Source organism: Lentibacillus kimchii (assembly GCF_042666895.1).
Classification (GTDB): domain Bacteria; phylum Bacillota; class Bacilli; order Bacillales; family Amphibacillaceae; genus Lentibacillus; species Lentibacillus kimchii.
The window spans coordinates 230503-279463 of the sequence record NZ_JBHTGR010000005.1 but is presented as its reverse complement, the minus strand read 5'-3'; the positions used below and the strand labels follow the sequence as shown (position 1 = coordinate 279463).

At 45.2% G+C, this 48961-nt stretch carries 47 protein-coding genes (1 of these 47 cut by a window edge); 22 read left to right on the top strand and 25 right to left on the bottom strand.

What is annotated here, in order from left to right; all coding sequences use genetic code 11:
- Positions 1-201 precede the first annotated feature (201 nt).
- Positions 202-594 (top strand): (deoxy)nucleoside triphosphate pyrophosphohydrolase, encoded by a 393-nt coding sequence (locus ACFQU8_RS04170; protein WP_382357916.1) that lies wholly within the window; start codon positions 202-204, stop codon positions 592-594.
- Between the two features lie 41 nt (positions 595-635).
- Complete coding sequence (locus tag ACFQU8_RS04165; protein ID WP_382357915.1) at positions 636-3530, top strand: DUF3427 domain-containing protein; 2895 nt, start codon at positions 636-638, stop codon at positions 3528-3530.
- A gap of 103 nt (positions 3531-3633) precedes the next feature.
- Here ACFQU8_RS04165 and ACFQU8_RS04160 read toward each other — a convergent pair whose 3' ends face one another.
- Positions 3634-4554 carry an NADP-dependent oxidoreductase gene (locus ACFQU8_RS04160; RefSeq protein ID WP_382357914.1) on the bottom strand — a complete coding sequence of 307 codons (921 nt, stop codon included), beginning with the start codon at positions 4552-4554 and terminating at the stop codon, positions 3634-3636.
- 316 nt (positions 4555-4870) lie between these two features.
- Here ACFQU8_RS04160 and ACFQU8_RS04155 point away from each other — a divergent pair, with 316 nt between their 5' ends.
- From ACFQU8_RS04155 to betB, 3 genes are all read left to right on the top strand, one after another.
- Complete coding sequence (locus ACFQU8_RS04155; protein WP_382357913.1) at positions 4871-5410, top strand: TetR/AcrR family transcriptional regulator; 540 nt, start codon at positions 4871-4873, stop codon at positions 5408-5410.
- 4 nt (positions 5411-5414) lie between these two features.
- Entirely contained in the window at positions 5415-5744 is a 330-nt protein-coding gene (locus ACFQU8_RS04150; RefSeq protein WP_382357912.1) for a DMT family transporter, read from the top strand.
- Between the two features lie 119 nt (positions 5745-5863).
- Entirely contained in the window at positions 5864-7333 is a 1470-nt protein-coding gene (betB, locus tag ACFQU8_RS04145) for a betaine-aldehyde dehydrogenase (protein ID WP_382357911.1), read from the top strand.
- Between the two features lie 173 nt (positions 7334-7506).
- Here betB and opp4A read toward each other — a convergent pair whose 3' ends face one another.
- The 10 genes from opp4A to ACFQU8_RS04095 all read right to left on the bottom strand — a co-directional run bounded on the left by opp4A (position 7507) and on the right by ACFQU8_RS04095 (position 18094).
- Complete coding sequence (gene opp4A / locus ACFQU8_RS04140; RefSeq protein WP_382357910.1) at positions 7507-9384, bottom strand: oligopeptide ABC transporter substrate-binding protein; 1878 nt, start codon at positions 9382-9384, stop codon at positions 7507-7509.
- 95 nt (positions 9385-9479) lie between these two features.
- Positions 9480-10397 carry an ABC transporter permease gene (locus tag ACFQU8_RS04135; RefSeq protein WP_382357909.1) on the bottom strand — a complete coding sequence of 306 codons (918 nt, stop codon included), beginning with the start codon at positions 10395-10397 and terminating at the stop codon, positions 9480-9482.
- 28 nt (positions 10398-10425) lie between these two features.
- The gene (gene opp4B, locus ACFQU8_RS04130) at positions 10426-11388 is read right to left on the bottom strand and encodes an oligopeptide ABC transporter permease (protein ID WP_382357908.1); all 963 of its coding nucleotides are present in this window, start codon (positions 11386-11388) and stop codon (positions 10426-10428) included.
- Positions 11389-11394: 6 nt separating this feature from the next.
- Positions 11395-12327 (bottom strand): ABC transporter ATP-binding protein, encoded by a 933-nt coding sequence (locus tag ACFQU8_RS04125; protein WP_382357907.1) that lies wholly within the window; start codon positions 12325-12327, stop codon positions 11395-11397.
- Entirely contained in the window at positions 12314-13330 is a 1017-nt protein-coding gene (locus ACFQU8_RS04120; RefSeq protein ID WP_382357906.1) for an ABC transporter ATP-binding protein, read from the bottom strand. The genes ACFQU8_RS04125 and ACFQU8_RS04120 overlap by 14 nt, the downstream gene beginning before the upstream one ends.
- A 408-nt stretch (positions 13331-13738) precedes the next feature.
- Entirely contained in the window at positions 13739-14161 is a 423-nt protein-coding gene (locus ACFQU8_RS04115; RefSeq protein ID WP_382357905.1) for a MarR family winged helix-turn-helix transcriptional regulator, read from the bottom strand.
- Positions 14162-14171: 10 nt separating this feature from the next.
- Positions 14172-14924 carry an SDR family NAD(P)-dependent oxidoreductase gene (locus ACFQU8_RS04110; protein WP_382357904.1) on the bottom strand — a complete coding sequence of 251 codons (753 nt, stop codon included), beginning with the start codon at positions 14922-14924 and terminating at the stop codon, positions 14172-14174.
- A gap of 209 nt (positions 14925-15133) precedes the next feature.
- Positions 15134-16018 (bottom strand): zinc metalloprotease HtpX, encoded by an 885-nt coding sequence (gene htpX, locus ACFQU8_RS04105; RefSeq protein ID WP_382357903.1) that lies wholly within the window; start codon positions 16016-16018, stop codon positions 15134-15136.
- A 12-nt stretch (positions 16019-16030) separates the two neighbouring features.
- Positions 16031-16579, bottom strand: a complete 549-nt coding sequence (locus ACFQU8_RS04100; RefSeq protein WP_382357902.1) for a LemA family protein — start codon at positions 16577-16579, stop codon at positions 16031-16033.
- Between the two features lie 54 nt (positions 16580-16633).
- Positions 16634-18094 carry an aryl-sulfate sulfotransferase gene (locus tag ACFQU8_RS04095; protein WP_382357901.1) on the bottom strand — a complete coding sequence of 487 codons (1461 nt, stop codon included), beginning with the start codon at positions 18092-18094 and terminating at the stop codon, positions 16634-16636.
- Positions 18095-18357: 263 nt separating this feature from the next.
- On the opposite strand from ACFQU8_RS04095, the gene ACFQU8_RS04090 reads away from it, so the two are divergent.
- Entirely contained in the window at positions 18358-19581 is a 1224-nt protein-coding gene (locus ACFQU8_RS04090; protein ID WP_382357900.1) for a dicarboxylate/amino acid:cation symporter, read from the top strand.
- A gap of 159 nt (positions 19582-19740) precedes the next feature.
- Here the strand turns inward: ACFQU8_RS04090 and ACFQU8_RS04085 are convergent, their stop codons facing one another.
- From ACFQU8_RS04085 to ACFQU8_RS04065, 5 genes are all read right to left on the bottom strand, one after another.
- A complete protein-coding gene (locus ACFQU8_RS04085; protein ID WP_382357899.1) occupies positions 19741-20751 on the bottom strand; it encodes a FecCD family ABC transporter permease in 1011 nt (336 codons plus the stop codon).
- Positions 20748-21755: a FecCD family ABC transporter permease gene (locus tag ACFQU8_RS04080; RefSeq protein WP_382357898.1), complete on the bottom strand. Its 1008-nt coding sequence runs from the start codon at positions 21753-21755 to the stop codon at positions 20748-20750. The genes ACFQU8_RS04085 and ACFQU8_RS04080 overlap by 4 nt, the downstream gene beginning before the upstream one ends.
- 191 nt (positions 21756-21946) lie before the next feature.
- Entirely contained in the window at positions 21947-22885 is a 939-nt protein-coding gene (locus ACFQU8_RS04075; protein ID WP_382357897.1) for an iron-hydroxamate ABC transporter substrate-binding protein, read from the bottom strand.
- Positions 22836-23681 (bottom strand): ABC transporter ATP-binding protein, encoded by an 846-nt coding sequence (locus ACFQU8_RS04070; RefSeq protein ID WP_382357896.1) that lies wholly within the window; start codon positions 23679-23681, stop codon positions 22836-22838. Before ACFQU8_RS04070 ends, ACFQU8_RS04075 begins: the two co-directional genes overlap by 50 nt.
- A gap of 139 nt (positions 23682-23820) precedes the next feature.
- Positions 23821-24477 carry an NAD(P)/FAD-dependent oxidoreductase gene (locus ACFQU8_RS04065; RefSeq protein WP_382357895.1) on the bottom strand — a complete coding sequence of 219 codons (657 nt, stop codon included), beginning with the start codon at positions 24475-24477 and terminating at the stop codon, positions 23821-23823.
- Between the two features lie 213 nt (positions 24478-24690).
- Between ACFQU8_RS04065 and pepV the strand changes: the two genes are divergently transcribed.
- Genes pepV through panD form a run of 3 tightly spaced genes read left to right on the top strand, consistent with a single transcriptional unit; the run spans position 24691 to position 28371 of the window.
- The gene (pepV, locus tag ACFQU8_RS04060) at positions 24691-26106 is read left to right on the top strand and encodes a dipeptidase PepV (protein ID WP_382357894.1); all 1416 of its coding nucleotides are present in this window, start codon (positions 24691-24693) and stop codon (positions 26104-26106) included.
- Positions 26107-26133: 27 nt separating this feature from the next.
- Positions 26134-27930 carry a M3 family oligoendopeptidase gene (locus tag ACFQU8_RS04055; protein WP_382357893.1) on the top strand — a complete coding sequence of 599 codons (1797 nt, stop codon included), beginning with the start codon at positions 26134-26136 and terminating at the stop codon, positions 27928-27930.
- A 51-nt stretch (positions 27931-27981) separates the two neighbouring features.
- Positions 27982-28371, top strand: coding sequence for an aspartate 1-decarboxylase (panD, locus tag ACFQU8_RS04050; protein WP_382357892.1), 390 nt, complete (start codon positions 27982-27984; stop codon positions 28369-28371).
- A gap of 52 nt (positions 28372-28423) precedes the next feature.
- Here the strand turns inward: panD and ACFQU8_RS04045 are convergent, their stop codons facing one another.
- Positions 28424-28777, bottom strand: a complete 354-nt coding sequence (locus tag ACFQU8_RS04045; RefSeq protein WP_382357891.1) for a SpoIIAA family protein — start codon at positions 28775-28777, stop codon at positions 28424-28426.
- 136 nt (positions 28778-28913) lie between these two features.
- On the opposite strand from ACFQU8_RS04045, the gene ACFQU8_RS04040 reads away from it, so the two are divergent.
- The 3 genes from ACFQU8_RS04040 (at position 28914) to ACFQU8_RS04030 (ending at position 32367) form a co-directional block, all read left to right on the top strand.
- Positions 28914-29846, top strand: coding sequence for an aldo/keto reductase (locus ACFQU8_RS04040; protein ID WP_382357890.1), 933 nt, complete (start codon positions 28914-28916; stop codon positions 29844-29846).
- 384 nt (positions 29847-30230) lie between these two features.
- The gene (putP, locus tag ACFQU8_RS04035) at positions 30231-31751 is read left to right on the top strand and encodes a sodium/proline symporter PutP (protein ID WP_382357889.1); all 1521 of its coding nucleotides are present in this window, start codon (positions 30231-30233) and stop codon (positions 31749-31751) included.
- 157 nt (positions 31752-31908) lie between these two features.
- Positions 31909-32367, top strand: coding sequence for a small multi-drug export protein (locus ACFQU8_RS04030; protein ID WP_382357888.1), 459 nt, complete (start codon positions 31909-31911; stop codon positions 32365-32367).
- Between the two features lie 129 nt (positions 32368-32496).
- Here ACFQU8_RS04030 and ACFQU8_RS04025 read toward each other — a convergent pair whose 3' ends face one another.
- The 4 genes from ACFQU8_RS04025 to ACFQU8_RS04010 form a co-directional block, all read right to left on the bottom strand.
- A complete protein-coding gene (locus ACFQU8_RS04025; protein ID WP_382357887.1) occupies positions 32497-34254 on the bottom strand; it encodes a GMC family oxidoreductase in 1758 nt (585 codons plus the stop codon).
- Between the two features lie 20 nt (positions 34255-34274).
- A complete protein-coding gene (locus ACFQU8_RS04020; RefSeq protein ID WP_382357886.1) occupies positions 34275-35039 on the bottom strand; it encodes a gluconate 2-dehydrogenase subunit 3 family protein in 765 nt (254 codons plus the stop codon).
- Positions 35040-35116: 77 nt separating this feature from the next.
- Entirely contained in the window at positions 35117-36874 is a 1758-nt protein-coding gene (locus ACFQU8_RS04015) for a GMC family oxidoreductase (protein ID WP_382357885.1), read from the bottom strand.
- A gap of 21 nt (positions 36875-36895) precedes the next feature.
- The gene (locus ACFQU8_RS04010; protein ID WP_382357884.1) at positions 36896-37729 is read right to left on the bottom strand and encodes a gluconate 2-dehydrogenase subunit 3 family protein; all 834 of its coding nucleotides are present in this window, start codon (positions 37727-37729) and stop codon (positions 36896-36898) included.
- A 161-nt stretch (positions 37730-37890) separates the two neighbouring features.
- Here ACFQU8_RS04010 and ACFQU8_RS04005 point away from each other — a divergent pair, with 161 nt between their 5' ends.
- From ACFQU8_RS04005 to ACFQU8_RS03990, 4 genes are all read left to right on the top strand, one after another.
- Positions 37891-38112 carry a DUF2829 domain-containing protein gene (locus ACFQU8_RS04005; RefSeq protein WP_382357883.1) on the top strand — a complete coding sequence of 74 codons (222 nt, stop codon included), beginning with the start codon at positions 37891-37893 and terminating at the stop codon, positions 38110-38112.
- Between the two features lie 99 nt (positions 38113-38211).
- Positions 38212-38961: a 3-oxoacyl-ACP reductase gene (locus tag ACFQU8_RS04000; protein ID WP_382357882.1), complete on the top strand. Its 750-nt coding sequence runs from the start codon at positions 38212-38214 to the stop codon at positions 38959-38961.
- A gap of 145 nt (positions 38962-39106) precedes the next feature.
- Positions 39107-39622 (top strand): QueT transporter family protein, encoded by a 516-nt coding sequence (locus ACFQU8_RS03995; RefSeq protein ID WP_382357881.1) that lies wholly within the window; start codon positions 39107-39109, stop codon positions 39620-39622.
- Between the two features lie 39 nt (positions 39623-39661).
- Positions 39662-40312, top strand: a complete 651-nt coding sequence (locus ACFQU8_RS03990; protein WP_382357880.1) for a YcxB family protein — start codon at positions 39662-39664, stop codon at positions 40310-40312.
- Positions 40313-40373: 61 nt separating this feature from the next.
- Here ACFQU8_RS03990 and ACFQU8_RS03985 read toward each other — a convergent pair whose 3' ends face one another.
- On the bottom strand, positions 40374-41387 hold the full coding sequence (locus tag ACFQU8_RS03985) for an NADP-dependent oxidoreductase (protein WP_382357879.1): 1014 nt from the start codon (positions 41385-41387) through the stop codon (positions 40374-40376).
- Between the two features lie 69 nt (positions 41388-41456).
- Entirely contained in the window at positions 41457-42107 is a 651-nt protein-coding gene (locus tag ACFQU8_RS03980; RefSeq protein ID WP_382357878.1) for an SDR family oxidoreductase, read from the bottom strand.
- A 367-nt stretch (positions 42108-42474) separates the two neighbouring features.
- On the opposite strand from ACFQU8_RS03980, the gene ACFQU8_RS03975 reads away from it, so the two are divergent.
- From ACFQU8_RS03975 to ACFQU8_RS03960, 4 genes are all read left to right on the top strand, one after another.
- On the top strand, positions 42475-43092 hold the full coding sequence (locus tag ACFQU8_RS03975; protein WP_382357922.1) for a DUF47 domain-containing protein: 618 nt from the start codon (positions 42475-42477) through the stop codon (positions 43090-43092).
- A 19-nt stretch (positions 43093-43111) separates the two neighbouring features.
- On the top strand, positions 43112-44116 hold the full coding sequence (locus tag ACFQU8_RS03970; RefSeq protein ID WP_382357877.1) for an inorganic phosphate transporter: 1005 nt from the start codon (positions 43112-43114) through the stop codon (positions 44114-44116).
- 3 nt (positions 44117-44119) lie between these two features.
- On the top strand, positions 44120-44755 hold the full coding sequence (locus ACFQU8_RS03965; protein WP_382357876.1) for a superoxide dismutase family protein: 636 nt from the start codon (positions 44120-44122) through the stop codon (positions 44753-44755).
- Between the two features lie 144 nt (positions 44756-44899).
- On the top strand, positions 44900-46642 hold the full coding sequence (locus ACFQU8_RS03960) for a phospho-sugar mutase (protein ID WP_382357875.1): 1743 nt from the start codon (positions 44900-44902) through the stop codon (positions 46640-46642).
- A gap of 99 nt (positions 46643-46741) precedes the next feature.
- Here the strand turns inward: ACFQU8_RS03960 and ACFQU8_RS03955 are convergent, their stop codons facing one another.
- Both ACFQU8_RS03955 and ACFQU8_RS03950 read right to left on the bottom strand, forming a co-directional pair.
- Entirely contained in the window at positions 46742-47155 is a 414-nt protein-coding gene (locus tag ACFQU8_RS03955) for a YugN family protein (protein WP_382357874.1), read from the bottom strand.
- A gap of 76 nt (positions 47156-47231) precedes the next feature.
- Positions 47232-47654: a pyridoxamine 5'-phosphate oxidase family protein gene (locus ACFQU8_RS03950; protein WP_382357873.1), complete on the bottom strand. Its 423-nt coding sequence runs from the start codon at positions 47652-47654 to the stop codon at positions 47232-47234.
- 161 nt (positions 47655-47815) lie between these two features.
- On the opposite strand from ACFQU8_RS03950, the gene ACFQU8_RS03945 reads away from it, so the two are divergent.
- Both ACFQU8_RS03945 and ACFQU8_RS03940 read left to right on the top strand, forming a co-directional pair.
- On the top strand, positions 47816-48100 hold the full coding sequence (locus ACFQU8_RS03945) for a transposase (RefSeq protein WP_382357872.1): 285 nt from the start codon (positions 47816-47818) through the stop codon (positions 48098-48100).
- A 73-nt stretch (positions 48101-48173) separates the two neighbouring features.
- Positions 48174-48961, top strand: partial view of an AEC family transporter gene (locus ACFQU8_RS03940; RefSeq protein ID WP_382357871.1) — the 5' portion only. 151 nt of this gene lie beyond the right edge of the window; only the first 788 of its 939 coding nucleotides appear in the window; it begins with the start codon at positions 48174-48176; its stop codon lies off the right edge, out of view.

Sequence of the window (48961 nt, the reverse complement as noted above, 5' to 3'; positions counted from 1 at the left end):
CTGTGGGTGTGTTTTGGCTAACTCTATTCTACAGGAAAGGGTCTTCCTTTTTCTATGACCATTATTGAGTCATTGCGATTTACACAAACTATTTTACGCTCTCGATCCAGTGCGGTGAAGGAACGTTTTATTCTCTTTAAATAGCCCTCATTATTCCAGTATAATGATTTACAAAGACAATCAACAATAGGAGAGGTCTTAATGAGCAAAAAAAACATCCATGTGGTTGGTGCTGTTATTGTCAATCTGGAGCAAATTCTTTGTGCTCAGAGAGGTGAGACAAAAACATTACCCTATAAATGGGAATTTCCTGGTGGGAAAATAGAAGAAGGGGAAAGCGCTAAACAAGCTCTTCAGCGGGAGATACAAGAAGAAATGCGTTGTGATATTCAAGTTGGTGAACAAGTCGATCATACCGTCTATGAATACGACTTTGGGATTGTTCATTTAACAACGTTTTATTGTGAACTGCTGAAAGGTGAGCCAGTCTTGACCGAACATGCAACATTCACGTGGTTGCCAAAAGAAGAATTACTAACACTCGATTGGGCTGCGGCTGATATTCCAGCAGTCGATAAGTTAGCTAGAGATTAATTGACAACTAAAATGAATTACACTTGTATTGCGGTGATTATGTGGAAGATTTTTTAAGTAACTTAGAGAATTCTTTATATAAAGGGTTTATTGATCAGAATATTGGTACAGCAGGCAGATATAAACCTGAGTTATTAGTGAACGATACGCGAGCGAATGAACATGTATTAACATCTCTGGTTGACGAGCTTGATACTTGTCAGTCATTCATTTTTTCGGTGGCATTTATTACAGAAAGTGGTCTTGCTACTTTAAAATCCCAATTGTTGGATCTCAAAAGAAGAGGTGTGCGTGGACGCATTTTAACGTCTACGTTTTTACATTTTAATCAGCCCAAAGTATTCAAAGAGCTCATGAAGATTACGAATGTAGAAGTTCGACTAACCAGTTTAGAAGGATTTCATTCAAAAGGTTACATATTCGACCATGATCAACATGTTTCGTTGATCGTTGGTAGTTCAAATCTTACGGCCCAAGCCTTAAAAGTAAACTATGAATGGAATATAAAAGTCACATCCCATCAGAATGGTGAGGTTATTGCACACTTTAAAGATCAATTTGAAAGGGCATGGGAGCAAGCCAGTCTATTAACCGACGATTGGATTGCGAGCTATGAAGCCATGTATGAGCCTGAAACTTACGAGACAGCAAACAAAGTGATGGAATTACCTAAAACGTACGGTGCCAATCCAGTAAGAGAAGCCGTAACGATTCAGCCAAATAAGATGCAGGAAGAAGCCTTGAAACATATACAAGCTGTTAGAGATGAAGGGCAGGATAGAGGACTTGTTATTTCTGCAACCGGAACGGGCAAAACGTACTTAGCAGCGTTTGATGTCCGTCGTGTGGCCCCAATACGTATGTTATTTATTGTTCATCGTGCGCAAATTTTAGAACAAGCCATGGCCGATTTCCAACGCGTTATGGGAGGAATGGACAAAGATTTTGGCATTCTATCAGGTTCGAGCAAGCAAACAAATGTGACGTACTTATTTGCAACGATACAAACGATCTCCAAACAAGATGTGTTAAATCAGTTTAGCACTCAGGAATTTGATTATATTTTAGTTGATGAGGTTCATAAAGCAGGAGCTTCTTCCTATTTAAAAGTCCTTGATTATTTCAATCCCGACTTCTTGTTAGGTATGACTGCCACGCCAGAGCGCACGGACGATTTTAATATATTTGAGCTATTTAATTACAATATTGCGTATGAAATCCGGCTGCAAGAGGCCCTTGAAGAGGATATGCTCTCCCCGTTTCACTATTTTGGTGTGACTGATTTTGAATATAACGGGCAACTCATTGATGATACGACGATGTTATCCAATCTTGTAACAGATGAGCGCGTTGAACATATTATGGACAAGGTTCATTATTATGGTCACTCAGGTGACAGGGTTAAAGGGATCATGTTTTGCAGCCGCCAACAAGAAGCTATTGAACTATCACAAGCTTTGAATGAAAGAGGTTACCGGACAGCTGCGCTAACAGGAAAGAGTTCACAAGAGGAAAGATTGCATCAGGTCGACCGTCTCGAAAATGGTGCGCTCGACTATATTTTGACTGTCGATATTTTTAATGAAGGTATTGATATTCCTAGCATTAATCAGATCGTCATGTTAAGGCAGACCGCATCCAGTATCGTTTTCATTCAGCAATTAGGCCGTGGACTACGCAAACATGGGTCCAAAGACTTTGCCACAATCATCGACTTCATTGGTAACTATAAAAACAATTATTTAATACCGATTGCTCTATCAGGAGATGGATCGCAAAACAAAGATAATATCCGCAGACGTACGACAGAAAGCAGCTATATTAAAGGTGTTTCTACTGTCAACTTTGAAGAGATTGCAAAGAAACAGATATTTGACTCGATCAATGCGAGTAAGTTGACGTCGATGAGGACAATTCAAGATGCTTTTGCAGCATTGAAAAATCGCATAGGTAGAACGCCTTATCTGTATGATTTTATCATAAATCATTCAATTGATCCTGTTGTTATTGCGAACAAATTTAAAAATTATTATACCTTCTTAATCAAAATGAGGGAGGATGTTCAAGGATTTTCTTCTTATGAAACTAGTATTCTAACGATGTTCACCTTAGAATTTTTAAATGGGAAACGTCAGCATGAACTGATTCTACTTGATCAGTTATTAAGAAAACAGACAATAACCTATAACACTTACCTGGACGCTTTACGAGATTCTGGTTGTTTGGTTGATCAGGATACTCTGAAGTCGGTGCATCGCATATTTAATTTATCTTTCTTCACACAAAAGGATAAGGATAAGTATGGTACGATGCCAATTGTTCAATGGGACGCAGATAACAACTACTCTTTTAATCATAAAATACAAAAGAGTTTAGAGGTTAATACCCAGTTCAAGCATTTAGTCGAGGATGTTATTCAAACCGGTTTGAAACGAAGCGAGAGGTATGGAACAGGAAACGGACTCACCCGTTATGAAAAATACACGAGAAAAGATGTATGCAGACTATTAAATTGGGACAAAGATGAGAAAGGTACGATGTTTGGTTATAAAGTCAAACATCAGACATGTCCGATATTTGTGACGTACCACAAAGACTCTCAAGTTGATGATAGTGTAGCTTACGGCGATGAGTTGATAAGTCCAGAAATAATGAAGTGGGAATCGCGAAACAATGTCAATATCTCATCTAGTGAAGTACAAAAAATTATCTATGCGAAAGAACAGGGGATAGATATTCATTTGTTTGTCAAAAAAAGCGATGATGAAGATGGGGGCGACTTTTATTATCTAGGGAGACCATTGCCAGATAAAAGGTCGGTCGAGCAAACAACCATGCCGAATACAAAAGGACAAATGGTCCCAGTCGTTCATATGAATATGGTTTTAGATCAACCGATTGAGCAACGAATGTATCATTATATCGTTGATGCGTAAGTTAGTGGTTGATCATTTGAATTGGTAAAAGCGAACAGTTTTTGGACTGTTCGCTTTTGTTGTCATATGAATCGCCATTTTTTAGAAACCTAACTTCTTACGATTACTCACTCGGACGTGTGACCACCAATTTGCCCCGGGCATGTCTGGTTTCTGTTTTTTGAAGAGCATCTAAGCCTTGTTCAAATGGATAAGCGTTTTCGATAACCAGCTTAATTTTGTCGTCAGCAATGTTTTGAACAAGCTGAATAACCTCTTTTTGACTATCATCATGATGGCCGATTTGCTCAACGGTTATATCACGTTCAGCTTCAAACTGGCCGCCTGATACGGTGATGACTCTTCCACTGTCCTTAACAATGTCCATGCTGTCTTTTCCAGTTTCCGGCTGTATAGCCAAAGCAGCTGTCACACCGCCATTGGACCACTCGTTAATGTGCGTTTGCCAGTCAGGGTCATGATAATCGACCGTTTTTTCTGCACCAAGGGATTCCATATAGTCATGATTTTGAGCTGAGGCTGAGCCGGCTACGTGGATGCCTTTAGCTGCTGCCAGCTGAATGACAAAGGTGCCGATCGCTCCGGATGCGCCAGCGATGAAAAGCGAATCGCCTTCATTAAGGCTAAGGGAACGCATACTTTCCAGTGCAGTGTTACCTGCAACGGGAATGGCTGCGCCCTGCTGAAAGCTAAGAGCATCAGGCATAGGGATAAGTGCTGTCTGATCAGTTACAGCATATGCTGCCCACGCACCGCCTTTTGGCTGCAGAGTGGTCATAAATATCACGCGATCGCCAACTGCAAAATCGGTCACTTGCTTGCCGGTCTGCACAATTTTGCCTGCTCCTTCAGTGCCAATTGGATAGGGAAAATCAGTATTCTTTGGAATAAAAAATCGATCGTGAATACCAACGCCAAACGCCTCCACCTGCACGAGAACTTCATTATTACTAATCTCAGGAACTGCGACGTCCGCGATTTCGACATGGTTACTGCTCGAATCTGTTCGTACAAATGCTTGCATGGTGCATACCTCCTCAGATCAAGATGTTTATTGGAAATTGCTAAGAGTTTATTCCGTGTCAGCAAGCAGGAGTAAGTCCGCCGTTTTTGTAGCTTGCTGAATACAATGTCAATTAAAGGTGAATGAGTCAGAAAAGTCAAAGGAACTGTTTATAATGACTGATAATGCAGCCTGAGCTGCCAGTCTGTTAGTCATTCCTTAAAATATTTCCTGGGTAATAAAATGTGAAATAGTGTCGAAGGATATTTGATTTTTTGACATTATACCGTCCGGACGGTATAATATAACTATAAACCAAATTGAAAGGAATTATGCTGTGTCTAAACAAGAAACGCAAGATAAAATTCTCGAAGCTGCTGCAGGTATTGTGCAATCAGATGGAATACTGGATTTAACATTGGAAGGGACGGCGAAACGCGCTGGAATTAGTAAAGGCGGTCTGCTTTATCATTTTCCATCTAAAGATGCGCTGATCGGAGGAATGATTCAACACCTGATGCAGCGCTACAAAGATTTCATTAATCAAGAGGCCAGTGATGATCCCTCACAGCAGGGGAAATGGACACGGTCATTTATCAAAGGAACGTTCCAGCAAAGTTCGGCAGATGAAAGTATGGATGCAGGCCTGATGGCTGCTGCTGGCATTAATCCTGATTTATTAAAACCAGTGCAGGAAGCTTATCAGGGATGGCAAAGCAATATTGAGCATGATGGACTTGAGCCTGTTAATGCCACGATTTTGCGTTTAGCAGTCGACGGGCTCTGGTTTTCAGAAATATTCGGTTTGGCGCCATTAAATGAAACGCGGCGTCAACGTGTTTTAGAAAGGCTTATTCAGCTGACAAGGGAGGAATGAACTGATGCGGGGAATGGTTTATCTTCTGATTGCAACAATTGGGGAGGTGGTTGGGACAACGGCCTTAAAAGCAAGTAATGGATTTAGTAATCTGTTTCCGTCTATTATTGTGATAATCAGTTATAGTTTTTCTTTTTATCTTTTGGCCCAGTCATTAAAAACGATCCCTTTAGGTATTGGTTATGCTGTGTGGTCGGGAATTGGTACGGCGATGACAATTTTGATTGGTGTATTGGTGTGGAAAGAGTCGTTGTCATTGGCAGGCGTTCTGGGTGTTCTCCTGATTTTCTCAGGCGTTCTCATCCTGAATTTGAAAGGAACTGTGGCCGGCTAGCTTTGCTGTAGTATTTATTTGCTTTTGATAAATGTAAAATGCTACGATAGTTTTAAAGTGTTTAAACTATTAAATTGTAACTTAATATAGTTTGATTTTAATAATGGGAGGAATAGCGTGTGAGCACTAAGCAACAATATATTGATGGACTATGGGTAGACGCCATCTCAGCTAAAACGCGGGAGATTATTAACCCATTTAACCAGGAAGTTATTGCTGAGGCAGCTGAAGGTGATGCATCGGATGCCCAAAAGGCTATAATGGCTGCACGAAACGCATTTGATCAGGGTTCCTGGCCTCAGACACCTGCGACCGAACGCGGAAGAATTGTTGGTAAAATCGCTGACTTGATTGAGCGGGACAGCGAAGAACTGGCAGAACTTGAATCACATGATACGGGCAAAACAGTCGAAGAGAGCCGCGGTGATATGGAAGATATTGCTGGCGTGTTTCGCTATTATGCGGAAATCGCTGATAAAGATGGCGGGGAAGTCATCGACTCACCCGTTTCAGATTCTGTCAGTCGGGTTGTCAAAGAACCTGTGGGCGTCTGCGGTCAGATTACACCATGGAATTATCCGCTGCTTCAGGCTTCCTGGAAGCTTGCACCAGCGCTTGTCGCCGGTAATACGCTGGTGATCAAGCCGAGTGAAATCACACCGCTGACCCATGTCAAAGTGTTTGAATTGATAGAGGAGGCAGGTGTACCTGCAGGTGTGGCCAATTTAGTCCTTGGTGCAGGTGATACGGCAGGCGCTGAGCTCTCCCGAAATACGGATGTTGATCTGATTTCATTTACCGGAGGCATTAAAACCGGCAAAAAGATCATGCAGGCAGCCAGTGTTAATGTTAAAAAACTGGCACTCGAACTGGGCGGTAAAAACCCAAATGTGATATTTGCTGATGCAGCGTTTGATACCGCTGTTGACCAGGCTCTCAATGCTGTCTATTTCCACGCCGGGCAAATTTGCTCAGCCGGTACGAGACTAATTGTCGAAGAAAGCATCCATGATGACTTTGTCCAGGCTTTAGTCGACCGCGTTAAAAATATTAAACTTGGAAACGGTTTTGATGACACAACACAGATGGGGCCTTTAATTTCACAGGAGCATTTAGATAAAGTAACGAATTATGTCGAAACGGGCGTTCAGGAAGGTGCAACGGTGGCAGTCGGCGGACAAAAACCTGATGATCCGGCTTTGCAAGATGGTTTCTTCTATTTGCCGACTGTATTGACCAATTGTACAACCGATATGGATGTGGTCCAGCAGGAAGGATTCGGGCCAGTCATCACGGTTGAGACATTTAAGACAGAAGATGAAGCTATTAAGCTGGCAAATGACTCAATTTATGGACTTGCCGGAGGTGTCTGGACCAGCGATATCGCTAAGGCCGAGCGCTGTGTCGCCAGAATGCGTATGGGCACTGTCTGGATTAATGAAGTTAACTTCTATTTTCCACACGCGCCATGGGGCGGTTTCAAACAATCCGGTATTGGCCGTGAACTCGGAAAAGCAGGTTTGGATGAATATCAGGAAACCAAACATATTTACCATAATCTAAACCCGGAACCGGATCACTGGTTCTAACATAATACTTGTAACAGCATAAGCAAGCAAAATAGGGATTCTTACAAAAGTGCGAACCACTAGAATGACACTTGTGTGACTAAACCCGCTCCGGTTGCTTATCGATACTATTAGATTAATAGGTTTCACTTAAAAGAGGATGCCGTTATTCAGGCATCCTCTTTCATAGTTGGTTAATCGGCTGTATACGGCTCTTCCTGCGTTACGCCAATTTCATTTAGTGGTATTGTCGTCGTTCCAATGGTAATATCATAGTTAACAACCCGGTTATTGACCGGAACAATGGCAGATCTGTATAGTGTTGGGAATACTGGTACTTCCTCAACCATCAGCTCTTGCCAGTCATTATAGACGTCTTGTCGATAGTCCTGATCGAATGCTTTTTCGGAGATGCCTTTCTCGAGAAGTTCATCATTTTCCTCACTGGCATAACGTGAGAAGTTAAACAGAGCGTCACGTCCGTATAAGCCTTGAGGGTTGACGTCAAAAGCGACGGACCAGGCACCTTGATAGATATCAACCTCAGGGTCATCCTCGCCTGTTTGACCGATCTTTTCATAAAACGTGTTAAACTCCAGCAGACGGCCATTTAAGAGCTCTACGTTCAGACCGACCTTTTCCCAAGCCTGAATATAATACTTGGCTAATGGTTCTGCTGTGTCACCGCCGGACATTGATGCGAAATTGATAACCAGCTCCTCACCATCCGGGTCTTCGCGGAAGCCGTCATCGTTTGTATCTTTATATCCGGCTTCATCAAGCAGTTTTTTTGCTTTTTCCGGATCAAATTTCCGTCCCATGTTGTCGTCATCATGATACGTTGGATGAGACGGTGGAATCAGCGTTGTTGCATTCCAGCGCAGGCCGTGGTAAAACTTCTCGCCGACGGTATCATTGTCGACAGCGTGCCACATGGCCTGCCGTAGCTTTTTGTTGGCCATTTTAGCATCTGGGTCAGGAGCAACTGTGTCATTTTCATTGTCCCAAGTCCCCAGTTTGAAGCCGATATACGTGTACGACCGGTCGATGGTGCCCAAGTATTCGACATTACTCATGTCAGCATTTTCCGGATATTGATCGGCCGGGAAGCTATCGACAATGTCGACCTTACCGCTTTCATATGCTTGCACGACAGTATTCGGGTTAACTGTTTTAATGATAACTTTGTCAAGGTTCGGTTCACCGCGCCAATAATCCTCATAGGCCGATAGTGTTACAGATTCGCCTGGCACGATTTCCTCAACTTTATACGGCCCAAATCCGATTGGGTTTTCCCGTACTTCTGGTGATTCGGGTATGTCTCCAACGGGCATATCTCCGAAAATATGCTTAGCCATCGGGTAAGACCAGATAGCCCCAGTTTTCAGGGAAGGTGTTGCTTCCTTAAAGGTAACTTTCATTGTTTTGTCATCAACGACTTCAATGCCGGATATGGAATCAGCTTCTCCATTATGATAGGCGTCCATGCCTTCAATATTACGAAAATCTGCTGTGTAGCGTGGTCCGTCGTAATCCGGATGGCCGATGACTTCATGGGCGAATTCCCAGTCCTCAGCCGTAACCGGTTCACCATCATGCCAGTTGACATCATCGCGTATGGTGAAGGTAAAGGTACGGTCATCATCAGACACTTCATAGGTTGCGGCCCCATCTTTTGTAATGGTATACTCTTCAAAATCTAAAAGTGTTCCGCCAAACCAATCGAGAATTTCACCATCATAGGTGCCATCGTAGTATTGCCAATTCAAAGATCCCTCAAAAGCTGTATCTGTTACGAGACCATAATTCAGTGTACCGCCATCCATGGGCTCGCCTTCATTTGTTTTAGCAGGATCGAAGTCGTCTATCGAATACAGTTTATCATCGGACGCTTCGGCCTTGTCTCCGTTTCCGTCTTTGTCTTCGTCAGAGTCGCCCTCTTGCTCCTCGCTGTCTTTACCATCATCTGTATTGTCTTCCGCCTCATCAGACTCTCCGCTGCAGGCTGAAAGTGTCAATAGGAGCACTAACATCAGTGCGAACCATGTCTTAAATAAGTAAGATTTCGCCATTCAACAGACCTCCCTTGTTATTTAATCTTAAATACTGGTATAACCACACCTGAATACTATCTGCATGGCTAACCATGACCTCTTCTTCAAATTAATCACCCCCTTCGCTGTCTGGCATCAGCTGCACGCTTGAGTGCCTGCCCGACATTGTTAACACTCAGCATTAAGACAAAAACCATAAGCGATGCCGGCAGCCAAATCCACCACCTTTGTTCAAGGGTTGTCGGGTTTTTGGCATAACTGATCAGCGTCCCCAGACTTGGTGTATCTTCCGGCAAGCCGAATCCCAGAAAGGACAACCCGGACTCCAGGCCGATATTATTGGCTAAGTTCAATGTCATCGTTACAATAATCAAAGAGCTTATATTCGGTAAAACCTGACTAAACATTGTTTTCAGATTTGATGAACCGAGTGTTTTGGAGGCCTGTGCATAATCCAGTTCTCTTTCCTGCAGGGCCTTTGACCTAATCAATCTGGCAATTCCCATCCACAAAAATAGTGTCATGATAAGTGAAAAGGATACCACGCCGTATTTCGGAACCAGTGCTACAAATACAATCACGATCATTAAGAAAGGAAGTATAAGGAAAAAGTCCAGAATACGCATCATAATATTGTCAATGTGTCCGCCGAAATAACCGGATATCAAGCCGTAGACAACGCCAATGATACCTGTCAACAGTGTGACAAGAACGCCAATTGAGATAGAATTCCTCGTACCGACAATTAATTGACCAAAAATACCTCGGCCGCCATAATCCGTCCCCAGTAGAAATTCGTCCGAAGGCGGCTCATGGATTGCAAATAAATCAACTTTAACAATGTCCTCATGATTTAGAATAAGCGACGTTCCATAGACAAACAGCATCACAGCAACTAAGAAAATTAAAGATAGCAGTGCTACTTTGTCACGGACGATTTCCCGCCAGAAAATGCGCAAGCCGGATGGACTTTCATTTTCAGCGGACTGATTTAATGTTTCGTTTGCCGGCTGCTCATATTTATTCTCCATTTCAGTCACCTCAGAGTCATTGGATTTCTTATTTAATACGGATGCGAGGGTCTACAATACTTAATATAATGTCCGAAATCAGCGCTCCGAGAACAGAAGCTGTTCCGAGCAGCAAAACAACGGATGTTACCACGGTATAGTCGCGTTGTGTTATCGAGTTTAAAAACAGCTGTCCCATTCCGGGGTAACCAAAAATTTGTTCGACAAATACCGTTCCGCCTATTAAACCGGTCAGTTCGAAGCCGAAAAAAGCAGCAATGGGCAAAAGCGAATTGCGTAAAATATGGCGGTTGTAGACTCTGGATTCAGATGCCCCTTTTGCACGTGCTGTAATAATAAAATCTTTCTGTTTCGTATCAATGATTTCACTGCGCAAATACTGCACCGTATTGACGGTTGTAATCAAACCAAGTGATAGGGCTGGCAATAATAAATGATTGAGCCGGCTCAGAAAGTACTCCCATGTGCCTGACTCGGTTCCTGGGGTAACACTCCCGCTTGTCGGGAACAGACCCAATTTAAAGCCAAAAATCCATAACATAATGAGTGCGAAAATAAAAATAGGTGTGGCGAACCCAATATAGGTGTAGCCGGTTATCGAGCTGTCCAGTAATGAGTCATTAAATCGGCCGCTTGTCAGTCCTAATGGAACAGCAATGGCATAGGTGATAACCAGCGTAAATACCCCGAGCCAGAAGGAATTGACGGCCCGCTGCCAAACCAGTTCCGAAACATCCATTTTATGGACCATCGACTGACCGAAATCTCCATGAAATATACCAGTGATCCAGTCGGTATATTTAACATACCACGGGTCATTCAATCCTAGTTGCTCCCGTTGCTCAGCAATCGCCTCCGGGTCAATACTTGGATCAATCTGGCCCGTTAACGCGTCACCTGGCATGGCTTGTGACATTAAAAACACGATAACGCTCAACAAAAATAATTGCGGTATCATAATGAAAATGCGCCGTAAAGTAAATTTCCACATATTTGGTCAACCTTTCTCTGGCAAGGCTACTAGATGCGTATCTGATATTTGTTTGAGATCATATGCACGTCCGTTATCACCGAAGTAATCGTTATAAGATGCTTCATACGTTTTCTCCACCTTCTGACGGTGACTGATCATTTCCTGACGGTTTTGGGGGTTGATGTCCGGTATAGCCGCAACAAGCCGTTTTGTATAGATATGCTGCGGGTGATTGAAAATGTCCTCAACTGTTCCTTCTTCAACATAGCGTCCGTTATACATAATGCCGATATCGTCGCACATATGCCTGATAACGCCTAAATCGTGGCCGATAAAAATATAGGTGAGTCCTAATTCCTCCTGGATATCTTCCATGAAATTGAGAACCTGAGCCTGCACTGATACGTCAAGCGCCGATACGGGTTCATCTGCAATAATCAGCTTCGGTTTCAGGGCGATAGCTCTGGCAACACCGATACGCTGCCGCTGACCACCGGAAAACTGAAAAGGATATTTCATAATATCGTCAGGACTTAGACCAACCAGTTCCAGCAAATTCTGGATACGTTTTTTTTCTTCCTTATTGGATAATTTCTCATAGTTGCGCAATGGCTCAGCAATAATATCCAGGACACGTTTCCGTGGGTTAAGTGATGAATAAGGATCCTGAAAAATCATTTGAACTTCCTGGGGGATATCGATTGCCGCTTTTTTCGGGTTTGTAATATCATAGCCATTATAAAGAATCCGTCCTGATGTCGGTTGATTTAAGCCAATAATGGCACGGCCTGTTGTTGTTTTGCCTGAACCTGATTCGCCAACGAGTCCATAAGTTTTTCCTTCCTCGACTGAAAATGAAACACCGTCCACAGCCCTGATATGATCAACCGTTCGCCCAAATATACCGCCTTTAACCGGGAAGTGTACCTTTAAATTGTCGACTTCAAGAAACCCCATGGTGCTGATCCTCCTTTCCTTCATCCGGGAAGTAAAATGACTGATAACACGTGCAGCGGACAAAGTGACCGGGACTTATTTCTCGCAGCTGGGGATGGTCTTCATGTGCTGATTGGTCGATCCAGGGGATTCTGGAACGGAAACGACAGCCCTCACGCGGCATTTTTTTAAGTGAGGGAACGATACCCTGAATGACATGAAGTTTCGAGTCAACAGCCTCCAAACTTGGCACTGAACTTAAAAGCGATCGGGTATAGGGATGCTGCGGATTGTTAAACAGTGTGTAAACATCCGTGATTTCGACCATTTGTCCCGCATACATCACAGCTACACGATCGGCCATTTCTGCGACTACGCCTAAATCGTGTGTGATTAAAATAATGCCGGCATGCATACTTTCTTTCAGATCATTAAGCAAATCGAGAATTTGCGATTGAATGGTGGCGTCCAGTGATGTGGTCGGTTCATCTGCAATTAATACTTCCGGGTCATTGGCGATCGCAATCGCAACCACTGCACGCTGGCGCATACCGCCTGACAGTTCGTGCGGAAATTGATTGTACACGTGGGCAGGAAATGTGATGCCTACCTTGTCAAGTAAAGATATGGCCGTCTTTTTGCGCTTGTCTTTGGACAGCTTTTTATTGTGCAGCAGAAGAATTTCCGTGATCTGGTCACCAATCGATTTCAATGGATTTAATGCCGTCAGCGGGTCCTGAAAGATCATGCCCATCTGATCACCGCGCAATTTATTAATCTGCTTTCGTGCATAAGTTGTGATATCATCACCTTTGAATAAAATATCACCTTCAATTCTGGCCCGATTATGCAGCTGCATAATCGAGAAGGCTAGGGCACTTTTTCCACAGCCCGATTCCCCAACGACCGCGAGTACTTCATTTTCATTGAGTGTCAGCGATACATCATCCACCGCTGCATAATAGGCGTCTTCAATCTGAAATGATGTCGTCAGATTATTAATGTTCAGTAACGTTTTTGTCAATGTCATCACCCTAATGCCTAAATTTAGCTTCCGGATGTTTCCCATTCATAAGCGTTTGCGGCTGAATTCAGAGCCTTTTGCCAACTGTCCGGGTGTAAATTTCAAACTTAACTGAAAATTACTACATTGAATTATAAGTTAAAACTATGCATTTGACAAGTAATTTTCTTAATTTTTAACTAATTTTTTGTTTTCATGAACATGGTAAAGCAACCGGGAAGCTAAAGATCGTTTTATCTAATGTGAAATGGCAGGAGGGAGGGTGACAGAAACGGCTCATGCCAGGGGTGGTGTTGAAACAGAAGTATCAGGATGGCCCAAGCTTACATTAAAAGACCCAAGCTGACGATGTGACGAAAACCTGGGTCTCATTAAACCATGTCTTAGAAGCGTATGGGTCGAGCTTGTCTATTTTTCGAGCTGCTGCAGTAATTTTTCATAAATACTTAAGAATTGCTCGACTTCCTTGTCAGTCAACGTTTCAAATAATGCCTGTCGCAACGTATGTCCTGTTTGTTGGGCGTCCGTGAGAGCCTGTTCTCCTTGTTCTGTGATAGCCAGCAATACTTTACGACGGTCCTGCTCATCATATTGGCGAACGGCGTAGTCCTGATTAATAAGCTTATTGGCCACATTCGTTATCGAGCCGGGTGTGTAGCCGAGTTCCTTGGCTACAGCAGTTGGCTTGCTAGGTCCTTGCAAGTGCAGCTGATGTAACGCGAGAATAGAAGAAATACCAATCGGATGCGAATAATTCTCATAGAAACGAATCAGCAATGCATCGTTAAAACGCTCCGCTAAACGAATGAGATGAAAGATGGAATCGTTCATTCTTTGGCTCTCAAAACTTCACAGAGCCGCCATCAACGTTGATTGTCTGGCCTGTAATGTAAGAGGAATCCTCACTTGCCAGGAATACGGCCGCATGCCCGATATCTTCTTCGAGTTCACCAAAACGCCGCATCGGAATGTTTTCCAGGACTTGCTGATAATATTCCGGTTCTTCTTTTGCCCACTGCTGAACGCCGGGAGAGTTGGCAATCGGAGCAATCAGATTCACATTAATGCTGTCTTTGCCAAATTCATTTGCTGTCACTCGTGTCAGGGCACGGATTCCTTCTTTTGCTGCAGCATAAGCACCTTGAGTAGCATGGCCTTCAATTCCGGCACCTGAGGCAAAGTTAATGATATTCCCTTCTGTTTTCTGCAAATGCGGAATAGCTGCTTGCATCAAGTAAAATGTTGGATAGAAGCCAGTGTTAAATGACAAATCCAGATCCTGCTGGGTTATCTCCAGGAAAGGTTTAGCTTTTGAAGCATGTGCATTGTTAACCAGAATATCCAACTTGCCGAACTTGTCTACAACCTGGTCGACAATGTCTTTTAACTTATCATGATTGGCCAGGTCAGCCTGAATGAACATTGATTCCGGCTGATGTTTCTGCAGTCGCTCGACAACTTTTTGGCCGGACTGCTCATCGAGGTCTAAAATCGCAACTTTTGCTCCTTCTTTAACAAAAGCTGTGGCGATTCCCTGGCCAATACCGCCGGCACCGCCAGTAATAATGGCTACTTTATCTTGCAGTTTACCCATCGTTATCACTCCTTCGTTAGGTTACCTAATTATTTTAACACTAAAATAGGCGAATTTAAAATAAGAAGGTAGTTTGCCGGGCAAGTGTAACCATTTACAGCTTTGATGGATTGCTGGATTTTCCTGACTGGCTCAGGCTCAGCCATGTGTCTGTCTTTCACTATATACCGACGCTTCCGTCCGATGATTTCAAGATCATTCCTGTTACGCTACATTTCCTGCAATTTTTCAATACGGCTCTCAATAGTAGGGTGGGTTGCCCAGAGGCTGCCGCGTTTTTTTCGGTTCTTTTTACGGGGAACGTCGATATACATTGCAGCTGTTGCATCATCAGCCCGCTCCACATCATTTGAGTCACCACTGATTTTCTTTAAAGCGCTGATCATGCCAGCCGGATTTCGTGTCAATTCTACTGATGTTGCATCGGCTAAATATTCCCGGTTTCGTGAGACTGCAAGCCGGACAAACTGAGCGGCAAGCGGTGCCAGAATGACCAGGACGAGAGCGACGATCATTAAAAGCGGATTGCGTTTTTGATTGTCACCCCGGCCGCCGCTGAATAACAGCATGTGTGATCCGAATTGTGCGATGACGACAATCACACCGACAAGCGCGATGCAAATGGTCATTAACCGAATATCATAGTTGCGGATATGACCCAGCTCGTGCGCGATTACGCCGGAGAGTTCCTCACGGTTCAGCTTATCGAGCAAGCCCGTGGTTACGGCGACAGACCCTTTTTCCGGCTTAATACCAGTCGCAAATGCATTAGGTGATGCTTCCTCGATTACATGGATCTTAGGCTTGGGGATGCGGGCAGCAATTGACAACTCTTCCACAATATTTACCAGTTCAGGATAATCATCACTTGTTACTTCCTTTGCCCCAGACATGCTGAGGACCTGAGAATTCGCTGACATAAAGGTGATAGGAACGTAAATGGCCAGAATGATCAGCGTGACGACCAGGCTTGTCCAGGGACTATGACCGAATAAATACCCGATTGCCCACCCAATTGCCAAAACGAGGATTGTGAATAGAGTCACCAGCAGCATTGTTTTGCGTTTGTTTTGGGCGATTTGTTCATACAGCATAGGCTTCCTCCATTAGAAATTCACGTCAGGTGCTTCGCGCTCTTCTTCCGGTATTGTCAGTTGATCTTCGTGCTGGAAATTGAACATATTGGCCATAAGATTCGCTGGAAATGATTCGCATTTAATGTTGTAGTCGGCGACGGTTTTATTGTACAGCTGACGCGAGTAGGCGACTTTATTCTCCGTTGTGGTCAGTTCTTCCTGCAGTTCCCGGAAGTTCTCATTCGCTTTGAGATCCGGATAGGATTCCGATAGGGCGAAAATTGATTTCAAACTCCCCTCGATTTCGTTATCAGCATCAATCCGTTCCTGAGGTGTACCGCTCACAAGCTGGTTGCGCGCCTGAATGACATTTTCCAGTGTCTCCTGTTCATGGGATGCGTAGCCTTTCACCGTATTAACCAGATTAGGGATCAAATCATGACGGCGTTTCAGCTGGACGTCAATCTGACTCCATGCTTCCTGCACCCAATTTTGATACTTAACCAGTTTGTTGTAAGTCGTAATCAGCAATATCGCAATGATCACGACAACCGCAATAATGATAATTGTTGTCCACATTACTATCTACCTCACTTTTAATAGGTGCCAGGTACATAAACAATTCAGAATTGTTTATGTACCTGGTACCTTAAATCTTGCAGCCCGGTATACGTGCTGTTTGCTTTCGGGTGCGAAGCCATAAATCGTTGCTTCGAACACGTCTTCGCTGCTGTCAGTTACTTCGACAATTTTGGAGGAACGGCCGGTTCCTGTTTGAATATAACCAGATGTAATAAGACGGTTGCCTGTTTCCGGCAGCCAATCGGCGTCGCCCACAATTGGTGAAAAGAAGGCTTTTCCGCGTTCTTCGCCGTAGGACCATACCTCTTCAACTGTCTGGTTTGTTTCATGGACCCGGTATTGTACAGCCCGGCTGAACGTTTGACTAAGCTGCTGGTCTCCACGTGTGAGAACGTTATTATTGTCAAACAGCAGAATATCCAGTGTTTCTGGGTTACCATCCTGATCGGGCAGTGTCATAACGGCATGCGGTCCGCCCGGGTATTTGAAATGATCGCCTATGGGTGTCAATAATGTGTTTTCCCATGACGCTGGCCAGTTTTCAGGTGAGGCAAGAATCCAATCTACCTCACCTTCAGGGAAACTGTGTTTCATGACTAAATCCTGGTGTCTTGCTGTCATAATCACTTTTCCATCGTCTTCTCTGTCCGCCCATATGGCGTTGTTATGCAGCCAGTCACCGCCATCCTCTGAAAAGCTGTCTGGAAAGATTGACCGGTAGTTAAGGCTGTTTATGGGCTTGCCTGTATGCCGGTTGAATTCGGTGAGTTTGTCTTTTACACTCAAGGATGTTTCCTGATGGGTTGTGACAAGCAGATTATGATTGGCGCGTTTGATCGCATCCGTATTAACTGCAGTCTTGGGAATGTCCTCTTTTGGATAGATGGTCCATGCATTATAAATCTGACCAAGCAAGTCTGTTTCTATGATGCGGTTATGTTTTGTTTCTTTATTCGGCTTAGTATAGATTAAAAAGTTCCCGTCTTCAGTCGGTTTGAACAGTTGTCGGATATTAATTTTGCTGTACCAGCGCACCTCGCCTTTATGGTCGATAGCAAAAGCGTAGTGGGCGCTTGGCACGATAAATGTCAGCCCATTTTCCATTTTTTCTTTATCTGCGTTAGTCACGCTCACCCGTAAAAAATCCTTCGGTAATGCTTGTGTTTTTATCTGAATGGTATTGGTTGTCGTTTGCCCGGAGTGTGTAGTTGCGGTAATGGTAACCCGGTTTCGTTTGTTAGCATATAAGCCAATAATCGGGATCTGGTGAATAGTATGATAGCCTGGAACTGTTTTTTCAATTGGCGTGTCACCATGAATCATTAAAGTGATCGATGCCGGTTTTTTTGTTGTAAATTGAACAAGCGCCGACAAAGGTGCAACCCGATAAGGATTCAATTGAACAAAAGGATTGTTCAATGAGTGCACGCGATAATTAAATGCCCGTCTCAGCCGCTTTCTTATTTGCTGCTGTTTATGCATGCGGGGCATGTTGCGCTGCGAGATAGCCACTTGTCTTCCCTCCTTAAATACAAATGTAACCACTCCTAAGTATACAATAAATTGAATTCGTGTTCCAGTTCATGGGTATCGCTGCGTTTTAAATTCCAGACATAAATTGTTGCACGCATGTAATATAATACGGTAGAATATGAGATATTCTGCATTTGGCAGTGCTGGTCAAATAGAATTGTATTAATTTTTGCATATATCCAAATTGCATGACGTAATAGATTGATAGAAACATCCAAAGACAGACTAGGGGGGGACTACAAATGAAAAAGAGTCTTATATGGCAGTTAATTGCTGCGTTTGTATTAGCTATTGTAACCGGTATCATTTTCGGCGATAAGATGGAGGTTGTTCAGCCGCTTGGGGATCTATTTCTCCGCCTGATCAAATTTATTATTACGCCTTTAGTGCTCGCCACATTAGTTGTTGGGGTCGCCAGCACGAGTGATGTGAAAAAGCTTGGGCGACTTGGCGGTAAAACGGTTATCTTCTATCTGGTAACCAGTATGCTGGCTATTACATTAGGGATTGTTGCCGGGAAACTGTTTTCGCCAGGCAGCGGTATAGATATATCCTTAGAAGGAAAAGAGGCGCCTGAACCGACTGAAACGGATGGTGTCATTCAGACGATCTTAAATATTGTGCCAACGAATCCGTTTGAAGCACTGGCATCAGGCAATATTTTGCAAATTATCTTTTTTGCGTTACTGATTGGTATTGCTATTACACTTGTTGGTGAAAAGGCACAGCCGGTCCAGCGGTTCTTTGACGGACTGGCAGAGGTTATGTATAAGATCACCGGAATGGTTATGGCAATTGTACCGATTGGTGTTTTCGGACTTTTAGCGCCTGTCGTCGGCGAGTATGGCGCCGATGTATTGCTGCCGTTAATTAAACTTGTTCTGGCAATGCTTGCAGCTTGTGTTATTCAGCTGGCCATTGTGTATGCTTTAATCGTCAAGCAATTTGGCAAAATGAGTCCTATCCGTTTCTTTAAAGGGATCTTTCCGGCAACGGCCGTGTCTTTCAGCACCAGCAGCAGTTCAGGAACACTGCCGGTAACGATAAAAAGTGCTCAGGAGAACCTTGGTGTTTCCAAAGAGGTCAGCACTTTTGTGCTGCCGCTGGGTGCGACAATCAATATGGATGGAACCGCCCTGTATGTTGGTCTGTGTTCCATGTTTGTTGCCCAGTATTTTGGTATCGACTTGTCGATTTCACAAATGGCTACAGTCGTGCTGGTCGGGACACTTGCCTCGATCGGAACAGCTGGTGTGCCAGGTGCAGGCCTGATTATGCTGACAATGGCGTTAAGTGCTGTTAATCTGCCGTTGCAGGGTATCGCGCTGGTTGGCGGCATTGACCGGATCCTGGATATGATGCGCACATCGGTGAATGTGACAGGGGATGCTGCTGCGAGTGTGGTTGTTGATGCGACTGAAAAGCGGAAACTGGAGAAACAGAAGAAGCAGAAGCAGTCTGCTTAGCGTTAAGGCAATAAGGCTGCTCCGGAAATAGACGCCGCTTTCCGCGGGCGCTGGTGAGCTTCCTCGTTCTCGCCACGTCCGCGGGCATTTTGGCGCAGTCTCTGCTTCCGCAGGATTCCCCATATTTTCTTCGCTAAATCCAGCTTCTTTTGAGTCTGCTTAAATTTTTCGTATTAATAAATATAAGAAGTAAGGTGCGCCAATTAAAGCGGTGACGATACCGGCAGGCATGCCATTAGGTTCAATCAAATGAAGACCAATTGTATCTGCAAGCATAAGAAGCCAGCCCCCGACAAGCGTCGCGACCGGGATTAAGAGTCCGTGACGCGGACCAACCAGGGCACGTGCAATGTGCGGTGCCATTAAGCCAATAAAGGCAATGCCTCCCGTCACAGATACCGCAGCAGCCGCCAAGGCAACGGCTGCCAGAAGCAGGGTTAACCGTTCCCGTCCCAAGGCAACACCGAGTCCAATGGTTGTCGATTCATCCAGGCTGAGTATATCGAGACGGCGGGCTTTCCATAGGGCATATGGAATCAGGATAATAAGCCAGGGGAGCATGGCACCAGCAAAGACCCAGTCGGTTCCCCAAACACTTCCCGCCAGCCAATTGGAAATAAAGTCAACCTTTTCACGGCTTGCTGTCGAGATCAGTACAATCATCACCCCTGATAGCGCCATCGAAAAGCCCACACCCACCAGAACCAAACGAACCGGCTGAAAACCGGTGAAGCGGCTGTAGGAAAAGACATAAATCAATCCAGCTGTTAAGAAAGCTCCAATGAAAGCAACGACAGGCAATACATATACAAATGAATCTGCTTCAATTGGGAAGAAGAGGAAGAATACAGCGATGGCGACACCTGCTCCATTGTTAATCCCAATGATGCCAGGATCGGCCAGATCATTGCGTGTCATGCCCTGCAGAATAGCACCAGAGACACCCAGTGCCATACCGGCAAGAAGTGTGACGGTTAACCGGGGCAAGCGTATAGAAAACAGGATGAAATTTTCTTTTAAATCACCGTTGCCCAGGAGAACGGCAGGCAATCGGCTGTACGGGAGAGACGCATCCCCGAGACCCATTCCGATAAAAGCGGTCGCGATGATTAATAAACTAAAGCCTAATAAAATCAGGCGTTGTTTGTGATGCAATGATGTACGGATCATGAGAAAGTGCGGCCTCCCTTATGGATAACAATCAGGAAAAATGGAAGCCCGAATATAGCGATAATCGCAGCAACCGGCGTTTCATAGGGGGCGTTCATCGTGCGGCTCAGTGTATCCGCCCATAACATGAACGCTGCGCCAGCAATTGCCGACATAGGTACGATGAATCGATAATCCGGTCCAACGACTGCCCTCACAATATGCGGAATCATCAAACCAAGGAAGGCGAGGTTGCCCGCAAGAGCTACGGAAGCACCGGCAAGCAAAATGATGGCCAGAAACAGGAACGTTTTTATAAAGGTGGTTTTTTGGCCCAAGCCAACCGCAACATCCTGGTTCAGACTCAGAACGGTGAGATGACGTGAAAAGAGCAGTGCTATGATGATACCTGCCAGAATAAATGGTACGACAACCTCAAGCTGCTGCCAGACGGTGCTGGTCAGACCGCCTGCCGTCCACATTTTCACATCTTTTGAGAGTTTAAAGTAGAGACCTGTTCCATCTGCAATGGCTTCTAGAAAGGCTGAGACAGCAGCTCCTGCAAGCACAATCCGAAAAGGCGACAAACCGCCTTTTTTCATACCGCCAATGCCAACAACAAGGAGCATCCCAACTGCAGCGCCGATGAAGCAGGCAATCATAATCACAAATGTTGATGGTCCAGACCAAAAAGCGAGTGTGAGAGCGAGAGCGGCATTTGCTCCTGCTGTGAGTCCGAGCAGGCCCGGGTCTGCCAGCGGATTCCGGGTTACACCCTGCATCAATGCGCCTGATACGGCTAAGGCTGCACCCACAAAAACAGCTGCCGTCTCTCTCGGCAGGCGTATTTCGCGGATAAGAACGGCGGCGTCAGTTTTTGCGTGGAAGCCAAATGCTGCCAGGACATCATGCATCGTGGTATCGGCCGCCCCGAAGAATGCAGTCACCCCAAACGAGGCGAGCAAAAGGACAAGTGCTATGATAAATTTATAAAACATGGGAATGGTCTTTATGAATTTTGCCATGGCTCTCATCTTTCTGAATGCAGACTGGAAATACAAAAATTCTTTTTGTATGCTGGTTTTCGCTATACAAGCAACGGCAGGTTAAGATCGGTGTTTGCTATGATGGCCGAACAGATCGGGCATCATTGAATGATAGGACATTGCAAACGAAAAAGGCGGAATGTCTAGCCCGCCCATTCCGCCTTGATAAATTAGGATTCACCCAAAAAAGCCTCTTTGAATACATTCAATTCATAATCCAGGCTGATCGCATCATTAAAATGAAATGCGTTGGCATTCACGTGGATGACGTGATCGTTTTTGACAGCCGGAATATTTTTGTATGTCTCAGTATCCTGAAACGCATTGTCGGCACCCGGGTCTTCAGCGATAACCATATAGTCGCCAGCGTAGTCTGGAATCGCTTCTGGTGAAATAGAAAGATAACCTTGCTCTTCCGCTGATTCTTTCACGTTTTCCGGCATTTTCAGATCCATAGCCTGATAGAGGATTTCCGTTCCACGGGCCCAGTTATCACCATAAACGTAAAACTGTTTATCAAATTTCTCGGTAACTGAGATCGTTGTATCTGCGCCAATGTTGTTTTTGACTTTTTCTCCGAGATCCTCTGCCCGCTTTTTAAAGTCCTGTACCCATTCTTTTGCCTGATCTTTTTTACCGAGCAGCTTGCCGATTTCAATACGCTGATCTAAGTAACCAAGCTCCCCGTATGTGTAGGTGACGGTTGGGGCGATTTCTTCTAATTTATCACTATTTTTGACCGAGGACAGACCAATGATTAAATCTGGATCGAGATTTAAAATCTTCTCGACATTTTCAGCTGAGACAACCTCAGCATCCTTTACCTTATCTTTTAGCACAGGGCTTTTTTTCGCTCCCTGGTCGACGCCAACAATATCGCCATCCAGTGCTGCCACATCCCCGGCAAAGAAGGAGGTCAAAACGACAATGCGTTCAGGATCTTTTGGGACTTCAACAGGACCGTCTTCAGATTCATAGGTTCTCATAGCTTTGTCATCCTGGTCTTTGTCCATAGCTTTATCTTTCTGATTATCATCATCTGATGTCTCGCTGCACGCACTAAGCAAAAGCGCGGTTAAGAGCAGACAAAGGGCAAGTATTTTCTTCATGCTGATTTTCTCCTTTAAGCAGGTTATAGGTTAAACACATAGGTTTATTGGTTCTTGGGTCACGGCAAATATCAGCATCAATCGAGAAAACCTCGCGTAAAACATCACATTGGATAACATCTTCACTCGTACCAGTCTGAACAATGTCGCCATCTTTCATAGCAATGAGATGATCAGCGAATCTGGCCGCCTGATTTAAATCATGCAGCACCATCACGATCGTCCGGCTTTGTTCCAGATTCAATTGCTGAAGAAGTTCCAGCACTTCCAGCTGATGGGCCATATCCAGATAGGTTGTCGGTTCATCCAAAAAGATCATGTCTGTATCCTGTGCAAGCGACATGGCAATCCAGACGCGCTGACGCTGCCCGCCGGATAATGTATCGACTGACTCATTTCTTAACGCAGAAATATTTGTCACATCAAGAGCCCAGTCGATCAGTTCGCGGTCATATTGCTTTAAGCGTCCCAGACCTTTTTGATAAGGATAACGGCCGTAGGAGACGAGCTCGCGTACGGTTAAGCCGTTGGCGCTTTCAGGACTCTGTGGCAAGATAGCCATCTTCTGTGCAAGTGCCTTGGTTTTTTCCTTGGCAATGTCTTTTCCATCAACTAAAACAGATCCGGATTGGTGCGGGATAATACGTGTTAAGGCTTTTAGCAGTGTTGATTTTCCGCAGCCATTTGGTCCAATAATCGTAGTGATCTGATTTTGAGGGATTTCTACAGATAGATTCTCAATGATCGGCTGTTCGCCATAGCCGATCTCGATGTTGTCGGCGTTTACAGAGACCATGACATAACCTCCTATATAATCAAAAGGGCGTGAATTGAAAATAGTTCTCATTACAGTGCTAATGGTACTATAATCTGCCCGCTCTGTCCTGTCAATGACACTCTAAGAGTTATCACAAAATAATCATAAAAAGCATTTATCAGGGATCTAATAAAAGCGAGCTGTACACTTGAGCAGGAGCTGATGGATCAAGGTAAGTTTTAGCGTGATTGACTGCTGTAACAGCTTCCGTATAAGCCGAGGCTATTAACCGCCACTTGCCGGTATAACCCGCCATATCACCTGCTACGTATACATGAGGCATCTGGGTTTCCATGTCGTTCGAAACGGGTATGCGCCGTCTTTCTAATGGAAACCCCCAGGCTTCAATGGGAGCAGGATCGCAGAAATACACGTCTTTTCGCTCTCGCTTAGTTATCACACCCGGGCCGGCTGCAATTAAAACTGTCTTCGAATGATGCACGTCACCATTTTCCAGTGTCAGTGACAGAGATGCATCAGCGTTGCCACCGATTGCCTTAACCGTACGATTCATAATAATGGACGGATTAAACATTAAGGCCTGTTCTTCCATTTGACTGATAAAATCGGCGCCGCTGATTTTCGGGATGCCGCCAATATCGTAAATCATTTTTTCCGGGTAAAAAGCCGTCACGGTTCCGCCGAGAAAAGGCAGACAATCGATGATTTTCACCGACATGCCGCGCATACCCGCATAATAGGCTGCATACATACCAGCGGTACCGCCGCCAATAATGGTCATGTCATACAACTCTGGCTCTTGCTGCCAATTCATAAGACAAACCCTCTCTCTATCGCTCAAACTCATTCTAGTCTACATTATACCGTAATTGATAATCGTTTTCAATTTATTAAGGCTGGCTTAAGTGAAAATAGTTTGAACATAAGAACAACTGCGATACAATAAAAGGTACACGATGAAAGCGCTGGCCTTGCCAGGTTGTATTAACTTATGACAGGACTGGCTGCACGAAGGAGTGATAAGGATATGGATAAAATCAATTGGATGGATGAAGTTGTCAAACGGCAGGATGAGCTGCTTAAGGATCTGCAAGGGTTTCTCAGTATTAAAAGTGTCCTGAATGAAGAACAGGCTGACTCAGAGGCACCGCTTGGCCAAGGTGTTAAAGATGCCTTGCACTATATGCTGAATTTAGGTGATGGCGACGGGTTTTCCGTCAAAAACGTGGACAACCTTGCCGGTCATCTGGAGATGGGTGAAGGTGAGGAAATGCTCGGTATACTTGGGCATGCTGATGTCGTCCCAGAAGGTGATGGCTGGAGCATGGAACCCTACGGCGCCACAATTAAAGATGGCCGAATTTATGCGCGCGGATCCAGTGATGACAAAGGGCCGACGATAGCAGCTTATTATGGGATGAAAATCGTAAAAGAGCTGGGAGTGCCACTCGATAAGCGCATTCGTCTGATTATTGGAACGGATGAAGAAAGTGACTGGCGGGGTGTTAACCACTACTTCGCAAAAGAGGAAATGCCGGATATGGGTTTTGTTCCGGATGCGGAATTCCCAATAATCTTCGCAGAAAAAGGCTTATCTGATTTTGATCTGGTGCTGCAGGCAGATGCGGAAGCTGCACAAGATGAACGTGTCTTACAAACATTCCAATCCGGCCTGCGTTACAATATGGTGCCTGACCATGCTGAAGCCCGTATCACGGCTCCGCAAAATACACAAGACATGATACAGTCATATCAGCGTTATCTTGCCGATGCTGGACTGGACGGACAGGCCAGTGCTGAGGACGGAGAAATGACGTTCACCCTGAATGGTGTGAGTGCACACGGCGCCGAACCGGCAAACGGTATCAATGCTGGCATACGACTCGCGCAGTTTTTACAGGACCTGCCGCTGGATGCTTCAGGGAAAAAGTTCCTCGAGACAATTGCTGAATTCCGCGGTCAGACTCGTGGTGAAGCATTTAACATGGCGGTTTCTGATGATGTTTCTGGTGATTTAACGATGAATGCAGGCGTCATGCAATATACAAGAGGATCGAAAGGGCGCATTGGCGTCAACATGCGCTACCCGGTAACATTTGATATGGATAAAGGAAAAGAGACCTTAACAAAAGCCATTGCGGCAAAAGATCTCACGATGGAGAACATGACAGATTCCAAACCAGCTTATGTTGAAAAAGATGATCCGCTTGTTCAGACGCTTAAGCAGGTTTATGAGGAACAGACCGGCGAAACGGGCGAACCGCTGGCAATCGGCGGCGGCACCTATGCACGCGCTCTGGACCGTGGTGTTGCTTTTGGCGCGATGTTCCCAGGACGTGAGGATGTTATGCATCAAAAAGATGAATATGCTATCGTGGACGATTTGCTGAAGACAACGGCCATTTATGCCCAGGCGATCTATGAATTGGCAAAGGCAGACTAATGGACCAATAAGAGGAGGTGACCAGTCATGAATTACCCAGAGACATGGGATCTGGACAGTATTTTTCCAGGGGGAACCAAGTCAGAAGAACTGCAAACCAAGCTATCGGCTATAAAGGAAGACATTACTGTTTATCAGACAATGCTTGATGACTACAGCCTGAGCGATAACCCTGCCGCCGAGTCACTAAAAGTGCTTCTCGGGCAGCAGGAGACGATCGGTAAAGGGATCGGACAGGCTGCGACCTTTGTACAAATGTATCATGATGCGTATATGGATGATGAGCATGCTGATGTCGTAATGGGTCAGATTATGGATTTAGAGAGTGAGATGCAAAAGCTTTCCAATACGTTTACAAAACAATTGGTCGCGATACCAGATGCGGACTGGAACGCATTGCTGGAAGATGAATCACTCAATAAGAGAGCGTTTGCGTTGAATGAGATTCGCAGCAAGGGCGAGCGACTGCTGTCTGACGGTGAGGAAAAACTTATTGCCGACTTGAATCAGGATGGTCTGGCTGGCTGGAGCAATCTTTATGACACGGTTGTTTCACTCATGACGATCCCCTTCACTGATCAAAACGGGGAAACAACGGAATTGTCAGTGGGACAGGCAATGAACCGGATGTATACGGATCCCGATGCTGACGTGCGCAAGCAGTTATTTGATAATTGGGAAGCTGCCTGGAGCAAATACGCGCCGATTTTTGCCGACATCCTTAACCATTTGGATGGCTACCGGCTGACCTTGCAGAAGGCGCATAATCGCGGCAGTCACTTAGAAGAGCCACTGGAGTACAATCGGATGACTAAGGAAACGCTGGATGCCATGTGGACAGCTGTTGAAGAGAACAAGCAGCCGTTTATTGATTTTCTTAACCGCAAGGCAAGCGTCCTCGGTATGGATAAACTCGGCTGGCAGGATGTGGAGGCACCCGTCGCCATTAATGGTGTTCAGCCGATGACGTTCACGTTTGATGAAGCTTGTGAATTTGTAATTAATCATTTCGCCAGCTTTAGTACAAAACTGTCAGCGTTTGCCCGGCATGCACTGGAGAACCGCTGGGTGGAAGCGGAAGACCGGTCGAATAAGCGTCCCGGCGGTTATTGTGCACAGCTCCCGGAGTGGGAAGAGTCACGCATTTTCATGACGTTCACCGGTTCTGCGAGTGATGCAAGCACCCTGGCGCACGAATTAGGGCATGCCTTTCACAGCTATGTCATGAAAGACTTGCCTGCGTTAAATCAGGAATATGCGATGAACGTCGCGGAAACAGCCAGCACATTTGCGGAAACGATTATTACGAATGCAACACTTGCTAAAGCTGAGAGCAAAGATGAGAAAATCACACTGCTGGATACGAAACTGGAAAATGCAACGGCAATGTTTTTAAATATTCATACACGTTTCCTGTTTGAAGATGCTTTTCATACGGAGCGGGCCAAGGGCATTGTCTCGGAAAAGCGCATCAATGAATTAATGGTCAATGCGCAGAAGGAAGCATATGGTGATTCCCTGGCCAGCTATCACCCGCATTTCTGGAGCAGTAAATTGCACTTTTTCTTTGATGATGTGCCATTTTATAATTTCCCTTATACATTTGGCTTTTTATTCAGCCTGGGAATTTATGCGGAATATCTGAAACATCCGGAAGGCTTTGAAGATAAGTATATTGCCCTTTTGCAGGATACAGGCTCGATGACTGTGGAAAATCTCGCTTTCAAGCATTTAGGCGTTGATCTTACCAATAAAGCTTTCTGGGAAGGCGGTATCCGCATCATGGCTGAAGACGCTGAAGAATTTATCAGACTGACGGAATAAATCAGGCGGAGCTGGGTCAAAACGAAAGTCATCAATTAGGAGGTTCTTTTCATGCAACGATTTATGTGTAAAGGAAAAATTCATCGGGCGACCGTCACAGAAGCCGATTTGGATTATGTCGGCAGTGTCACGATTGATCGCAAACTCATGAAAGAAGCCAATATTATACCATATGAAATGGTACAGATCGCCAATATACGGAATGCTGCCAGATGGAAAACGTACGCAATTCCTGGACCGGATGGATCAGGACAGATTTGTCTGAACGGCCCGCCTGCCAATTTGTTTTCAGTCGATGATCTCGTGATTATCTTAAGCCAGGGACTGATGACAGATGAGGAAATCGAGGCGATGAAACCGCGGGTTGTGTTTGTTGATGGGGATAATGAGGTGACCAGCATAGAAGAACATGACCTGAGCTCTGAGGAAGCAGAATTGTAACGCAAGACAGCAGGCACGTGTTTACTTGTACATGTGCCTGCCTTCTGTCAATTTACTCAGAGAGCCATGCTTTAGCATCTTCCTTTTGATCTTTTGTATAGAATTGCAGCGACACGCCTGGCAATAGGCGGTCCAATTTCGAATCCGCCTCCATAAGTTTGCTGTCGGAAACAAGCGCAGCCTTATTGATGCTCGTCAGGTGTTTCATCACTTTTAAATCTTCCAGCAGCCCTTTCAGAGTTATGCCTTCCCAGTTTTCGGTTGTGATCAGCAAGTTAATTTTCTCCGTGTCGGCAACTTGATCCTTAAAGAAATCATCGAGCTTCTGCACATCTTCCTTTGTCAGCTTATTTTGAATGGTAACGTCTACATTGGGACTGTACTCAATATTCGCGTTTTCAATCATTTTTTATCACAAACCTCTCACTTAGGTGTTCACAAGCTGGTCCCCCGCTATTATTTACCATTGCGTCATGTTTTATAAACAGAGAAAAGTGGAAGATCCTATTGACGGATGATTTATTAAAAAAGGAGTTATTCATATGGATCAGCAAGTTCAATTGGGTCAATCTGGCATCCGTGTGTATCCAGTAGGTGTTGGTACGAATGCGGTTGGCGGTCATAATATATATCCGAATATGCTTGATGAAGAAGAAGGAAAAGCATTGGTTCGCGAAGCTGTCGGGAATGGCATGAATATGCTGGATACGGCTTATATTTATGGCAAAGGACGTTCCGAGGAGCTGATCGGCGAGACTCTGAAAGACTTTAAGCGGGACGATGTCGTTCTGGCAACTAAAGGAGCGCACGAATTTGTTGGCGACGATGTTGTGATGAATAATCATCCAAAATTTTTGAAGCAGCAGGTCGAGAATAGCCTGCGACGTCTGCAGACAGATTATATTGACTTATTCTACATCCATTTCCCTGATGAGGACACACCGAAATATGAAGCAGTTGGCGCATTAAAAGAATTGCGCGATGAGGGGAAAATCCGCTCCATCGGGGTATCCAACTTTTCTCTGGATGACCTGAAGGAAGCTAATCAGGATGGTTATGTTGATGTCGTTCAGGGTGAGTATAATTTACTGAACCGTGATGCTGAAACAGCAATGCTGCCATATACAGCCGAAAATGGCATGACGTTTATCCCTTATTTTCCGCTGGAGTCCGGTCTGCTGACAGGAAAATACGATAGCACGTCCACCTTTACAGACATCCGTGCCAGCAAGCCGAGCTTCCAGGGTGAAACATTTCAGGAAAATATTAAAAAAGTGGACAAGCTGCGTGACATCGCAAATGACTATGGCGAAGAGGTAGCGCATATTGTTCTTGCCTGGTATTTTTCCCGGCCATCACTGGATGTTGTGATTCCCGGCGCAAAACGGGCTAACCAAGTGCGTGCTAATAAACGTGCAGGCGAGATCCAGCTCACCCAGGAAACCATTGATACGATCGACCGTTTGTTCAGTTAATTGACGCGTACACATACTATTAAGCCAGGCGCATAGAATTGTTATATGTGCCTGGCTTAATCTACCTTTGGGTTTAGTCAAAAAGGACTGATATGATTCGTTTGAACAAAAAAAGCTTCGAGTAGTGACGTGTTTTAAATGTTTTTTGAAAAGTTTGACATTACAAGGTCTAATATTTTTCATTTAACTGATTATTGCACAACTTACCAAACCTATGCTATTTTTTTATTGAAGCGGAAATCTTATAATTTCTAAAAATGAAAGGGGTTGCAATATGGAATACGCTATATCTGGAGCAACATGGTTTTGGATATTTGTCCCTATGCCATTGTTGATAATACTGTCTATCATAACTTTATTTGGAAGTAAAAGGAGGGATTAAACGTGGAAACGTCAACATTGATAACGTTTATTGTTTATCTGATCTTTTTACTTATCATCGGTGTTGTCATGTATCGCCGTACAAGCGATTTATCGGATTACGTTCTTGGCGGTCGGAAACTTGGACCCGGTGTCGCAGCGTTAAGTGCAGGCGCCTCGGACATGAGTGGGTGGCTGCTTTTGGGCCTGCCGGGAGCGATTTATGCGTCCGGATTATCTGAAGCTTGGATGGCAATTGGACTCTCAACGGGTGCTTATCTTAACTGGCAATTTGTTGCCAAGCGTCTGCGCGTTTATACAGAGGTCTCCAATAACTCAATTACTATCCCGGATTTTTTGGCTAATCGTTTCAAAGATAAGTCGCATTTATTAAGAGTGATTTCGGCACTTGTTATTTTATTGTTTTTTCTATTTTATACATCCTCCGGTATGGTAGCAGGCGCCAAATTATTTGAAGCGTCTTTTGGTTTGCCGTATCATGCAGCTCTGCTGATCGGTGCGCTGGTTGTCGTTTCGTATACGTTATTTGGCGGCTTTCTGGCAGTAGCCTGGACAGATTTTATCCAGGGAATCCTGATGTTCCTTGCTCTCATTGTCGTCCCCATCGTAGCTTTAAATCAAATGGGCGGCTGGAATGAAGCAGTTCAGGCTGTTGGAGAGATTAACCCAGACCATTTGAACATGATTCAGGGTGTGGGTGTTATTGCTATTTTATCATCGCTCGCCTGGGGGCTGGGTTATTTTGGTCAACCGCATATCATTGTACGTTTTATGGCATTAAAATCGCCCAAAGATGTTAAGAAGGCTAGATTTATTGGGACGACATGGATGGTTCTGGGTTTGTATGGTTCGATCTTTGTCGGTTTTATTGGCCTTGCCTTCATCAGTACTCAGGACGTATCGGTGCTGAGTCAGTTGGGGATTGAAATAACGACAGAGGACGGACTGCAGGTTCTCGGCGATCCGGAAAAAATCTTTATCGCTTTTTCCCAAATATTATTTAATCCGGTTGTGGCTGGTGTTCTGATTGCTGGTATTTTATCTTCTATTATGAGTACCGTTGACTCTCAGCTGCTTGTTTCGTCGTCAGCTGTAGCTGAAGACTTTTATAAGGCTATTTTCCGCAGAAATGCAAGTGATAAAGAGCTCGTCTGGGTTGGCCGGCTAGCTACATTGCTCATTGCACTGTTTGCCGTATTGATTGCTATCAATCCGGATAGTTCCGTACTTGATCTGGTCAGTTATGCCTGGGCTGGATTTGGCGCCGCATTTGGCCCTATTATTCTTCTGGCTTTGTTTTGGAAGCGAGCGACACGTACCGGTGCTGTTGCGGGGATTCTGACAGGTGCTTTGACAGTTATCGTCTGGGGTGACCTTCTGGAAGGCGGTCTGTTTGACTTATACGAGATCTTTCCAGGCTTCATCCTGAATCTTGTTGTAACGATTGTTGTCAGTCTGTTCACAACCCCTGATCCAGAGATTGAACGGGAATATAATCAGACTCTGGAGAAACTAAACGACTAGGACGGAAAACTATCAGTCAGCTCAAGTGCCTGTTGCCCGGTACTTGAGCTTTTTTTTATCGTGATTAGTATCTGAAATAATCGCCAGCCGTACCGCTATACTTCCCTGCAATCTTGTTATCGTGTATGATCATGGGAGATAAAATGACGCTAAAAGGGTGAGACTGTTGCTTTATAAGTATTTACTGATTTTTTTAGGGGCAGCGGTGCCTTGGCTGGAAGTGATTGTGGTTGTGCCAATCGGTATTGTCTGGGGAATGATGCCATTTTTAGTTATGCTGGTAGCATTTGCGGGCAATATGTTATCAGTGCTTGTTGTCATTTTTGGATTTGATAAATTAAAACGCTGGTATGTCAGACGTCGTGAGGCAAAAGGAAAACAATCTTCAAAGGGCAGTCTCAGAGCGGTAAGGTTTTTTCAGAAATATGGCGTTCCCGGCCTTGCATTACTGGGACCATTTTTAATCGGTACCCATATCTCAGCCTTTATTGGCATGGCTCTGGGTGCATCCAAACGAGCGATGAGCCTCTGGATGGGCGCAGGGATTCTGCTATGGATCATCATTATTGGTGTTGCCACAGCACTCGGATTTGATTTTTTTACGAAAGATTTTTAGCGATGACAACTGCCTCATTGTTTAATTCGGTGTGCTCTATGTTTTATATGGGGCATCCCCTAGTGTCAACATCAAAACAGCTGACTCTGAAGACAGAATCAGCTGCTTTGCCTTATCGGCACCATGTGATTAGACGCGCCGGGTTTCCTGTTTGCCGTACGTTACCAGACCGCCATCCTGCAGATACTTGTCCATGCCTTCTGCCGCACGATAGGCAAATGCGCCAATCGTTTCAGTCGGGTTGTAGTTGCTGTTATGCGGGAAGGACGAACCGCCGATTACGAATAAGTTTTCCATATCCCACATTTGCGAGTATGTGTTAACAGCGGATGTGTCAGGATCATCGCCCATCATCACACCGCCCAGGAAGTGATCGGTGTAAAATTTATGATCAAATGTAGCGTCATCCGCCACCCCGTCCGTGTCAATAATGTCGGCACCCATTTCCTTCATAATCTCACCGCATTTATCCACGCCATGCTGCGCGCGCTTCCGATCCTGCTCATCATATTGCACAGTCACACGCAGAAGCGGGTTGCCCAATGCATCTTTATACGTCGGATCAAGATCCATATACGTGTATCGGTTGGGCAAAAAGCCTGTCTGCGGGGTAATGAATAAGTTGCGATTGTGATAAAACAGATTTTTGTCTTTAAATTCTTTACCCCATGCTGGTGTTCCTCGCGGGACTACATTATGGGCAATCGGCCGTTTGCCCAGCTGGAAATAGTGGACTTCATACCCATGCAGAAAATCAACATCCGAGTGATCCATATTATCACCGGAGAAATCATCGATCGTTGCGCCAAGGGCACCGGCTCCCATGGCCAGGTTAAACTTCTTATCTTTGAAAAAGCCGCGCGCCCCAATATAGGTGGACAAATTGTTGAAATGACCTGTAAAGTTTTTACCGATAATGCCTTCCTGCGTATCTGGATTATACGGTTTGCCAATATCCGACATCAATAATAGTTTATTATTCGTAAAGGTGAAACCAGCCAGTACGACGAGATCGGCAGGCTGGATGTATTCATCACCGCTCGCGTTATCAACGTATTTTAACCCGGTTGCTTTGTTACCATCGTGGATGACTTCGGTAACCGTGGATTCATTGCGAATTTCAAAGTTCCCGGATTTTTTAGCTGTTTCCAGAACCGTAACAATCGGATCGGATTTAGCGCCAAAATCACAGCCATATTCTTCGCAGAATGCGCAATACATGCACGCATTAATGGTCTCGCCATCCGGATTTTTATACTGCTCGGTCACGTTGGCGGATGGCAGATGGTAGGGATGATAGCCGAGATTTTTGGTCGCTTCTTTAAAGAGATTAATGGACATGGTATTTTTCATCGGCGGGTTCGGATACTTATCGGAACGTTCAGGCCCGATGGGATTTTCCTCACCGGAAATGCCAGCCATCTTTTCGAACTTGTCATAATAGGGTTCGAGTTCATCATACGTTATGCCCCAATCCTTAATGGTACAGTCTTTCGGAATCTTCTCTTTCCCGTACTTTTCAACCGTTTTACTGTATATTTCAAAATCATAGGGCAGCCAGCGGAAACTGACACCATTCCAGTGTACGCCTGCACCGCCTGTGTCCGTTCCGAGCCGTGCATCTGAATTGTTTCGGACAGGGCGGGCCGTGTTGTCTATATGACTCCTGGCAGTTACGGTTTCCTTGGATAAATCCTGCATCAATTCATAGCGAATTGAATATTTCAGTTCGTCTTTGGTACCGACAAAGTCATCTTTTGTTTGTTTTTTGCCTCGTTCCAGTGAGACGACCTGATAGTCTTTTTTTGTCAGCTCAGCAGCGGCAATACCGCCAGCCCAGCCAGTGCCGACAATGACAGCATCAACTTTTTCTAACTCTTGAGCCATCTATTTCACCTCCGCGGTTATTAACTGTTCTTTTGATAATCCGTCAGGCTGACAGGTTCCATATCGACAAATTCATCTTTCTCAATGACATTTCTATAAGAGGTTTGAGCGCCCGGAAAATCCTTCATGCGCCAGCCATCCATATTTTTGTTTCCCCCGTATAACGGATCGCAGAAGGCGCCTTCCTGTGTTGCCTGTTTTAACAGAGCGAAGAAGCCATCTGAGGGAACGGTATTCATCTCGATTTTACCGTCCTCCAAGTCGCTCATAATCTCGCTTTTTTGATCATCATTGGCCTGGTCAAATGTGGTATCAAACCGTTTCTGACTTGTCCTGTTCATTTGCCGCAAGCCTTCTAAGAAGATTTTACCGCGATTTTCCCTGGCGTAGTCCGCTTTGCTATCAGACTCGAGATTATCATGTTGTTTGGCGAAAGGCCCTCGTCGGTAATCGTCACCATTGATGCCCCAACTGCCGGCGAGCTGCCTGTCGATGTAGTAAGGCACATCCAGTTCAATCGCACCTGGACCGTTATCATCCTTTGGAAAAATGAGCTCAGTCGCCTGTTCCAGCACGACGAAATCTTCAAATCGGTTAAAAAACATCCGTGCCCGGTCCGGCTGTCTATTGTCAGTCTGTTTGCTCTCTTTTTCCGTGTCTTCTGATATGAATTGATCAGTCAGAAATCCACCCAGCAGTGAGCCGCCGACAACACCGCCGGCTGCAATGCCTGTATTCTTAAGAAATTTCCGGCGTCCCGGATCTTCTGTATTTTTGTCCGCCATGTGAATCACCTTCTTTTCACGCTTTATAGTCAGTATTTTCCTGTAACTGATTTTCTATACAGGTGTTCCGCTAACTGTTAAGCATATCTGGTTTTCTGTGTGCCATGTACCAGCATGCCGCCATCACCCTGCAAGTACTGATCCATACCTTCTGCAGCGCGGTAAGCCAGTGCGCCAACGGTTTCAGTCGGATTGTAATTGCTGAAGTGAGGGAACGATGACGCGCCGACAACAAACAGGTTTTCCATATCCCACATTTGGGAGTAGTTGTTGACAGCAGATGTTTTCGGATCATCACCCATAATCACGCCACCGCCAAAGTGCCCGGTTGTATAGGAATTATTGAACGATACATCATCCGCAATCTCATCAGGCTCAATAGTGTCCGCGCCCATTTTCTTCATAATGTCCTGGCATTTTTTCACGGCATAGCGATTGAGCTGACGATCCTGATCGGTATACTGATACGTCACACGGAGCAACGGATTGCCGTAAGCATCATCGTATGTGGGATCCAGGTCCAAATAATTAAATGTCCATGGCAATGACCCGGCAAGGGCGTTCACATATAAATTGCGGTTCGTGTAAAACAGGGATTGATCTTTAAAGGATTCACCCCATGATTCAACATCGCTGGGAACGGCGTTATTTTCTATCGGGCGATTACCAGTGGTTTGTATTTGGATCTCAAACCCATGCAGAAAATCCAAATCGCTGTGATCAATATTATCGCCGCTGAAATCGTCAATCGTAGCCCCCAGCGCTCCGGCTCCAGCAAAGTTATTAAACTTTTTGTCATCGAAAAAGCCACGTGCGCCAAGGTACGTAATATTATTAAAATGACCCGTAAAGTTCTTTCCGATAATACCTGTACCGTTCTCAGGATCGTAGGGTTCGGCGATGTCTGACAACAGCAAGAGACGTGTGTTCGTGAAAACAAATCCGGCCAGTACAACAATATCTGCCGGCTGTTTGTATTCCTGGCCGGTCGAGGTATCGATATACTGCAGGCCAGTCGCGCGATTGCCGTCATGGAGCACTTTCGTGACAGAGGCTTGATTGCGGAGTTCATAGTTTCCTGTTTTTTGCGCTGTCGGCAGAACAGTGACAATCGGATCAGCTTTAGCGCCGAAATCACAGCCATATGTTTCACAAAAGGCACAATACACACAGGCATTAATGGTCTGGCCGTCGGGATTTTTATATTGCTGTGTCACATTAGCCGACGGAATATGGTAGGGGTGGTATCCCAGCTCCTCTGTACTGTCTTTAAACAGGCGAATTTGTGGTGTATCTTTCATAGGCGGATTCGGGTAATCATTTGAGCGCTTGGGACCAATCGGATTGGGTTCACCGGATATGCCCGCCATTTTCTCGTACTGGCCATAATAGGGTTCCAGTTCATCATAAGTGATACCCCAATCCTGCAGTGTCATATCGTCAGGGATTTTGTTCTTGCCGTATCGATCAACTGTCTGACTGTAAATTTCAAAGTCGTAAGGCAGGAAGCGAAAATTAACGCCATTCCAGTGTACCCCGGCCCCACCGGTATCTTTGCCGAACAGGGCATTCTCGTTATTCCGGACGGGAAGAGCTGTCTGATCAGAAGAACCTCTGGATGTGATGGTTTCCTCCGTCAGATCCTGCATCATTTCATACCGTCGGGAAAAGCGCAGCTCATCTTTTGTGCCTATGTAGTCTTCCTGCTGTTTCTTTTTGCCGCGTTCCAAACCGACCACCTGATAGCCTTTTTTGGAAAGTTCCGCAGCGATAATACCGCCGGCCCAGCCGGCACCGACAATGACAGCGTCCACTTTATCTTTCGTTTTTACCATGGTGATGCCTCCCTGGAGATCTTAGTGTCCCTGATAGTTGTTCAGACTAACAGGTTTTAAATCTGCAAATTCATCCTGTTCGATGACGTTGGCATAAGACGTTTGCGCACCAGGAAATTCTTTCATTTTCCAGCCTTGCATGTTCTTATTGCCGCCATGCATTGGATCCGAATAAGCCCCTTCTAGTGTTGCCTGCCGCAGCAGGATAAAGAAGTTTTCAGCTGCCACACCGTTCATGGCAATCGTGCCTTTTTGGATATCTTTTATTATCGCAATTTGCTGATCTTTATCGGCCTTATCAAAGGATGTCTCAAAACGTTTCTGACTGACATGATTCATTTTGCGTATGCCTTCCAGAAAAATGTCACCGCGTGTCAGTCTGGATTGATGGCGCTGATTCTCTGTTTCCAGCTTTTTATCCTGTCCTTGGGCACCTTGAGGATTGGGCGGCAGACTTTCTTGTTCTTTTCCTTTAACATTCTCGACCGCTTCATATTTGATAAAAGGTGCCTGCCGGTAATCTTTGGCGTTCATGCCCCAGGATCCGGCCAATTGACGATCAATAAAGTAGGGGACATCAAGGTCGATCGCACCAGGTCCGTTTTTATCTTTGGGAAAAATGCGCTCGGTAGCTGCTTTCAGCACTGCAAAATCCTCAGGCCGATAAAAGAATTGCTGGGCTTGCTGGAAGCTTGATTCATTATTCTCAGTTTCTTTTTGGGTCGACTCGTTATCTGTGAATTGGGTCGTCAGAAATCCACCCAGCAGTGAGCCGCCGACGACACCACCGGCTGCAATGCCTGTGTTCTTGAGAAATTTCCGACGTCCCGGATTTTCTGTATCCTTATCCGCCATATAGATCACCTTCTTTGATACTAGTCATTTATAGTTATTTCCATAAAATGAATCTATATACGGAATTTCAAAGAGAATGCGGTAAGAATGTTGGGCAAAAGGCGGATGTCTGTTAGTCATTGACGTGTTATACTCAATCTAGTAAAGGGGGGGAAGAATTCATGACATTTGAAGCTATACTGCCATCTTTAAAAGCAGGGGGAAAAGTGATTCGTACAGGCTGGAGCGGATCTGAACAGTATGTCAAACTCATCGGCGAAAGCACTTATGAGGGGGAAACGCTGAATCCGTATATGCTAATTAACGTCGAAGGGGAAGGCTATACGATGTTCACCCCGGCAGTGTGTGATATATTAGCAGATGACTGGGAAATGGTTGACTGACGCATGACTCGGGATTGAAGTGATAGGTGTGCATTTGTCACAGAGCTTATCACGTCTCGACACGTGTCCAAAGAAATGGTATGAACGGAGGCGGCTGTTATGTTTGACGACTATAACGGTAAAGTGGTTTTTGTGACAGGAGCTTCGTCCGGTATTGGCTCAGCCCAGGCACAGCGATTTCTAGAGTGCGGTGCATGGGTATTTGGATTTGATAAACAAGCTGAGGGTCTGTACGAACTGGATGCTTTACATAAAGACCGCTTCAGCTATTTTATTGGAAATACCGCTGACAAGGAGGCCGTGACTGCGGCGGTAAACCAATGCCTGTCGCAATTTCAGACGATTGATATATTGCTGAATACAGCGGGTGTGTTAGACGGCTATGCCCCCACTCTGGATACGGACGAAGCGTTGTGGGATACCGTCCTGGATACTAATGTTAAAGGTATGTACACTGTGACGAATGCTGTACTGCCGCAAATGCTTGAACAGGGGACAGGCGTTGTTATTAATATGGCCTCTATCGCAGGACTTGCTGCGGGCGGCGGTGGAGCAGCCTATACAACGTCCAAACATGCGATTATAGGATATACCAAGCAGCTTTCTTATGATTACAGCCGCTCCGGGATACGGACAAATGCGATTGCACCCGGCGCGATTCGAACGCCGATGAATGCAGCTGACTTTGCCGGAAAGGGCGAAACGGCGAATTGGGTAGCCAATGAGACGCCTGCAGGCAGATGGGCGATGCCGCAGGAAGTAGCTGATCTGACGCTGTTTGTTGCCAGCTCTAAAGCGGATTATATGCACGGAACAGTACTGCCGCTGGATGGCGGCTGGACAGTCTAATACGTCTGCTGTCTGTTCAGTCCTAACAGTGCTGTCATTTAATGTTAAATCGCTGGTCAGAACCCAGCACTGCGGCACTTCTGCTTCTTTGGCCGCAGTTATGACTAAAATAGCTGTTTGCTATTTTACAAAGGAGATACTGCAAATGAATAAATCGATTGATTATTCGCTTCACCCGTCACTTCTATCAGCGTCAGAGATGACAAAAATAGCACTGGTGACCGCCTTATATGTCACGCTTACATCTCTTCTGGCTGTTGTTAGTTTTGGGGCGATACAGCTCCGCTTATCAGAAATGTTCAACTATCTTGCACTGTACAATAGACGATACGTAATTGCTGTCACCATGGGTGTTCTGATTGTTAATTTTATGTCGCCTACATGGGTTCTTGACGTCCCAATCGGTACTGCAGCAACCCTCTTGGTATTGCTATTATGCCGTTTCCTTACGAGGCGCATCAAACATGACATTGTGAAAATTGTTATGACGGCGCTTGTATTTTCATTCTCTATGTTTACCGTTGCCGCTCAGCTTGTGATTTTGTTTGATTTGCCTTTTTTCTATACGTGGCTGACAACAGCTCTGGGTGAACTGTTATCGATGACGATAGGCGGCATGATGGTTTATTTCCTGAGTCAGAAAATTGACTTGACAAAATAGGTATTGTGACGATGCTCTTTAATATGAGGACAACAAGACATGTTAGCATTTTTGGTGTTTGAGCTTAAAATAAGCCATCTGTTAAAACACGAAAGAGGGGATACGATGTCCATCCACTGCCAGCTTGACTTTGACGACGTGCTGGCCTTGCAGCGACATGTCGTCAAGCATTCATATACGCATTATATTAAAAAAACGTATTTTAAATGGATCTCAGCCGTTTTGCTTTTTTTAACTATTTGGTTTATATTTCAGGTAACCTTGACATCGGCTATGGCTGGGGCTGTCATTACGGCGGTCTATGTGTTTATGTTTCCTGCGCTATACGTGGAAATAGTCATGGCACGGGCAAAAAGTCAGATGCAAAACCAGGATCTGTCGCATATCATTGGTCAGTGTGACATGACATTGACGGAAGAGGGAATCGATCGGGAGAAAGACGGCACCATAACGCATTTCAATTGGGATCAATTTATCAAGCTTGGCGAGGATGATCAGCATTTCTTTTTGTATAAATCTGATCTGCAAGGATTGATCCTGCCCAAGAAGCCGGCTGATAAAAATCAGGATGACATCGCTGCTTATCAGGCGCAGATTAAAGGCCATGTCAATCCGACCGGCTCAACTAAGTCAAGTGCCATTACGGAGACGAGTGGAAAGGATAATAGTGAGCCTGCAAAGGATGACTAGTGAAGCAGAACAAAAAACACCGCTTGACGGCTGAATGCTCAAGTCAAGCGGTGTTTTCTTGTTATGATGGATCAGCTACTTTAACGAGCTGCTTACCAATATTCTCACCTGAAAACAGACCAAGAAACGCATCCGGTATGCTGTGAAAGCCTTCTTGGATCGTTTCTTCATAAGTCAGATCACCATTCGCAACAGCTTTAGCGAGAAATGCGTAAGCCTCATCGAAATGATCACTGAAATCGCCGACTAACAGTCCTTGCATTTTGACTCGGGATTTAACCAGGAACGGCTGGACGCGCAGTCCGATATCCTGTTCACCATCCTTTAGATTATACGATGAGATAGCCCCGCATACCGGGACACGCGCAAATGTATTTAACAGCGGCAGGATAGCATCGCCAATTTCGCCGCCGACATTTTCATAATACACATCAATGCCATCCGGGCAGGCATTCTGCAGCTGCTGCGCTACATCGCCTTTTTTATATTGAACAGCCTCATCATAACCGAGTTGTTGGGTAATGTACGCTGCTTTTTCCTCAGAGCCGACAATACCAACGGCACGTGCACCGGCTTGTTTGGCCAGCTGACCGGCAACCTGGCCGACTGCTCCAGCGGCACCTGAGATGACCACAGTCTCACCGGGTTTCGGTTCGCCGATATGCATCATGCCAAAATAGGCAGTCAATCCGGGCATACCGAGAATACTGAGGGCAGCACTCGGGCTGAGGCCATTTGTATTAACTTTGCTGACATCGTCTGCGTCCAGGACATGATATTCCTGAAAAGGCAGGCTGCTCCTGACAATGTCGCCTTGTTGCAGCTGATTGCTCTTTGACTCAATGACCTCAGCAACAATGCCGCCATCCAGGGGTTTGCCGACCTCAAACGGTGCCACATAGGATTTCGTATCGGACATACGTCCGCGCATGTAAGGGTCAACCGATACATACAGCGTTTTTAACAACACTTGATTGGCTTCTGGTTCACCAACGTTTGTTTCCACGAATTTAAAGGTGTTGTCATCTGGCATACCGTTTGGACGTTCATTTAATAGCAACTGTTCTTGTGTCATTATTAGCCTCCAATTATGTTTCGAATAAACATGCAGCAAGCGGCTTCTCGGATTAGGCCGTCACCATTTTTATAACTGCTGCAGACTGTCTTGAATAGGTGTCTGGCCGCCGATTACTTTGAATTCCTTGCCAATTGACGCATCATTTTTGAGCGATTCTAATATCACATTGGCTATATCTTCACGCGGGACGTCAGCAGCGTCAACAGCGGTTCCAGTATGAACCTTTCCAGTACCGGCGTCATTCGTCAGTGTGCCTGGATGGATCATGGTATAGTCAAGTCCAGCGTTCCGCAAGTGTTCGTCTGCGTAGTGTTTGGCAATGACATAGGGAGCAAACGAATCGGGAGCGTTCTGAATAGCCCTGCGTGTTGTATCAAAGGAGCTGATCATTACAAAGCGCTTCACACCAGCCTGTTTAGCGGCTTCGATGGTTTTAACTGCACCATCCAGATCTACCATGATCGTTTTGTCTTTCCCTGTTTTCGGTCCGGACCCGGCTGTAAAGACAACTGCGTCCACATCGTCAGCGGCTTGGGTGATCTCGTCAATCTCACCTTCGAGGTCTGCGATATATGTTTCAGCACCGAGTTCTTTAAAATCGGCTTCCTGCTCTTGTTTTCGCAGCATCGCTCGCGCCGTATGACTGCCACTGGCCTGAATGGACTGCACTAAATGTTTTCCGATTTGGCCATTTGCGCCAACAACTAAGATTTTCATGTTCTCATCCTTTCCTGAGAATGGGATATATTTATCAACTATACCCTAAAAAAGCAGCTTTTAATCAGAACGATGCTTTTTGGCTGTAGCTGGGACAAAAGGTCTGTTTCTGGGAAGGTTCACTTTTGTCCTAATTTGTTACCGACACAATAATAAATTATATGGATCAAATTAGCTAAAAATCTGTTTATAGCGTGTGCACCCAAATGTCTCTGATGCAAGGGGGACCGGCATGTGTCAGAATTCGGCACGTTTTTTGTTTTATACTGGATTCAAGAGTGCAATATCATGCATGATCGCGTATAATAGCAGACGAACATGTCGAATTATGTATTTACGTAATCCTGTATGGAGGGTCGATATGGGTATTTTTCATAAAAAGCCTGACAAATTCGCGGCGTACTTAGTCGATTTTGGACGTTATCTTAATGAAGCAACCAGCTATTTTCTGGAATTTAAAGTGCAGGACGCTGACACACTGCAGGAATTTGCCGCGACGATGAAACAATATGAGTCGGGTGCTGACGACAAGGTACATAATATTCTCCGGGATCTTAATCATGTTTTTATCACCCCTATTGAACGAGAAGACATCATGCAGCTGACCATGAGTCTTGATGATGTCATGGATGGTATGGAAGAATTCACAGCTTTGATGGACATTCACCAGATTTTTTCATCCGACACCCACATTGATCAATTTTCAGATTACATCCAAAAATGTGCAGGCGAAATTGGTTCAGCCTTGGAATTACTTGCTGCTAACAATCTCGAAGCTATGGAAAAGCATGCTATTCAAATAAAAGATTACGAAAGTACTTGTGATAATTTACACCGCCATTCCATGAAAGAATTATTTCAGAAGGAAACGAATGCTATAACCGTCATTCAATACAAAGAAATTTATGAAACACTGGAACAAATCGCCGACTATTATGAGGATGTCGCAAATATTTTGCAAAGCATTATCATGAAGAACGCATGATGAGAGGTATCGCACGATTATGAACAGTTTACTCGTGATTGTCGTTTTGATCGTTATAGTTGCACTGGCATTTGATTTTATTAATGGGTTTCATGATACGGCCAACACGATTGCTACGGCTGTATCAACCAAAGCACTGACGCCGCGCGTTGCGATTACACTGGCGGCTGTTATGAATTTTCTTGGAGCGCTGACGTTTACGGGCGTGGCGCAGACAATTACGAGCGGCATCGCGAATCCATTTGATCTGGAAAACGGGACAACCGTGATTCTGGCTGCATTGATATCCGCTATTATCTGGAATTTGATCACCTGGCTGTTTGGCATTCCCAGCAGTTCCTCACATGCTATTATTGGAGCTATTGCCGGAGCAGTGATTGCCTCGGATGGTTTTGGTGCGGTACAGTTCGGCGGGTTTATTTCGATTGTTGAAGGACTGATCTTGTCCCCGCTGGTCGCATTTGGTGTAGGTTATATTTTATATTCGATTATTAAGCTTATATTCAAGAATCGCAACTTGGCTAAAACCAATAAGCAATTCCGGCGTGTCCAAATGCTAACAGCAGCTGTGCAATCTTATGCCCATGGTACGAATGATGCCCAGAAGTCCATGGGGATTATTACGATGGCGCTTATTGTCGGGGGCATGCGTACGTCGACCGAAGTGCCGTTCTGGGTTCAGGTCAGCTGTGCAACCGCGATGGCGCTGGGAACATCCATTGGCGGCTGGCGCATTATCAAAACAGTTGGCGGCAAAATTATGAAGATCCGGCCGGTTAACGGTGTGGCTGCCGATTTGACGGGCGCATTCACGATTTTCGGTGCCACCTTAGTTCATTTGCCAGTCAGTACGACACACGTTATCTCTACCGCTGTCATGGGTGTGGGAACAGCTCATCGCATTAAAGGTGTTAACTGGAGTGTTGCCCAGAGCATGATTGTCACCTGGGTGATTACATTGCCTGTGACTGCTTTGATCGGGGCTCTTATACTGTATTGTCTGCAATTATTGCCTTTCTTTTAAAGCATGACAGCTATCACAGGACTCTCAACACGGCATAGAATGGAGAACATAAGGAGGTTCGAACCTATGTATCCATATGTTTATAATCCAACGTACCATTATGATCCATTCAGAAATGCAATCCCAAACCCAAACCCATATCCAAGCCCAAACAACGCAAATGCAAACACAAGTGCAAATGCAAGAGCCCATGCAGAAATTAAGGGAAGCCCTCTGGCGCCCAATTTGCGTGGGTATGTCAAATTCACAGATGTGCCTAACGGAACGAGGGTAAGTGTTAGGGTCATGGGACTGCCATCATATCAGGAAGCTCAAAACGATCAGGCTCCGATTGGTCCGCATGGATTTCATATTCATGAAGATGGTGCTTGTTCTATCGGGGATAACTCAGATCCGTACCAGTCGGCTGGCGGTCATTGGAGTCCCGACGATCAGCCGCACGGTAATCACGCAGGTGACTTTCCGGTGTTGTTTTCCAATAATGGGCACGCCAGAATGACTTTTTTTACTGACCGTTTTAAAAGCAGCGATGTCACCGGCAAGTCCATCATTATTCATCAAAACCCGGATGACTACCGTACACAGCCGGCAGGCGATGCTGGAAAACGTATAGGCTGCGGTGTTATTAACGCGTATTAACGCCTTTCATCGTGTTTGATTACGATTGGCCACATAGGGGCTGTTCGACCTTCTCGCTGGACGGGTGGGCCCGAACAGCCCAATTAGTAGCTGATTTCTGTTAAACTAACAGTCAGAAACGACTAATGAAGGGAGATGGCGGGTATGACAGACTGGCGGGCAGCCTATCAGAGATGGCTGGACAAGCCGGATCTTGATCAGGATATGAAGGAGCAGCTGCATGCACTTGCAGGTCAGGAAGACGAACTGGAAGATTGCTTTCATAAATATCTTGAATTTGGGACGGGTGGTATTCGCGGAGTGCTCGGACCGGGGACGAACCGGCTGAATCTTTATACAATCCATAGAACAGCAGAAGGATTGGCGCGCTGGATCGATGATGACGGGGATGCGGCCAGAGATAGAGGTGTGGCCATTGCCTATGATGGCCGCTATAGGTCGAGAGACTTTGCTTTTGACGTAGCTATGACGCTCGGTTATCATGGCATTCGCTCGTATGTCTTTGCGTCATTGCGGCCAACGCCGGAGCTGTCATTCGCGGTACGGCACTTGCATGCCGCGGCTGGTGTGATGATCACGGCGAGTCACAATCCGCCTGAATACAATGGCCTTAAAGTGTACGGGCCTGATGGCGGCCAGATTATTTCAGAAACGGCTGATGCGATTGTTCGGAAGGTGAATGCGGTCGAGGATGAACTGGCAGTTCAGACGGTTAATAAGGAAACTTTGTCTGACAGCGGCTTGCTGCAAATGATTGATGAGGATATAGATGAAGCTTACCTTAGCCAGCTCCAGACAGTTGCAGAAAATCCGGATGTGATTCAAAAAGCGGCAACTGATCTGGGAATTGTTTATACACCCTTGCACGGAGCAGGTCTCCCATTAGTCAAAGACAGCTTACAGATGATGGGCTTCAAGCATGTGTATACAGTAGCGGAACAAGCAGAGCCGGATCCTGAGTTTTCCACTGTCGCCTCACCCAATCCAGAAGAACATGCAGCGTTTGAACTGGCCATTCGTGATGGTGATAGGTACGACGCTGATATTCTGATCGGGACAGACCCGGACGCTGACCGGATGGGTGTTGCCGCTAAAAACAGGGACGGGCTTTATCAGGTGCTGACAGGTGATGAAGTGGGAGCACTCATGCTGCACTATCTCCTGACCCAAAAAAGACAAAAGGACGAACTACCTGCTAATGCTGCCGTTATTAAAACAATCGTCACATCAGAGCTGGGACGTGCTATTGCCAGCGCCCATGGCATTGAAACGATTGATACCTTAACCGGGTTTAAATATATTGCTGAACAGATTGAAACGTTCCATGAGACAAAATCACAGCAGTTTTTGCTCGGGTATGAGGAAAGCTACGGCTACTTAATCCATGATTTTGTTCGCGATAAAGATGCGGTGCAGGCAAGTATGCTGATCGCCGAAATCGCTGGTTACTATAAACTGCAGGGTATGACACTTCACGAGGCTTTAATGGCACTCTTTGCAGCATATGGCTATTATCAGGAAGATCTGGCTTCGCTAAAGATGACAGGCCAAACAGGTTCGAGCAGGATTGACGCTATCATGGAGACGTTTCGCAGTCATCCACCCGAAACGGTCGCCGGCAAACGCGTGCTTGCGTCTGAAGACTACCAGACGAACCTTCGTCATGACTTGCTGAAGGGCGAAACAGCCAGAATCACCCTTCCAAAAGCCAACGTGCTCAAATACAAATTAGATAATGACGCTTGGTTCTGCCTGCGCCCATCTGGAACTGAGCCAAAGATTAAGTTCTATTTTGGGGTTAAGGAAACAAGTTTAGAGACAAGCCATGATGTGCTGCAGCAGTTAAAAGATGATGTGCTGGGGATGGCTAAAGATGCATCATCTTAATGGCTGATGGATTCTTCGGATCGATGAGGTATTTAGGAAGGGGAGGAGGGAGCAGCTGCTAAGCGCCTCCCTCAGGCAAACAGATTGGATGGTGTCCTGTTATATGGCTAAATCATTGACAACTCTGTCTATTTCTTGCTCGCCAGCTGATTCCCAGCGGCTTTTATCAGTAATATTGCCATCTCTGTCAAGCGGTGTCTGGAATTGGTTGAAGCCTGTTGTTGACAACAAGGCATTTTCCTCCCACTCTAATCCAGTGTTGACGACATGTTTGATGACATAAGGCGTCCGGAATTCTAAGTAGGCTTTAGCGCTGTCGAGTTCGCCATCGATGACATCGAACGGAATCCGGACATAGATAGTTTCAGCATCCTCACGGCATAGAATCATGTCGAATTTTCCACGGTCATACTCCCAGTTCCCACAAAGTGAATAGCCATTCGATCGAAACGCCCGGTATACATCACCGAAGTAAGCCTTTTTGCCCTCAATCTTTGTATCCAATTTTAGCATGTGCGTCTACTCCTTGATTGTTAGTGACTGTTAGTTTTTCCAGATAATCAGATGACCATACGTTCAAATCAGATTGCTAAAGCTCAACCGTTTTGGGTTCAACACCTTTTTTATTCATGACCCTTATCGCAACGGGTGTGATTTCGAGCACAATATAACTGGGATCATCTGGACCTTTAAACCAGTTTTCCATATAATCAGTCCATAACTCCTGTTTAAGATGTTCATCATCGCTTAAAGAGACTTTTCCTTCGTACTCCACGTAATCATCACCAAATCCGTCACCCTCGTAGCCCAGCAAAATATGTGTATAAGGATTCGCCTTAATTTCCTCTGTTTTGTGTGTTTCAGAGCTTGTTGCTGTGTAAAGTGTTAAACCTTTGCGAATAAATGTCATATAGCGCGAGTGCGGTTTATTCTGTTTAATAGTTGCCATCGTACCAACGGCACTGTCATCGATTATTTTTTCTGCGGTTTCTTTTATGTCCTGCTGGCTCATGTGAGCACTCCTTCCAGTATCAACATTATTAAATGATTTCAGCCTATCCAGAGCTGTTACCTATAGGTTTTCACTTAAGCGCAATCCTATACATCTGTATTAACAGCCTGTGAACGGAAATCCTACAAAAAACGCAAATATTACGAAGGGAGGATGCAGCTATGAAACTGCTTCTGATTGCAGGGAGCATTGTTTTGCCCGTCGTTATGTACGTAACACAAAAATACTGGGGCGGGCTCTTGTTTCTGTTTAATCTGGCAGGGCTTCTGGCCGCCATTATATTTGTTGATATCGCTTCACTGGCGATTCATGACATTATAAAAAATGGCACCGTCATGATGACAGATATTCATGCGATTTTTTTAAATCCCTGGTTTTTGATCACCGGTGCCTACTTAGGGGTATACGCTATTTTTTGGCTGCTGTTAGCAGTTATTGACGATTAAGCAGTAATCTGCTGTTCAGTGACAACAAACCATTTGTCACTCCGGTTCATACAGTACAACAGGAGTGATATTTATGGATTCAGCCTGGGCTTTTCTGCAGGAAATGATCCAGCTTTATGTAATTGGGATCATCGGCTTTACAGTTCGGAAAACAGGGATATTGAATCAGGCAACGGATCATGTTTTAACGCAGCTCATATTATATGTCACCCTTCCTGCTTTGATTTTATTCTCCCTGGCTATACCTTTCTCGTATGCTTTGATTAATGAATTTCTTTTACTGTTGGGGATGTCAGCTTATATCCTGCTGGTGGCTGTGTGTCTGGCCAGATGGATGCGGCGGCACTCCGATCTGTCAGCCCGCAAAGGAAGTGTTTATGAAGGTCTGATCATATTTGGCAATCAAGGCTATATTGGTTTTGCGGTGATATTTGCAGTCTTCGGGGAAGAAGGGATTGTTTATTTAACACTGTTTAATATCATTTATTTTATCCTCATATGGACATATGGTATTTACTTATTCACAAAGGACAAAAAGCAGGTGAACTGGAGAAGGCTCGTACGCAACCCGGGTATACTCGCTACGCTAACCGGCCTGCTGGTTTTGCTGCTTCCAGTCAGCTGGCCCGGCTTCATAGCCAGCACATTGGAAAGTGTCGGAAAAACGACCGTACCCTTGTCGATGATTTTGATTGGCAGCTTAATCGCCGGCATAACGTATCGCGACATTGCCTTTATGGTGAAAGATAAATATCTCTGGCTGGCAGGGGCGGCAAAACTGCTCATTATTCCGCTGCTTTTACTGCCATTCAGCCTGTTTTCGGTTCCGTTTTCGCTGCTTCTGGTAGCTGTTCTCACAGC

Coding starts and splice junctions, on each gene's coding strand:
- ACFQU8_RS04170 (WP_382357916.1), top strand. CDS start 202: ATGAGCAAAAAAAACATCCATGTGGTTGGTGCTGTTATTGTCAATCTG.
- ACFQU8_RS04160 (WP_382357914.1), bottom strand. CDS start 4,554: ATGCAAGCATTTGTACGAACAGATTCGAGCAGTAACCATGTCGAAATC.
- ACFQU8_RS04150 (WP_382357912.1), top strand. CDS start 5,415: ATGCGGGGAATGGTTTATCTTCTGATTGCAACAATTGGGGAGGTGGTT.
- opp4A (WP_382357910.1), bottom strand. CDS start 9,384: ATGGCGAAATCTTACTTATTTAAGACATGGTTCGCACTGATGTTAGTG.
- ACFQU8_RS04135 (WP_382357909.1), bottom strand. CDS start 10,397: ATGGAGAATAAATATGAGCAGCCGGCAAACGAAACATTAAATCAGTCC.
- opp4B (WP_382357908.1), bottom strand. CDS start 11,388: ATGTGGAAATTTACTTTACGGCGCATTTTCATTATGATACCGCAATTA.
- ACFQU8_RS04125 (WP_382357907.1), bottom strand. CDS start 12,327: ATGGGGTTTCTTGAAGTCGACAATTTAAAGGTACACTTCCCGGTTAAA.
- ACFQU8_RS04115 (WP_382357905.1), bottom strand. CDS start 14,161: ATGAACGATTCCATCTTTCATCTCATTCGTTTAGCGGAGCGTTTTAAC.
- ACFQU8_RS04110 (WP_382357904.1), bottom strand. CDS start 14,924: ATGGGTAAACTGCAAGATAAAGTAGCCATTATTACTGGCGGTGCCGGC.
- htpX (WP_382357903.1), bottom strand. CDS start 16,018: ATGCTGTATGAACAAATCGCCCAAAACAAACGCAAAACAATGCTGCTG.
- ACFQU8_RS04100 (WP_382357902.1), bottom strand. CDS start 16,579: ATGTGGACAACAATTATCATTATTGCGGTTGTCGTGATCATTGCGATA.
- ACFQU8_RS04090 (WP_382357900.1), top strand. CDS start 18,358: ATGAAAAAGAGTCTTATATGGCAGTTAATTGCTGCGTTTGTATTAGCT.
- ACFQU8_RS04085 (WP_382357899.1), bottom strand. CDS start 20,751: ATGATCCGTACATCATTGCATCACAAACAACGCCTGATTTTATTAGGC.
- ACFQU8_RS04080 (WP_382357898.1), bottom strand. CDS start 21,755: ATGGCAAAATTCATAAAGACCATTCCCATGTTTTATAAATTTATCATA.
- ACFQU8_RS04075 (WP_382357897.1), bottom strand. CDS start 22,885: ATGAAGAAAATACTTGCCCTTTGTCTGCTCTTAACCGCGCTTTTGCTT.
- ACFQU8_RS04070 (WP_382357896.1), bottom strand. CDS start 23,681: ATGGTCTCTGTAAACGCCGACAACATCGAGATCGGCTATGGCGAACAG.
- ACFQU8_RS04065 (WP_382357895.1), bottom strand. CDS start 24,477: ATGAATTGGCAGCAAGAGCCAGAGTTGTATGACATGACCATTATTGGC.
- pepV (WP_382357894.1), top strand. CDS start 24,691: ATGGATAAAATCAATTGGATGGATGAAGTTGTCAAACGGCAGGATGAG.
- ACFQU8_RS04055 (WP_382357893.1), top strand. CDS start 26,134: ATGAATTACCCAGAGACATGGGATCTGGACAGTATTTTTCCAGGGGGA.
- panD (WP_382357892.1), top strand. CDS start 27,982: ATGCAACGATTTATGTGTAAAGGAAAAATTCATCGGGCGACCGTCACA.
- ACFQU8_RS04045 (WP_382357891.1), bottom strand. CDS start 28,777: ATGATTGAAAACGCGAATATTGAGTACAGTCCCAATGTAGACGTTACC.
- ACFQU8_RS04040 (WP_382357890.1), top strand. CDS start 28,914: ATGGATCAGCAAGTTCAATTGGGTCAATCTGGCATCCGTGTGTATCCA.
- ACFQU8_RS04025 (WP_382357887.1), bottom strand. CDS start 34,254: ATGGCTCAAGAGTTAGAAAAAGTTGATGCTGTCATTGTCGGCACTGGC.
- ACFQU8_RS04020 (WP_382357886.1), bottom strand. CDS start 35,039: ATGGCGGACAAAAATACAGAAGATCCGGGACGCCGGAAATTTCTTAAG.
- ACFQU8_RS04015 (WP_382357885.1), bottom strand. CDS start 36,874: ATGGTAAAAACGAAAGATAAAGTGGACGCTGTCATTGTCGGTGCCGGC.
- ACFQU8_RS04010 (WP_382357884.1), bottom strand. CDS start 37,729: ATGGCGGATAAGGATACAGAAAATCCGGGACGTCGGAAATTTCTCAAG.
- ACFQU8_RS04005 (WP_382357883.1), top strand. CDS start 37,891: ATGACATTTGAAGCTATACTGCCATCTTTAAAAGCAGGGGGAAAAGTG.
- ACFQU8_RS04000 (WP_382357882.1), top strand. CDS start 38,212: ATGTTTGACGACTATAACGGTAAAGTGGTTTTTGTGACAGGAGCTTCG.
- ACFQU8_RS03995 (WP_382357881.1), top strand. CDS start 39,107: ATGAATAAATCGATTGATTATTCGCTTCACCCGTCACTTCTATCAGCG.
- ACFQU8_RS03990 (WP_382357880.1), top strand. CDS start 39,662: ATGTTAGCATTTTTGGTGTTTGAGCTTAAAATAAGCCATCTGTTAAAA.
- ACFQU8_RS03985 (WP_382357879.1), bottom strand. CDS start 41,387: ATGACACAAGAACAGTTGCTATTAAATGAACGTCCAAACGGTATGCCA.
- ACFQU8_RS03980 (WP_382357878.1), bottom strand. CDS start 42,107: ATGAAAATCTTAGTTGTTGGCGCAAATGGCCAAATCGGAAAACATTTA.
- ACFQU8_RS03970 (WP_382357877.1), top strand. CDS start 43,112: ATGAACAGTTTACTCGTGATTGTCGTTTTGATCGTTATAGTTGCACTG.
- ACFQU8_RS03965 (WP_382357876.1), top strand. CDS start 44,120: ATGACAGCTATCACAGGACTCTCAACACGGCATAGAATGGAGAACATA.
- ACFQU8_RS03960 (WP_382357875.1), top strand. CDS start 44,900: ATGACAGACTGGCGGGCAGCCTATCAGAGATGGCTGGACAAGCCGGAT.
- ACFQU8_RS03955 (WP_382357874.1), bottom strand. CDS start 47,155: ATGCTAAAATTGGATACAAAGATTGAGGGCAAAAAGGCTTACTTCGGT.
- ACFQU8_RS03950 (WP_382357873.1), bottom strand. CDS start 47,654: ATGAGCCAGCAGGACATAAAAGAAACCGCAGAAAAAATAATCGATGAC.
- ACFQU8_RS03945 (WP_382357872.1), top strand. CDS start 47,816: ATGAAACTGCTTCTGATTGCAGGGAGCATTGTTTTGCCCGTCGTTATG.